Source organism: Methylobacterium sp. BTF04, from assembly GCF_010692745.1.
In the GTDB taxonomy this organism is placed as follows: Bacteria; Pseudomonadota; Alphaproteobacteria; order Rhizobiales; family Beijerinckiaceae; genus Methylobacterium.
Map to the genome: position 1 here is coordinate 114801 of NZ_JAAHTB010000003.1, position 56705 is coordinate 171505.

The 56705-nt window shown below is 66.5% G+C and carries 59 protein-coding genes and 1 tRNA gene (1 of these 60 only partly in view); 51 read left to right on the forward strand and 9 right to left on the reverse strand.

Going from position 1 to position 56705, the window contains the following annotated elements; genetic code table 11:
• The first annotated feature begins 245 nt into the window (after positions 1–245).
• The 47 genes from G3T14_RS03145 to G3T14_RS03375 all read left to right on the forward strand — a co-directional run bounded on the left by G3T14_RS03145 (position 246) and on the right by G3T14_RS03375 (position 39877).
• Positions 246–713 (forward strand): tellurite resistance TerB family protein, encoded by a 468-nt coding sequence (locus G3T14_RS03145; protein ID WP_163639936.1) that lies wholly within the window; start codon positions 246–248, stop codon positions 711–713.
• A gap of 167 nt (positions 714–880) precedes the next feature.
• Complete coding sequence (gene tuf, locus G3T14_RS03150; RefSeq protein WP_163639938.1) at positions 881–2071, forward strand: elongation factor Tu; 1191 nt, start codon at positions 881–883, stop codon at positions 2069–2071.
• A gap of 180 nt (positions 2072–2251) precedes the next feature.
• A complete protein-coding gene (locus G3T14_RS03155; protein ID WP_163639940.1) occupies positions 2252–3163 on the forward strand; it encodes a DUF1444 family protein in 912 nt (303 codons plus the stop codon).
• A gap of 150 nt (positions 3164–3313) precedes the next feature.
• Positions 3314–3390 (forward strand) — tRNA-Trp (locus tag G3T14_RS03160).
• Between the two features lie 234 nt (positions 3391–3624).
• A complete protein-coding gene (gene secE, locus G3T14_RS03165; RefSeq protein ID WP_163639942.1) occupies positions 3625–3927 on the forward strand; it encodes a preprotein translocase subunit SecE in 303 nt (100 codons plus the stop codon).
• 117 nt (positions 3928–4044) lie between these two features.
• Positions 4045–4578, forward strand: coding sequence for a transcription termination/antitermination protein NusG (nusG, locus tag G3T14_RS03170; RefSeq protein WP_163639944.1), 534 nt, complete (start codon positions 4045–4047; stop codon positions 4576–4578).
• Positions 4579–4805: 227 nt separating this feature from the next.
• Positions 4806–5258 (forward strand): 50S ribosomal protein L11, encoded by a 453-nt coding sequence (gene rplK / locus G3T14_RS03175; RefSeq protein WP_163639946.1) that lies wholly within the window; start codon positions 4806–4808, stop codon positions 5256–5258.
• 12 nt (positions 5259–5270) lie between these two features.
• Positions 5271–5969, forward strand: a complete 699-nt coding sequence (gene rplA / locus G3T14_RS03180) for a 50S ribosomal protein L1 (RefSeq protein WP_163639948.1) — start codon at positions 5271–5273, stop codon at positions 5967–5969.
• A 269-nt stretch (positions 5970–6238) separates the two neighbouring features.
• A complete protein-coding gene (locus G3T14_RS03185; protein ID WP_163639950.1) occupies positions 6239–7864 on the forward strand; it encodes a B12-binding domain-containing radical SAM protein in 1626 nt (541 codons plus the stop codon).
• A 583-nt stretch (positions 7865–8447) separates the two neighbouring features.
• Complete coding sequence (rplJ, locus tag G3T14_RS03190) at positions 8448–8978, forward strand: 50S ribosomal protein L10 (protein ID WP_163639952.1); 531 nt, start codon at positions 8448–8450, stop codon at positions 8976–8978.
• Between the two features lie 57 nt (positions 8979–9035).
• Complete coding sequence (rplL, locus tag G3T14_RS03195) at positions 9036–9407, forward strand: 50S ribosomal protein L7/L12 (protein WP_163639954.1); 372 nt, start codon at positions 9036–9038, stop codon at positions 9405–9407.
• A gap of 249 nt (positions 9408–9656) precedes the next feature.
• Positions 9657–13781 (forward strand): DNA-directed RNA polymerase subunit beta, encoded by a 4125-nt coding sequence (gene rpoB / locus G3T14_RS03200; protein ID WP_163639956.1) that lies wholly within the window; start codon positions 9657–9659, stop codon positions 13779–13781.
• A 175-nt stretch (positions 13782–13956) separates the two neighbouring features.
• Complete coding sequence (gene rpoC / locus G3T14_RS03205) at positions 13957–18165, forward strand: DNA-directed RNA polymerase subunit beta' (protein ID WP_163639958.1); 4209 nt, start codon at positions 13957–13959, stop codon at positions 18163–18165.
• A gap of 474 nt (positions 18166–18639) precedes the next feature.
• Positions 18640–19011: a 30S ribosomal protein S12 gene (gene rpsL / locus G3T14_RS03210; protein ID WP_018044234.1), complete on the forward strand. Its 372-nt coding sequence runs from the start codon at positions 18640–18642 to the stop codon at positions 19009–19011.
• A 101-nt stretch (positions 19012–19112) separates the two neighbouring features.
• Positions 19113–19583 carry a 30S ribosomal protein S7 gene (rpsG, locus tag G3T14_RS03215; protein ID WP_018044233.1) on the forward strand — a complete coding sequence of 157 codons (471 nt, stop codon included), beginning with the start codon at positions 19113–19115 and terminating at the stop codon, positions 19581–19583.
• A 30-nt stretch (positions 19584–19613) separates the two neighbouring features.
• Positions 19614–21689 (forward strand): elongation factor G, encoded by a 2076-nt coding sequence (fusA, locus tag G3T14_RS03220; protein WP_163639960.1) that lies wholly within the window; start codon positions 19614–19616, stop codon positions 21687–21689.
• 63 nt (positions 21690–21752) lie between these two features.
• On the forward strand, positions 21753–22943 hold the full coding sequence (gene tuf, locus G3T14_RS03225) for an elongation factor Tu (RefSeq protein ID WP_163639938.1): 1191 nt from the start codon (positions 21753–21755) through the stop codon (positions 22941–22943).
• Between the two features lie 88 nt (positions 22944–23031).
• The gene (gene rpsJ, locus G3T14_RS03230) at positions 23032–23340 is read left to right on the forward strand and encodes a 30S ribosomal protein S10 (RefSeq protein WP_018044230.1); all 309 of its coding nucleotides are present in this window, start codon (positions 23032–23034) and stop codon (positions 23338–23340) included.
• 50 nt (positions 23341–23390) lie between these two features.
• Positions 23391–24131 (forward strand): 50S ribosomal protein L3, encoded by a 741-nt coding sequence (gene rplC, locus G3T14_RS03235; protein WP_163639962.1) that lies wholly within the window; start codon positions 23391–23393, stop codon positions 24129–24131.
• Positions 24131–24751 (forward strand): 50S ribosomal protein L4, encoded by a 621-nt coding sequence (gene rplD / locus G3T14_RS03240; RefSeq protein WP_163639964.1) that lies wholly within the window; start codon positions 24131–24133, stop codon positions 24749–24751. The genes rplC and rplD overlap by 1 nt, the downstream gene beginning before the upstream one ends.
• Complete coding sequence (locus G3T14_RS03245; RefSeq protein WP_018044227.1) at positions 24748–25044, forward strand: 50S ribosomal protein L23; 297 nt, start codon at positions 24748–24750, stop codon at positions 25042–25044. The genes rplD and G3T14_RS03245 overlap by 4 nt, the downstream gene beginning before the upstream one ends.
• 27 nt (positions 25045–25071) lie before the next feature.
• Positions 25072–25908, forward strand: a complete 837-nt coding sequence (gene rplB, locus G3T14_RS03250; RefSeq protein WP_163639967.1) for a 50S ribosomal protein L2 — start codon at positions 25072–25074, stop codon at positions 25906–25908.
• Between the two features lie 5 nt (positions 25909–25913).
• The gene (gene rpsS / locus G3T14_RS03255; protein WP_056091583.1) at positions 25914–26192 is read left to right on the forward strand and encodes a 30S ribosomal protein S19; all 279 of its coding nucleotides are present in this window, start codon (positions 25914–25916) and stop codon (positions 26190–26192) included.
• Positions 26193–26194: 2 nt separating this feature from the next.
• Complete coding sequence (gene rplV, locus G3T14_RS03260) at positions 26195–26581, forward strand: 50S ribosomal protein L22 (RefSeq protein ID WP_163639974.1); 387 nt, start codon at positions 26195–26197, stop codon at positions 26579–26581.
• 10 nt (positions 26582–26591) lie between these two features.
• Entirely contained in the window at positions 26592–27332 is a 741-nt protein-coding gene (rpsC, locus tag G3T14_RS03265) for a 30S ribosomal protein S3 (protein ID WP_055949284.1), read from the forward strand.
• 48 nt (positions 27333–27380) lie between these two features.
• Positions 27381–27794 (forward strand): 50S ribosomal protein L16, encoded by a 414-nt coding sequence (gene rplP, locus G3T14_RS03270; protein WP_163639976.1) that lies wholly within the window; start codon positions 27381–27383, stop codon positions 27792–27794.
• 12 nt (positions 27795–27806) lie between these two features.
• Entirely contained in the window at positions 27807–28022 is a 216-nt protein-coding gene (rpmC, locus tag G3T14_RS03275) for a 50S ribosomal protein L29 (RefSeq protein WP_163639978.1), read from the forward strand.
• Positions 28023–28032: 10 nt separating this feature from the next.
• Positions 28033–28296 carry a 30S ribosomal protein S17 gene (rpsQ, locus tag G3T14_RS03280; RefSeq protein ID WP_163639980.1) on the forward strand — a complete coding sequence of 88 codons (264 nt, stop codon included), beginning with the start codon at positions 28033–28035 and terminating at the stop codon, positions 28294–28296.
• 313 nt (positions 28297–28609) lie between these two features.
• Positions 28610–28927: a hypothetical protein gene (locus G3T14_RS03285; RefSeq protein ID WP_204262596.1), complete on the forward strand. Its 318-nt coding sequence runs from the start codon at positions 28610–28612 to the stop codon at positions 28925–28927.
• A gap of 259 nt (positions 28928–29186) precedes the next feature.
• Positions 29187–29555, forward strand: coding sequence for a 50S ribosomal protein L14 (rplN, locus tag G3T14_RS03290; RefSeq protein WP_018044219.1), 369 nt, complete (start codon positions 29187–29189; stop codon positions 29553–29555).
• A complete protein-coding gene (gene rplX, locus G3T14_RS03295) occupies positions 29555–29872 on the forward strand; it encodes a 50S ribosomal protein L24 (RefSeq protein WP_163639982.1) in 318 nt (105 codons plus the stop codon). The genes rplN and rplX overlap by 1 nt, the downstream gene beginning before the upstream one ends.
• Positions 29865–30431 (forward strand): 50S ribosomal protein L5, encoded by a 567-nt coding sequence (rplE, locus tag G3T14_RS03300; protein ID WP_163639984.1) that lies wholly within the window; start codon positions 29865–29867, stop codon positions 30429–30431. The genes rplX and rplE overlap by 8 nt, the downstream gene beginning before the upstream one ends.
• A gap of 39 nt (positions 30432–30470) precedes the next feature.
• On the forward strand, positions 30471–30776 hold the full coding sequence (gene rpsN / locus G3T14_RS03305; RefSeq protein WP_163639992.1) for a 30S ribosomal protein S14: 306 nt from the start codon (positions 30471–30473) through the stop codon (positions 30774–30776).
• A 12-nt stretch (positions 30777–30788) separates the two neighbouring features.
• Entirely contained in the window at positions 30789–31184 is a 396-nt protein-coding gene (gene rpsH / locus G3T14_RS03310) for a 30S ribosomal protein S8 (RefSeq protein WP_163639994.1), read from the forward strand.
• Positions 31185–31208: 24 nt separating this feature from the next.
• Positions 31209–31742 (forward strand): 50S ribosomal protein L6, encoded by a 534-nt coding sequence (gene rplF / locus G3T14_RS03315; protein WP_163639996.1) that lies wholly within the window; start codon positions 31209–31211, stop codon positions 31740–31742.
• 12 nt (positions 31743–31754) lie between these two features.
• Positions 31755–32117 (forward strand): 50S ribosomal protein L18, encoded by a 363-nt coding sequence (gene rplR, locus G3T14_RS03320; protein ID WP_163639998.1) that lies wholly within the window; start codon positions 31755–31757, stop codon positions 32115–32117.
• A 102-nt stretch (positions 32118–32219) separates the two neighbouring features.
• Positions 32220–32807: a 30S ribosomal protein S5 gene (gene rpsE, locus G3T14_RS03325; protein WP_163640000.1), complete on the forward strand. Its 588-nt coding sequence runs from the start codon at positions 32220–32222 to the stop codon at positions 32805–32807.
• Between the two features lie 12 nt (positions 32808–32819).
• Positions 32820–33011, forward strand: coding sequence for a 50S ribosomal protein L30 (rpmD, locus tag G3T14_RS03330; RefSeq protein WP_163640002.1), 192 nt, complete (start codon positions 32820–32822; stop codon positions 33009–33011).
• Between the two features lie 11 nt (positions 33012–33022).
• The gene (gene rplO, locus G3T14_RS03335; RefSeq protein WP_163640005.1) at positions 33023–33526 is read left to right on the forward strand and encodes a 50S ribosomal protein L15; all 504 of its coding nucleotides are present in this window, start codon (positions 33023–33025) and stop codon (positions 33524–33526) included.
• 122 nt (positions 33527–33648) lie between these two features.
• Entirely contained in the window at positions 33649–34986 is a 1338-nt protein-coding gene (gene secY / locus G3T14_RS03340; protein ID WP_163640007.1) for a preprotein translocase subunit SecY, read from the forward strand.
• A gap of 70 nt (positions 34987–35056) precedes the next feature.
• Positions 35057–35677 (forward strand): adenylate kinase, encoded by a 621-nt coding sequence (locus G3T14_RS03345; protein WP_163640009.1) that lies wholly within the window; start codon positions 35057–35059, stop codon positions 35675–35677.
• Positions 35678–35876: 199 nt separating this feature from the next.
• Positions 35877–36245 (forward strand): 30S ribosomal protein S13, encoded by a 369-nt coding sequence (gene rpsM / locus G3T14_RS03350; RefSeq protein WP_056171364.1) that lies wholly within the window; start codon positions 35877–35879, stop codon positions 36243–36245.
• 170 nt (positions 36246–36415) lie between these two features.
• Positions 36416–36805 carry a 30S ribosomal protein S11 gene (gene rpsK, locus G3T14_RS03355; protein ID WP_163640011.1) on the forward strand — a complete coding sequence of 130 codons (390 nt, stop codon included), beginning with the start codon at positions 36416–36418 and terminating at the stop codon, positions 36803–36805.
• Positions 36806–36848: 43 nt separating this feature from the next.
• Complete coding sequence (locus tag G3T14_RS03360) at positions 36849–37724, forward strand: MBL fold metallo-hydrolase (RefSeq protein WP_348645201.1); 876 nt, start codon at positions 36849–36851, stop codon at positions 37722–37724.
• Between the two features lie 118 nt (positions 37725–37842).
• Complete coding sequence (locus tag G3T14_RS03365; RefSeq protein WP_163640013.1) at positions 37843–38862, forward strand: DNA-directed RNA polymerase subunit alpha; 1020 nt, start codon at positions 37843–37845, stop codon at positions 38860–38862.
• Between the two features lie 185 nt (positions 38863–39047).
• Positions 39048–39458 carry a 50S ribosomal protein L17 gene (gene rplQ / locus G3T14_RS03370; protein ID WP_163640015.1) on the forward strand — a complete coding sequence of 137 codons (411 nt, stop codon included), beginning with the start codon at positions 39048–39050 and terminating at the stop codon, positions 39456–39458.
• Between the two features lie 188 nt (positions 39459–39646).
• On the forward strand, positions 39647–39877 hold the full coding sequence (locus tag G3T14_RS03375; protein WP_163640016.1) for a hypothetical protein: 231 nt from the start codon (positions 39647–39649) through the stop codon (positions 39875–39877).
• A 32-nt stretch (positions 39878–39909) separates the two neighbouring features.
• Here G3T14_RS03375 and G3T14_RS03380 read toward each other — a convergent pair whose 3' ends face one another.
• From G3T14_RS03380 to G3T14_RS03415, 8 genes are all read right to left on the reverse strand, one after another.
• Positions 39910–41772, reverse strand: coding sequence for a response regulator (locus G3T14_RS03380; RefSeq protein ID WP_163640018.1), 1863 nt, complete (start codon positions 41770–41772; stop codon positions 39910–39912).
• A gap of 2 nt (positions 41773–41774) precedes the next feature.
• A complete protein-coding gene (locus G3T14_RS03385; protein ID WP_163640020.1) occupies positions 41775–43496 on the reverse strand; it encodes a response regulator in 1722 nt (573 codons plus the stop codon).
• A complete protein-coding gene (cheB, locus tag G3T14_RS03390) occupies positions 43493–44557 on the reverse strand; it encodes a chemotaxis-specific protein-glutamate methyltransferase CheB (RefSeq protein WP_163640155.1) in 1065 nt (354 codons plus the stop codon). The genes G3T14_RS03385 and cheB overlap by 4 nt, the downstream gene beginning before the upstream one ends.
• 44 nt (positions 44558–44601) lie before the next feature.
• Positions 44602–46896: a response regulator gene (locus G3T14_RS03395; protein WP_163640022.1), complete on the reverse strand. Its 2295-nt coding sequence runs from the start codon at positions 46894–46896 to the stop codon at positions 44602–44604.
• A 118-nt stretch (positions 46897–47014) separates the two neighbouring features.
• The gene (locus G3T14_RS03400) at positions 47015–48679 is read right to left on the reverse strand and encodes a methyl-accepting chemotaxis protein (RefSeq protein WP_204262609.1); all 1665 of its coding nucleotides are present in this window, start codon (positions 48677–48679) and stop codon (positions 47015–47017) included.
• Positions 48680–48730: 51 nt separating this feature from the next.
• Complete coding sequence (locus G3T14_RS03405) at positions 48731–49306, reverse strand: chemotaxis protein CheW (RefSeq protein WP_246732884.1); 576 nt, start codon at positions 49304–49306, stop codon at positions 48731–48733.
• Complete coding sequence (locus G3T14_RS03410; RefSeq protein WP_163640026.1) at positions 49303–50727, reverse strand: protein-glutamate O-methyltransferase CheR; 1425 nt, start codon at positions 50725–50727, stop codon at positions 49303–49305. Before G3T14_RS03410 ends, G3T14_RS03405 begins: the two co-directional genes overlap by 4 nt.
• Positions 50728–50743: 16 nt before the next feature.
• A complete protein-coding gene (locus G3T14_RS03415; protein WP_348645202.1) occupies positions 50744–51253 on the reverse strand; it encodes a chemotaxis protein CheW in 510 nt (169 codons plus the stop codon).
• A 481-nt stretch (positions 51254–51734) separates the two neighbouring features.
• Between G3T14_RS03415 and G3T14_RS03420 the strand changes: the two genes are divergently transcribed.
• The gene (locus G3T14_RS03420; protein WP_163640028.1) at positions 51735–53510 is read left to right on the forward strand and encodes an acetolactate synthase 3 large subunit; all 1776 of its coding nucleotides are present in this window, start codon (positions 51735–51737) and stop codon (positions 53508–53510) included.
• Between the two features lie 39 nt (positions 53511–53549).
• On the opposite strand, the gene G3T14_RS03425 is transcribed toward G3T14_RS03420, so the two are convergent.
• The gene (locus G3T14_RS03425) at positions 53550–54440 is read right to left on the reverse strand and encodes a methyltransferase domain-containing protein (protein ID WP_163640030.1); all 891 of its coding nucleotides are present in this window, start codon (positions 54438–54440) and stop codon (positions 53550–53552) included.
• A 99-nt stretch (positions 54441–54539) separates the two neighbouring features.
• Here G3T14_RS03425 and ilvN point away from each other — a divergent pair, with 99 nt between their 5' ends.
• The 3 genes from ilvN to ilvC all read left to right on the forward strand — a co-directional run.
• Positions 54540–55082 carry an acetolactate synthase small subunit gene (gene ilvN, locus G3T14_RS03430; protein ID WP_163640039.1) on the forward strand — a complete coding sequence of 181 codons (543 nt, stop codon included), beginning with the start codon at positions 54540–54542 and terminating at the stop codon, positions 55080–55082.
• A gap of 199 nt (positions 55083–55281) precedes the next feature.
• Positions 55282–55920, forward strand: coding sequence for a glutathione S-transferase N-terminal domain-containing protein (locus tag G3T14_RS03435; RefSeq protein ID WP_163640041.1), 639 nt, complete (start codon positions 55282–55284; stop codon positions 55918–55920).
• 132 nt (positions 55921–56052) lie between these two features.
• Positions 56053–56705, forward strand: partial view of a ketol-acid reductoisomerase gene (ilvC, locus tag G3T14_RS03440; protein ID WP_163640043.1) — the 5' portion only. 367 nt of this gene lie beyond the right edge of the window; only the first 653 of its 1020 coding nucleotides appear in the window; it begins with the start codon at positions 56053–56055; the stop codon falls past the right edge of the window.

Below are 56705 nucleotides of genomic sequence, written 5' to 3' on the forward strand. Positions count from 1 at the left end.
CGCCCCGTGCCGACGAAGCGAGCCGCCTCGTCTTTCGCCTGCGACAACGGTGCAGCCTCCTCCTCATCACAAGCTTTGCCGTTGCAGTCCAGTGCGGGCACGATGCAACGAGATCGCCCGAGGGCCATTGCCTCCTTGTCATCGCCCCGCGGAACGCCGAAGGCGCCGATGACCGGTTCGCCGCGAAGCCCACTCTGCGAAGCCCTATCCGTCCGGCCGAAGGCCACCATGAGCATTGTCCCGCTATGAGCATCTTCCAGGACATCGTCGGCCGCTTCAGCCAGACCGTCACTGCCTATGCGGGCGACAAGGCTCTGATGCAGGCCATGGTCTCGGCCGCCGCCAACGTGATCGTCGCCGACGGCGAGGTGGCGGGCGAGGAGTTCGATACGGCTCTGGCCGGCATGCAGGCCAACCCGATCCTCGAGAAGGGCTACGACCGGCTGATGCTGGAGAGCGAGCTCTACGACGGCATCGCGCGCGCGCGGACCCGGGCGGGACGAGCGGAGAACCTGCGCCTGATCGCGGCCATCGCGACGCGGGGGGCGGACGAGCGCGAGGCCACGTTCCTGATCGCGGCCGATGTGGCGGACCTCGACGGGATCAGCGACACCGAGGATGCGGCCCTCGACGAGATCGCGCACGCCCTCGCGCTCGACAAGGCAACCCTGCTGCGAGCCTCTCCCGTGAAGCGGAAGGCCTTCCCGGTTTAGAGAACCCGCCGCCCGAAACGCACCGGCCGACAACGGTCGTCGCAGCAAAGCCCTTGATCAAAGGACGGCAAGCCTCTAAGCGGGCCGCGTCTTTCGCCCGGCTCGACAGATTATCGAGCGACAGTCCGGGCGACCGCTCGTGTGAGCTTGCTGCAGGAAAAGAGACGATGGCCAAAGAGAAATTCGCTCGTACGAAGCCGCATTGCAACATCGGGACGATCGGGCACGTCGACCACGGCAAGACGTCGCTGACGGCGGCGATCACGAAGGTTCTGGCGGAATCGGGCGGAGCGACGTTCACGGCCTACGACCAGATCGACAAGGCGCCGGAGGAGAAGGCCCGCGGCATCACGATCTCGACCGCCCACGTCGAGTACGAGACCGCCAACCGCCACTACGCCCACGTCGATTGCCCGGGCCACGCCGATTACGTGAAGAACATGATCACCGGTGCCGCCCAGATGGACGGCGCGATCCTGGTGGTCTCGGCCGCCGACGGCCCGATGCCCCAGACCCGCGAGCACATCCTGCTTGCCCGTCAGGTCGGCGTGCCGGCGCTGGTGGTGTTCCTCAACAAGGTCGATCTCGTCGACGACGAGGAGCTGCTCGAGCTCGTCGAGATGGAGGTGCGCGAGCTCCTCTCCAAGTACGATTTCCCCGGCGACGACATCCCGATCACCAAGGGTTCGGCCAAGGTCGCGCTCGACAACGGCGACAAGGCCGTCGGCCATGATGCCGTGGTGGCGCTGATGAAGACCGTGGACGAGTACATCCCGCAGCCGGAGCGTCCCATCGACAAGCCGTTCCTGATGCCGATCGAGGACGTGTTCTCGATCTCGGGCCGCGGCACGGTGGTGACGGGTCGCGTCGAGCGCGGCATCGTCAAGGTCGGCGAGACCGTCGAGATCGTCGGCATCCGCGACACCCAGACCACCACGGTCACGGGCGTCGAGATGTTCCGCAAGCTGCTCGACCAGGGCCAGGCCGGCGACAATGTCGGCGTGCTCCTGCGCGGCACCAAGCGCGAGGACGTCGAGCGCGGCCAGGTCGTGTGCAAGCCCGGCTCGGTCAAGCCCCACACCAAGTTCAAGGCCGAGGCCTACATCCTCACCAAGGAGGAGGGCGGTCGCCACACCCCGTTCTTCACCAACTACCGGCCGCAATTCTACTTCCGCACCACCGACGTCACCGGCGTGTGTGTCCTCCCCGAGGGCACCGAGATGGTGATGCCCGGCGACAGCGTGACCATGGACGTCACCCTGATCGTCCCCGTCGCCATGGAAGAGAAGCTCCGCTTCGCCATCCGTGAAGGCGGCCGCACCGTCGGCGCCGGCGTCGTCGCCGCCATCAACGAGTAGTCTCGACCCCTAAGCCTTCGCCGCATCCCCTGGTTGCGGCGAAGCTGACGGACCGATCCGACACTGCCGCCTCTACGAACTCCACATCGAAGCCGGCGCTCCGCCTTGACGGAGCGTCGGCTTCTCCATTTCATAACCTGCGGTTGCAGACCGCGAGGTTATCCGATGGATTCGATTCGATTGCCGAGACCCGATCGGCATCGGCGCCCCACCCGGCGCACCGCCCTGGCGATGGCGGCCTGGAGCTGCGTGGCGCACGCAAACCCGGGACTTGCCGCGGGGAACGACAGCGCGGACGCAGAGGCCTTCCGGGACGAGGTCATCGAAATCCTGCGGAGCGAGTATCCCGACGCGGTCGTAACCCGCCCAGGCCACCCCGACTTCATCCGCAGCGGACCCTTCGTGCTGAATCTCGGCCATCTTCGGCAGGGCGTCGCGAACCTCAGCGACGCTGAGCGACGCACCACCATTCTCAAGATCATAGGACCGCATGTCGCCGCCAAACCGCCGCCATCAGGCACGATCGAGCCGTTCGTCCGTGCGGCGACCCGCCTGCGCATCCAGCTCGTGCCGCACGAATACCGCGAGCAGGCGCCGGAACTGATCTGCCGGCGCTTTTCGGAAAAGCTCTGGGTCGCCTACGCCCTCGACGAATCCAACCGCTATCAACTCGTCACCCAACCGATCTTCGACGCCTGGGGGATCGATCAGGCCAAGCTCGAGAAGGTCGCGGCGGACAACTTGGAAAAGGAGTCCGACGGTGTCGAAATCCGGATCTCGCCGACCGGTGCGAAAGGCCATTTCGCGTCGGTCGCCGACGAATCCGGCTATGCGGCGGCGCGCATCCTGCTCCCCGCGATCATGGATCAGATCCGTACGGGCCTCCGCACGACAGGCATGGTCGTGGCCGTGCCGACCCGCAACATCCTCATCGCCTGGGACCCCGAGAGCGAAGGGCGGGACCGCCTCGCGCGGATCGTCACGGACTACGTGCGGAAGGGTCCGTACCGCCGAAGTTCGGAACTCTTCCACTCCTCCGCCGATGGGCTGCGCCCACTCGGGCTCGCCGAACTCGCCCAACACGGACGGTAGCGGGCCAGAGCACCGGCGGCCATCGCACCGGGCCGCTTTCCAAAATGAGGGGAGGGGCATTCGCCGTCCTCCCGGCGCCACGAATATCGCGCGCCGTCGGCCTCGGCCCCTTGCGCAGCCGGCAACGATCGGGCATGGAGCGTCGCGCGTAGGAGTGTAGCTCAACTGGTCAGAGCGCCGGTCTCCAAAACCGGAGGTTGCGGGTTCGAGTCCCTCCACTCCTGCCATTCATGGCCGCATCGTCCAGGTCGTCTCCTCCTGCTTTTCTCAAGCGAGAGACCGACCGCTTCCCTCGAAGTCCGTTCCGGGCGCAGTCGACAAGGCTTGGGATCGACAACCCTTGGCACTTGCGCTAGAGCGGTCGCCTTCCGAGATCGATGAGGGCTGTCGGTGCGGGCTTCTGTGAAGCCGCGGCATCACGCTTTCCCGACCTCCGAACCGATCTCCTTGTTGTTGGCGCCATGGCATCGAACGAAGCATCGAAGAAAGTGGACCTCGCGCGCACCCCGCAGCGCGGCGCCACCACGCCGACGCCCCCGCGGGCGACGCCCCCGGTGCGGCCGGCCGCCAAGCGCGTCGGCCCGGCCGAGTTCCTGTCTCAGGTTCGCGACGAGGGCCGTAAGGTCACGTGGCCGAGCCGTAAGGAGACCGTGGTCACCACCGTGATGGTGTTCATCATGGTGGTCGTGGCGAGCATCTTCTTCACGGTGGTCGACCAGGCCCTGCGCTATCTCGTGACCCTGATCCTCGGGGTCGGGGCCTAAGGCATCGGCCCGCACAGGGGTCTCCGGGTTACGGAGGCGCCGGGGCTGTCAGGAAACTTCTCGCTCCGGGCGCGCTTTCGCGACCGGATCGACCGACGTCAGGATTTGGTGAGAACCGTGTCGAAGCGCTGGTACATCGTCCACGCCTACTCGAATTTCGAGAACAAGGTCGCGCAGTCCATCAAGGATCAGGCGGCCCAGCGTGGCCTGACCGAGCTGTTCGACGAGGTCATGGTCCCGACCGAGAAGGTCGTCGAGGTCCGTCGCGGCCGCAAGGTCGATGCCGAGCGCAAGTTCTTCCCCGGCTACGTCCTGGTGAAGTGCGACCTCACCGACGAGGTCTACCACCTCATCAAGAACACCCCGAAAGTCACCGGCTTCCTCGGTGCCGACAAGTCGAAGCCGGTGCCGATCCCGGATTCCGAGGCCGAGCGCATCAAGGGGCAGGTCGCCGAGGGCGTCGATCGTCCCAAGCCCTCGATCTCCTTCGAGATCGGCGAGACCGTACGGGTTTCCGACGGCCCGTTCGCATCGTTCAACGGCACCGTGGAAGAGATCGACGAGAGCCGCTCGCGCCTCAAGGTCGCCGTCTCGATCTTCGGCCGCGCCACTCCGGTGGAACTCGAATACGGTCAGGTCGAAAAGATCTGAGCACCGCGCCGTTCCGGGGCCGCATCGCGGCGTTCTGGAACGACGATGCGGTTCATGAGATCGGTTGGAGCCAAGGCTCGGACCGTAGGCCGCCTCTGGCGGTATCACACGCGGGAGGCCCGCCCGGTTCGCCGCCGGGGTCCACGGACCGCACCGCGACCTGCAACCGCCCGCACCATCCGCGCTGAGGCCAGCCGGGTGCCGGGCATTCTTTGGGAGCAGTCCCTATGGCAAAGAAGATCACGGGCTACGTGAAGCTTCAGGTTCCGGCCGGCGCCGCGAACCCGTCGCCGCCCATCGGCCCCGCGCTCGGTCAGCGCGGCCTCAACATCATGGAATTCTGCAAGGCCTTCAACGCGAAGACCTCCCAAATCGAGAAGGGGACCCCGATCCCGGTCGTCATCACGGCGTATCAGGATCGCAGCTTCACCTTCGAGATGAAGCAGCCCCCGGTCACCTTTTTCCTGAAGAAGGCCGCCGGCCTGAAGATCGGCAAGAAGCCGGCTTCCGGCTCCAAGACCCCGGGCAAGCCCGGCTCCAACGTCGGCAAGGTCACCGAGGCTCAGCTGCGCGAGATCGCCGAGCGCAAGATGCCCGACCTGAACTGCGATTCGGTGGAAGCCGCTGTCGCGATGATCCGTGGCTCCGCGCGAGCCATGGGCCTCGACGTCGTAGCTTAAGGGGAGGGCACAATGGCACACGAAGGCAAGCGCATCCGCGCCGCCCGCGAGGGCATCGACGCGCTCAAGCTCTACACCATCGACGAGGCGATCAAGCTCGTTAAGGAAAAGGCCAGCGCCAAGTTCGACGAGACCGTGGAAGTCTCGATGAACCTCGGCGTCGACCCGCGTCACGCCGACCAGATGGTCCGTGGCGTCTGCAGCCTGCCCAACGGCTCCGGCCGGACGGTGCGGGTGGCGGTGTTCGCCCGCGGCGCCAAGGCCGACGAGGCCCGCGCCGCCGGTGCCGACATCGTCGGTGCTGAGGATCTGCTCGAGATCGTCCAGGGCGGCAAGATCGAGTTCGATCGCTGCATCGCGACCCCCGACCTGATGCCGCTCGTCGGTCGTCTCGGCAAGGTCCTCGGCCCGCGCGGCCTGATGCCGAACCCGAAGGTCGGCACCGTCACCATGGACGTGAAGTCCGCGGTGGCCGGCGCCAAAGGCGGCTCGGTTGAGTTCCGCGTCGAGAAGGCCGGCATCGTCCATGCCGGCATCGGCAAGGTCTCGTTCGACGCCGACAAGCTCGTCGAGAACATCAAGGCGTTCGCCGACGCGGTGGCCAAGGCCAAGCCCGCCGGCGCCAAGGGCCAGTACGTCCAGCGCGTCGCCGTGACCTCCTCCATGGGTCCCGGCATCAAGGTCGAGCCGGCCTCGGTCCTGCCGGCGTAACGCCAGCACGCATCGTCCTCACATCTGGAAGCGCCCGGCCTCACGGCCGGGCGTTTTCGTTCGGGACCAGGCCTTTCAGGACGGCATTGCGGCGAGCCTGGATGTGGCCGAGCGGCGGATCGGTGATCCGAGGCCGACCCCGATCCGTTCAAAGGCGCGTGATCGGTCGGGCCCGCCGCATGCGGCCGAGGCGCGCAATCGCGCGAGGTGGCAAGAATTCGTCGTCCGAGGGTGACGCCTTCCGCGATGGCTGTGCTAGATACAACCTCATGCGATGCACCCTCTCCGTCACCTCCAAGCGACGCATCCTGTGCGTCTTTCCGGCCTACACGCCGTCCTTTGGCACCTTCGCCCATGCCTACCCTTTGATGGGCGGCGTGAAGGCGTTCATGCCGCCGCAGGGGCTCCTGCTGATCGCGGCCTACATGCCCGAGAGCTGGGAATACCGGTTCGTCGACGAGAACATCAAGCGGGCCGGGCCGGACGACTTCGCCTGGGCTGACGCGGTGTTCGTGTCGGGCATGCACATCCAGGCGCCGCAGATCCGGGACATCTACGCCAGGGCTCACGCCGCCGGTAAGGTCACGGCGCTCGGCGGCCCCTCGGTCTCGGGCTCACCCGAGCAATATCCCGAATTCGACTACCTCCATGTCGGCGAGATCGGCGACGCCACCGACGAGCTCGTGGCGATCCTCGATCGCGACGTCTCGATCCCCGCCGCCCAGGTGCGCCTGGAGACTAAGGAGCGCCTGCCGCTCTCCGACTTCCCCGCGCCCGCCTACGAGGCCGCCCCGCTCAAGCGCTACCTCATCGGCTCGCTGCAATTCTCGTCGGGCTGCCCGTATCGCTGCGAGTTCTGCGACATCCCGCAGCTCTATGGCCGCCAGCCGCGCCTGAAGTCTCCCGAGCAGATGCTCGGCGAACTCGATGCGATCATCTCCCAGCCCGGCCACCCGGCGGTAGTGTATTTCGTCGACGACAACTTCATCGGCAACCGCAAGGCGACGAAGGACATGCTGCCCCACCTGGTGGCGTGGCAGAAGAAGAACCACTACCCGCTTCAGTTCGCCTGCGAGGCGACCCTGAACATGGCCAAGCAGCCCGACATCCTCGAGCTGATGCGCCAGGCCAACTTCATGACCGTCTTCGTCGGCATCGAGACGCCGGAAGAGGAGGCGCTCGCCGGCATCGACAAGAAGCACAACGCCGCCGTGCCGATGTACGAGGCCATCGAGACGCTCAACAGCTTCGGCCTCGAAGTGACCTCGGGCATCATCCTGGGCCTCGACAGCGAGACCGACAGCTCGGAGCAGAAGCTCATCGACTTCGTCGACAAGTCGGCGGTGCCGGTTCTGACCATGAACCTGCTCCAGGCCCTGCCCAAGACCCCGCTCTGGGACCGTCTGACCCGCGAGGGCCGGCTGCTCCACGACGCGTCGCTCGAATCGAACGTGCTGTTCAAGCGGCCGCACGACGACGTGGTGGCGAGCTGGCGCCGGGCCATCGCCCACGCCTACGAGCCGGAAAACCTGTTCGCGCGCTTCAAGTACCAGGTCGAGCGGACTTACCCACATCGGATCAAGACCCCGCTCAAGGGCAAGCTCACCCGGACCAACCTGCGCCGTGGCCTGATCCTCGGCTTCAACATCGCCCTGCGGGTCGGGCTGCTGTCGGATTATCGCGGCGTGTTCTGGAGAGCCGCTGGCCATGCCTTGAAGCGTGGGCAAATCGAAGCGGTGTTCAACATGGGCTTCGTCGCCCACCACCTCATTCGCTTCACCCGTGAAGCCCTGCGCGGCGAGCACAATGCCTCGTTCTACGCGGCCAAGGCCGACCAGGCGAAGGTTGAGCGAACCCCGTGGTGGCAGGCGGCGCGCAAGTTCCTTCCGACCTAGGAGGGCTCTGCCGACCGGGCGTGCCTACCGCCGCATGACGGGACGACCATTCCGCGGCCGGGGCCAGGACGAGGATTTCGCGTCAAGCGAAATCGTCGCCTGCGACGGAATTGTCGCGCAAAGGCACTTGGCAGGGGGCTTGTAAGGCTCTATAGACCCCCCTTAACGTTTTCATACATGAGAAAGGAATCGACCGATCGGTCGGTTTCTGATTGAGAAATCGCCTGGGCAACCAGGTGGTGATGGCCGGAAGGTTTTGAGGGGCTCAATGCTCTTTCAGGCCTCGTCCGGCCATGTCCTGTCCGAGACTGCAGGCGCCGGGTCACCGGCTTAATCCACAGAGCCTGCACAGACTGGGAAGACCGAATTCAACATCCTCGCCAACGCCGCGCTTCGCGGCAGCGGAGAGGCATCGGTTTGAACAATCTCACCCGTGCCGTCCACCCCATGGGAGGATGTCAGGGGACAGGGCCGTGAAGCGTCGTCCAGGACGTTCCGGCTTCCTACGAGCCGAATTCCGTCCCGGGCGGCATGTGCAACCGGCGGACCCATTCTCGGGTTCCGCCAACCGGAGAGAGCCCCAGTGGACAGGACAGCCAAAGCTGATCTCGTCTCGACGCTCAACGGCGTGTTCGCGAACACGTCCGTCGTCGTCGTGGCCCACTACAAAGGCCTCACGGTCGCCGACATGCAGAAGCTGCGCTCGCAGATGAAGCTGGCCGGTGCCACCGTGAAGGTCACCAAGAACCGCCTCGCCAACATCGCTCTCGATGGCACGGACGTCGCCTCCATCAAGCCCCTCCTGAAGGGCCCGACCCTGCTCGCCTATTCGAGCGATCCGGTCGCGGCCGCAAAGGTTGCGGTGGACTTCGCCAAGGTCAACGACAAGCTCGTGATCCTCGGCGGCGCCATGGGCACGACCGCCCTGAACCCGGACGGCGTGAAGGCACTCGCCTCGCTCCCGTCCCTCGACGAACTGCGCGCCAAGATCGTGGGCCTCATCCAGGCTCCCGCGACCAAGATCGCCCAGGTCGTCAGCGCACCGGCGGCAAAGCTCGCCCGCGTGTTCGGGGCCTATGCCACGAAGGACGAGGCTCAGAGCGAAGCGGCCTGAGGTCGCTGCGCCCTTATCAACCCATCCGTTCAAACCGATATCCAGAGGATTACCACCATGGCTGATCTTGCCAAGCTCGTCGACGACCTGTCGTCCCTGACCGTTCTCGAGGCCGCTGACCTCGCCAAGATGCTCGAAGAGAAGTGGGGCGTCTCGGCTGCTGCCGCCGTCGCCGTCGCGTCCGGCCCGGCCGCCGCTGCCGCCGTCGTCGAGGAGCAGACCGAGTTCACGGTCATGCTCACCGCCGTTGGCGACAAGAAGATCGAGGTCATTAAGGAGGTCCGCGCGATCACCGGCCTCGGCCTCAAGGAAGCCAAGGACCTCGTCGAGGGCGCTCCGAAGGCCGTCAAGGAGTCTGTCAACAAGGAAGAGGGCGAGAAGCTCAAGGGCCAGCTCGAGAAGGCCGGCGCCAAGGTCGAACTCAAGTAAGGCACTGCGATGGGCCGCACTGGCCCATCATCGTCCGTCGGGTCCATTCGGACCTGACGGCACCGATGGCCCGCGGGTTTGCGCCCGCGGGCTATGGTCGCTTCCGGCGACCGAACCGGTCCGGCAACGGGCCACGTGATTTTCAGTTCGGGTGGGCGGCGTCCGGCGGGGCGCGTTCATCGCCTGGTTGCGGGAGGCACGAGCCTTCCCCGGGCACCCGGTACGCGGGATGTAGGAGCGAGGTCACCCATGGCCAACACGCTGGTCGGTCGCAAGCGCATTCGCAAATTCTTCGGCAAGATCAAGGAAGTCGCGGAGATGCCGAACCTCATCGAGGTTCAGAAGGCATCCTACGATCAGTTCCTGATCATGGACGAGCCGGAAGGCGGGCGGGGCGACGAAGGCCTGCAGACCGTGTTCAAGTCGGTCTTCCCGATCTCGGACTTCTCCTCGACGGCTCTGCTCGAGTTCGTCAAGTACACGTTCGAACAGCCGAAATACGACGTCGACGAGTGCCGTCAGCGCGGCATCACGTTCGCTGCGCCGCTCAAGGTGACGCTCCGTCTCATCGTGTTCGATGTCGATCCGGATACCGGCGCCAAGTCGGTCAAGGACATCAAGGAGCAGGACGTCTACATGGGCGACATGCCCCTGATGACGGAGAACGGCACCTTCATCGTCAACGGTACCGAGCGCGTCATCGTCTCGCAGATGCACCGCTCGCCCGGCGTGTTCTTCGATCACGACAAGGGCAAGACCCACTCGTCGGGCAAGCTCCTGTTCGCCGCCCGCATCATCCCGTATCGCGGCTCCTGGCTCGACGTCGAGTTCGACGCCAAGGACATCGTGCACGTCCGCATCGATCGGAAGCGCAAGCTGCCGGTGACCTCGCTGCTGTTCGCCCTCGGGCTCGACGGCGAAGAGATCCTGTCCACGTTCTACAACCGCGTGATGTACGACCGTGACGGCGCCGAATGGCGTGTGCCCTACGATGCCGATCGTCTGAAGGGCTTCAAGGCTTCCGTCGACCTGGTCGACGCCGAGTCCGGCGAGGTCGTGCTCGAGGCCGGCAAGAAGCTGAACGCCCGGACCGCCCGGCAGATCGCCGAGCGCGGCGTCAACTTCCTCAAGGCCACCGACGAGGACCTGATCGGCCAGTACATCGCCGAGGATCTGGTCAACCCGAAGACCGGAGAGATCTGGGCCGAGGCCGGCGACGAGATTTCCGACAAGCTGCTCAAGAGCCTGGAAGAGGTCGGGATCACCGAGCTTCCGGTGCTCGACATCGACCATATCAACGTCGGTCCCTACATCCGCAACACCCTGGCCGTGGACAAGAACTCCGCCCGCGAAGGCGCGCTGTTCGACATCTACCGCGTCATGCGTCCGGGCGAGCCGCCGACCCTCGACACCGCCGAGGCGATGTTCCACTCGCTGTTCTTCGATTCCGAGCGCTACGACCTCTCGGCCGTGGGCCGCGTGAAGATGAACATGCGTCTCGACCTCGACGCCGAGGACACCGTCCGCACCCTGCGCCGCGAGGACATGCTCGCCGTGGTCAAGGCGCTGGTGGACCTGCGCGACGGCAAGGGCGAGATCGACGACATCGATCACCTCGGCAACCGCCGTGTGCGTTCGGTGGGCGAGCTCATGGAGAACCAGTACCGTCTGGGCCTCCTGCGCATGGAGCGCGCCATCAAGGAGCGGATGTCGTCCGTCGACATCGACACCGTGATGCCGCAGGACCTGATCAACGCGAAGCCCGCCGCAGCGGCCGTGCGCGAGTTCTTCGGCTCGTCGCAGCTGTCGCAGTTCATGGATCAGACCAATCCGCTCTCGGAAGTGACGCATAAGCGCCGCCTCTCGGCGCTTGGCCCCGGTGGTCTGACCCGCGAGCGCGCCGGCTTCGAAGTGCGCGACGTGCACCCGACCCATTACGGCCGCATCTGCCCGATCGAGACCCCGGAAGGCCCCAACATCGGCCTGATCAACTCGCTGGCGACCTTCGCCCGCGTGAACAAGTACGGCTTCATTGAGACCCCGTTCCGCAAGGTGAAGGACGGCATCGTCACCACCGACGTCGCCTACCTGTCGGCCATGGAAGAGGCGAAGTACTACGTCGCCCAGGCCAACGCCCAGATGGACGAGACCTTCAAGCTCACGGAAGACCTCGTGGTCTGCCGTCGTGCCGGTGACGTCATCGTCGTGCCGCCGGACCGCGTCGACCTGATGGACGTGTCCCCGAAGCAGCTTGTCTCGGTGGCCGCCGCGTTGATCCCGTTCCTCGAGAACGACGACGCGAACCGCGCGCTGATGGGCTCGAACATGCAGCGCCAGGCGGTGCCGCTGGTTCGCGCCGACGCACCCTTCGTCGGCACCGGCATGGAAGCCGTGGTCGCCCGCGATTCGGGTGCCGCCATTGCGGCCCGCCGCACCGGCATCGTCGATCAGGTGGACGCCACCCGTATCGTCATCCGCGCCACCGAGGAGGCCGACGCCAACAAGCCCGGCGTCGACATCTACCGCCTGCAGAAGTTCCAGCGCTCCAACCAGTCGACCTGCATCACGCAGAAGCCGCTGGTGCGCGTCGGCGAGTCCGTGAAGAAGGGCGAGATCATCGCCGACGGTCCGTCGACGGAGTTCGGTGAGCTGGCGCTCGGCCGGAACGTGCTCGTCGCGTTCATGCCGTGGAACGGCTACAACTTCGAGGACTCGATCCTGCTCTCCGAGCGGATCGTGAAGGATGACGTGTTCACCTCGATCCACATCGAGGAGTTCGAGGTGATGGCCCGAGACACCAAGCTCGGTCCGGAAGAGATCACCCGCGACATCCCGAACGTCTCGGAAGAAGCCCTGAAGAACCTCGACGAGGCCGGCATCGTCTATATCGGTGCCGAGGTCCACGCGGGCGACATCCTGTGCGGCAAGATCACCCCGAAGGGCGAAAGCCCGATGACCCCGGAGGAGAAGCTCCTCCGCGCCATCTTCGGCGAGAAGGCCTCGGACGTGCGCGACACCTCGCTCCGGGTTCCCCCGGGCGTGACCGGCACGATCGTCGAGGTGCGGGTGTTCAACCGCCACGGCGTCGACAAGGACGAGCGCGCCCAGGCGATCGAGCGCGAGGAGATCGAGCGGCTCGCCAAGGATCGCGACGACGAGCAGGCGATCCTCGACCGCAACACCTACGCGCGTCTGGCCACCGTTCTGATCGGCCAGGCTCCGATCGCCGGCCCGAAGGGCTTCAAGAAGGAGAGCACCCTCTCCCGCGAGAGCCTGAGCGAGTATCCGCGTTCGCAATGGTGGCAGTTCGCCGTCGTCGAAGACCGTCTCATGACCGAGATGGAAGCGATGCAGAAGCAGTACGACGAGTCGAAGAAGCGCCTCGAGCAGCGCTTCCTCGACAAGGTCGAGAAGCTGCAGCGCGGCGACGAGTTGCCTCCGGGCGTGATGAAGATGGTCAAGGTCTTCGTCGCGGTGAAGCGCAAGATCCAGCCGGGCGACAAGATGGCCGGCCGCCACGGCAACAAGGGCGTTGTCTCGCGGATCGTGCCGATCGAGGACATGCCGTTCCTGGAAGACGGGACGCATGCCGACATCGTGCTCAACCCGCTCGGCGTGCCCTCGCGCATGAACGTCGGGCAGATCCTCGAGACCCATCTGGGCTGGGCCGCGGCCGGTCTCGGCCGCAAGGTCGGACTGGCGGTGGACGCCTATCTGCGCAACCAGGACATCGAGCCCCTGCGGGCTGAGATGCAGTCGATCTACTCGCCATCCGAGTTGGAGGGCCTGTCGGACGAGGAAATGGCGGAAGCCGCCAACAACGTGCGCCGCGGCGTGCCGATGGCGACCCCGGTGTTCAACGGCGCCAAGGAAGCCGACATCGAGCAGATGCTGGAACTGGCCGGTCTCGACCGGTCGGCCCAGTCGACCCTCTATGACGGCCGCTCCGGCGAGCCCTTCGACCGTAAGGTGACGATGGGCTACATCTACATGCTGAAGCTGCACCACCTGGTGGACGACAAGATCCACGCCCGGTCGATCGGCCCGTACTCGCTCGTCACCCAGCAGCCGCTCGGCGGCAAGGCGCAGTTCGGCGGTCAGCGCTTCGGCGAGATGGAAGTCTGGGCGCTGGAGGCCTACGGTGCGGCCTACACGCTCCAGGAGATGCTCACGGTGAAGTCGGACGACGTGGCCGGCCGCACCAAGGTGTACGAAGCCATCGTGCGTGGCGACGACACCTTCGAGGCGGGCATCCCCGAGAGCTTCAACGTGCTCGTCAAGGAAATGCGTTCGCTCGGCCTCAACGTGGAGCTCACCTCCTCGAAGAAGTCCGCCAACGACCAGATCGAGCCGCCCGCAGAGGCGGCCGAGTAACCACCACGACACGCTCCCGCGCCGGCTTCGTGCCGGCGCGGTGCGAGCGGGGAGGGGCAGTGCCTCCCGACGTCGAGACGGCTAGCGGCGACCCGGCCGGTCGCAGCGCCGAATGCGTTTTCAGTACGCGGTCAGCCCCTCGGCGGAGGGCGCGCCTCGTCAGCAGGAGTAGATCATGAACCAAGAGGTCATGAATCTTTTCAACCAGCAGGCTCAGCCCCAGAGCTTCGACCAGATCAAGATCTCGATCTCGTCGCCGGAGAAGATCCTCTCGTGGTCTTTCGGCGAGATCAAGAAGCCCGAGACGATCAACTATCGTACCTTCAAGCCCGAGCGCGACGGGCTGTTCTGCGCCCGCATCTTCGGGCCGATCAAGGATTACGAGTGCTTGTGCGGCAAGTACAAGCGCATGAAGTACAAGGGCGTCATCTGTGAGAAGTGCGGCGTCGAGGTCACCCTCGCGCGCGTCCGGCGCGACCGCATGGGCCACATCGAACTGGCCGCGCCCGTCGCCCACATCTGGTTCCTGAAGTCGCTTCCGAGCCGCATCGGCCTGCTGCTCGACATGGCGCTCAAGGACCTTGAGCGCATCCTGTACTTCGAGTCCTACGTCACCATCGAGCCGGGCCTCACCCCCCTCAAGGAGCGCCAGCTCCTGTCGGAGGAGGAGTACCTGCGCGCTCAGGAGGAGTACGGCGAGGACAGCTTCACCGCCATGATCGGCGCCGAGGCGATCCGCCGGATTCTGCAGGAGCTCGACCTCGACGGCATCGCCAATTCGCTGCGCGAAGAGATCGCGACAACGACCTCCGAGCTGAAGCCCAAGAAGCTTCTCAAGCGCTTGAAGATCATCGAGGCCTTCCAGATGTCGGGCAACAAGCCCGAGTGGATGATCCTCACCGTCGTGCCCGTCATTCCGCCGGACCTGCGTCCGCTGGTGCCGCTGGATGGTGGCCGCTTCGCGACCTCGGACCTCAACGACCTGTATCGCCGCGTCATCAACCGCAACAACCGCCTCAAGCGGCTGATCGAGCTGCGTGCGCCCGACATCATCATCCGCAACGAGAAGCGGATGCTGCAGGAAGCCGTCGACGCCCTGTTCGACAACGGTCGTCGCGGCCGTGTCATCACGGGTGCCAACAAGCGTCCGCTGAAGTCGCTCGCCGACATGCTCAAGGGCAAGCAGGGCCGCTTCCGCCAGAACCTGCTCGGCAAGCGCGTCGATTATTCGGGACGTTCGGTCATCGTGGTCGGCCCCGAGCTGAAGCTGCACCAGTGCGGCTTGCCGAAGAAGATGGCCCTCGAGCTGTTCAAGCCGTTCATCTACGCGCGCCTCGACGCCAAGGGTTTCTCGGCCACCGTCAAGCAGGCCAAGAAGCTCGTCGAGAAGGAGAAGCCCGAGGTCTGGGATATCCTCGACGAGGTCATCCGCGAGCACCCGGTGATGCTCAACCGGGCGCCGACGCTCCACCGCCTCGGCATCCAGGCGTTCGAGCCCAAGCTCATCGAAGGTAAGGCGATCCAGCTTCACCCGCTGGTCTGCGCCGCGTTCAACGCCGACTTCGACGGCGATCAGATGGCCGTGCACGTTCCCCTGAGCCTCGAGGCTCAGTTGGAGGCGCGCGTCCTGATGATGTCGACCAACAACATCCTGCATCCCGCCAACGGCCAGCCGATCATCGTGCCGTCGCAGGATATCGTGCTCGGCCTGTACTACCTCTCGATCGTCGCCGAAGGGGCCATCGGCGCCTTCGACCCGACGAACAAGCTCAACCCGATGCAGGGCGTGTTCGGCAACGTCGGCGAGCTCGAGCACGCGCTCGCGGCCAAGACCGTCAAGCTCCACACCAAGATCCGCTGGCGCTGGAACGGCATCGGTCCGGACGGCGAGCCCTTGACCAAGACCTACGACACCACCCCGGGGCGCGTGATCCTCTCGGGTGCCCTGCCGCTGCACAAGAACGTGCCCTTCGACGTCGTCAACAAGCTGATGACCAAGAAGGAGATCTCCGGAATGATCGACACCGTCTACCGCCACTGCGGTCAGAAGGAGTCGGTGATCTTCTGTGATCGCATCATGGCGCTCGGCTTCAACCACGCGTTCAAGGCCGGCATCTCGTTCGGCAAGGACGACATGGTCGTGCCGGATAACAAGTGGCCGATCGTCGACGAGACCCGCGCGCTGGTGAAGGATTACGAGCAGCAGTACAACGACGGCCTGATCACCCAGGGCGAGAAGTACAACAAGGTGGTCGACGCCTGGGCCAAGTGCTCGGACAGGCTCGCGGCCGAGATGATGCTGCGCATCTCCACCGTTCAGAAGGACGAGAACGGCGCCGACAAGCAGGTCAACTCGATCTACATGATGAGCCATTCCGGTGCCCGTGGTTCGCCGGCGCAGATGAAGCAGCTCGCCGCCATGCGCGGCCTCATGGCCAAGCCCTCGGGCGAGATCATCGAGACGCCGATCATCTCGAACTTCAAGGAAGGCCTCGACGTTCTCGAGTACTTCAACTCGACCCACGGCGCCCGTAAGGGTCTGGCCGACACCGCGCTCAAGACCGCCAACTCGGGCTACCTGACACGCCGCCTCGTCGACGTGGCGCAGGACGCAGTCATCCGCGAGGTGGATTGCGGTTCGACGAACGGCATCCGCATGCGGGCCATCGTCGATGCGGGCCAGGTCGTGGCTCCGCTCGCCATCCGCATCCTCGGCCGCGCCACCGCCGAAGATCTTCTGGCGCAGGACGGCACGGTCATCGTCAAGACCAACGAGACCATCGAGGAGAAGCACCTGCCGGCCATCCAGGCGGCGGGTATCCAGGAGGTGAAGATCCGTTCGGTGCTGGTCTGCCAGACCCGCAGCGGCGTCTGCGCCACCTGCTACGGGCGCGATCTCGCCCGCGGCACCCCGGTGAACATGGGTGAGGCGGTCGGCGTCATCGCGGCGCAGTCCATCGGCGAGCCGGGTACCCAGCTCACCATGCGCACCTTCCACGTGGGCGGCGCGGCGCAGATCGCGGATTCGTCGTTCATCGAATCCGGCTTCGAAGGCACGATCAAGATCCGCAATCGTGCCCTCGCACGGAACTCGGACGGCGACCTCATCGCCACCGGCCGTAACGTCGCCGTGGTGATCGTCGGCTCCGACGGCTCCGAGCGGGCGGTCCACCGCCTGCAATACGGTGCCCGCCTGCGGGTGGACGAGGGCGACAAGGTCAAGCGCGGCCAGCGCGTGGCCGAATGGGACCCCTACACCCGCCCGATCATCACCGAGACGGACGGTGTGGTCGCCTACGAGGACATGATCGACGGCCAGTCGATGACCGAGACCACCGACGAGTCGACCGGCATCGCCAAGCGCGTCGTCATCGACTGGCGTGGGACCGCCCGCACCGCCGACCTCAAGCCGGCGATGCTGGTGCTCGACGACGACGGCAAGCCGATGAAGCTGCCGCGTGGCTCGGACGCCCGCTACTTCCTCCCCGTCGACGCCATCATCGGCTACGATCCGGGTGGACGGGTGAAGGCCGGCGACATCCTCGCCCGCGTCTCCACCGACTCGGCCAAGACCCGCGACATCACCGGCGGTCTGCCGCGTGTGGCGGAATTGTTCGAGGCCCGCCGACCCAAGGACGCGGCGATCATCGCCGAGAAGTCGGGCACGATCCAGTTCGGGCGCGATTACAAGAACAAGCGTCGCCTGACCCTGACGCCGCATGACGGATCGGACGCGGTCGAGTACCTCATTCCCAAGGGCAAGCACATCCACTTGCAGGACGGGGACGTGGTGGAGCTCGGCGACTACATCGTCGACGGCAACCCGGCGCCGCACGACATCCTGGCGATCAAGGGCGTGGAGGAACTCGCGGCCTACCTCGTCAACGAGATCCAGGGCGTCTACCGACTCCAGGGCGTGTCGATCAACGACAAGCACATCGAGGTCATCGTCCGGCAGATGCTGCAGAAGGTCGAGATCACCGATGGTGGCGATTCGGACATCCTGACCGGTGACCAGATCGACCGGACGGAACTGGCCGACATGAACGAGAAGCTGCTTGCCGAGGGCAAGAAGCCGATCGTCGGCGTGCCGGTGCTGCTCGGCATCACCAAGGCGAGCTTGCAGACGAAGTCGTTCATCTCGGCGGCGTCGTTCCAGGAGACCACCCGCGTCCTCACCGAGGCGGCGGTCAACGGCAAGATCGACTACCTCGAAGGCCTCAAGGAGAACGTCATCGTCGGCTCGCTCATCCCGGCCGGCACCGGCTCCATGGCCGCCGATATCCGCGCCGTGGCGCGGCGTCGCGATGCCATGATCCTGCAGCAGAAGGCCGCCGAGAGCGGTGCGAAGCCGCTCAGCGGCCTTCCGTCCGCGGCTGAATAGGTCTTCCAGCATCACGGGATCGATCAGCGAAGGGCGGCCAGCGATGGCCGCCCTTCCTCGTTTCAGGGAATGCACCACGCCGTCCACGGACCAGCGGTCCTCAATCGGGCGTTAACCGACGATCCGGTGCAAGTTTCTCACCTGCAAGGATTGACGTTCGGGCAGTCCCCGCATAGAAGCACGCCACTCCGGCACATCAGCAGGACATAGCGAGTCGGGGCTTACGGGCCCGCAGCCACTCGCTCGTCCCGCCCGGGTACTCACATCGACTGACATTCTTGTCAGATCAGTAGGTACGAGCGCGCCGTAGGGCGTGATCCTCTGCCGAACGCGCGCCACGGGTCATCACCGACCCATGGCGCATATTCGTTTTGCCGATCTTCTCCCGGAGATCTGCGGTGGCCCGGAAACGGACCGCTTCGTGAAGTCGAACATGGGATCGCGCCTCCGCGGTCCAGATGAAGAGGGCAGAGTATGCCGACGATCAACCAGCTGATCGCCCAGCCGCGTAAGGCGCAGAAGAGCCGCAACAAGGTGCCGGCGCTCGACGCCTGCCCGCAGAAGCGTGGCGTCTGCACCCGCGTCTACACGACGACCCCGAAGAAGCCGAACTCGGCGCTTCGTAAGGTCGCGAAGGTTCGCCTCACCAATGGCTTCGAAGTCATCGGTTACATCCCGGGCGAGGGCCATAACCTTCAGGAGCACTCCGTGGTGATGATCCGCGGCGGCCGTGTGAAGGATTTGCCCGGCGTTCGCTACCACATCCTCCGCGGCGTGCTCGACACGCAGGGCGTCAAGGGTCGTAAGCAGCGCCGTTCGAAGTACGGCGCCAAGCGCCCGAAGTAAGATATTCGCGCACCCCGTAAGGATGCCGCCGGCCTCGATGAGGTTCGAGGCGGCCTGCGCGGGGTGGTTTCAAGACCATACGATCTAAGACGGAGCGAGCGATGTCCCGCCGCCATTCTGCCGAAAAGCGCGAAATCATCCCGGACGCCAAGTACGGCGATATCGTCCTGACCAAGTTCATGAATTCGATCATGTACGAGGGCAAGAAGTCCATTGCCGAAGGCATCGTCTACGGTGCGTTCGACATCGTCGAGAACCGCGCCCGTGCGAACCCCATCGAGGTGTTCCGCGCCGCACTCGAGAACGTCGCTCCGGCGATCGAGGTTCGCTCCCGCCGCGTCGGTGGCGCCACCTACCAGGTTCCGGTCGAGGTTCGCACCGAGCGCCGTCAGGCGCTGGCCATTCGTTGGCTGATCCAGGCCGCCCGCGGCCGCAACGACCGCACCATGGTCGAGCGCCTGTCGGCCGAACTTCTGGACGCCGCCAACAACCGCGGCAACGCCGTGAAGAAGCGGGAAGACACGCACCGGATGGCTGAAGCCAACCGCGCCTTCTCGCACTACCGCTGGTAAGCGGACCCGGACCCTTTCAGGAGCAATCCGATGCCCCGCACGCACGCGATCGAGGACTACCGCAACTTCGGCATCATGGCTCACATTGATGCTGGCAAGACCACGACCACCGAGCGGATCCTGTACTACACCGGCAAGTCCCATAAGATCGGCGAAGTCCATGACGGCGCCGCGACCATGGATTGGATGACGCAGGAGCAGGAGCGTGGCATCACGATCACGTCGGCTGCCACGACGTGCTTCTGGCGCGACAAGCGCCTGAACATCATCGACACCCCCGGCCACGTCGACTTCACCATCGAAGTCGAGCGTTCGCTGCGTGTGCTCGACGGCGCCGTGTGCGTGCTCGACGGCAACCAGGGCGTCGAGCCCCAGACCGAGACCGTCTGGCGCCAGGCCGACAAGTACGACGTGCCGCGCATCGTGTTCGTCAACAAGATGGACAAGATCGGCGCCGACTTCTTCAAATGCGTCGCCGACATCATCGATCGCGTCGCTGGCAAGCCGGTGTGCCTGCAGCTGCCGATCGGCGCCGAGACGTCCTTCAAGGGCGTCATCGATCTGATCAAGATGAAGGCCGTCGTCTGGACCTCCGAGAAGCTCGGCGCCGAGTTCGCCGAAGTCGAGATCCCGGACGACCTCGCCGACCAGGCCGCGGAATACCGCATCAAGCTGGTCGAAGCCTGCGTCGAGATGGATGACGACGCCATGGCCGCGTATCTCGACGGTGTCGAGCCGGACATCGCGACGATGCATCGCCTCGTTCGTACGGCCGTGCAGCGCCGCGCCTTCCATCCGGTGCTGTGTGGTTCGGCCTTCAAGAACAAGGGCGTTCAGCCCCTGCTCGACGCGGTCGTCGAGTACCTGCCGTCTCCCGCCGATCGCGGCGAGATCAAGGGCATCGACTTCAAGACCGAGGAAGAGACCGTTCGGCATCCCACCGATACCGATCCCTTCTCCATGCTCGCCTTCAAGATCATGGACGATCCCCACGTCGGGACGATCACGTTCTGCCGCGTCTATTCCGGCAAGATCGAGTCGGGCGCCAACGTCATCAATTCGACCCGCGACAAGAAAGAGCGTGTCGGTCGGATGCTGTTGATGCACGCCAACAACCGCGAGGACGTCAAGGAAGCCTTCACGGGCGACATCGTCGCCTTGGCCGGCCTTAAGGACACCCGCACGGGTGACACCCTCTGCGATCCGCAGAAGGCCGTCATCCTCGAGAAGATGGAATTCCCCGAGCCCGTCATCGAGATCGCCGTCGAGCCCAAGTCGAAGGCCGATCAGGAGAAGCTCGGTATCGCACTCGCCAAGCTCGCCGCCGAGGATCCGTCGTTCCGGGTCTCGACGGACCAAGAGTCCGGCCAGACCATTCTTCGCGGGATGGGCGAGCTCCACCTCGACATCAAGGTCGACATCCTGCGCCGCACCTACATGGTCGACGCGAATATCGGTCAACCGCAGGTGGCGTATCGTGAGAAGCTCACGAAGCGCACCGAGATCGACTACACCCACAAGAAGCAGACCGGCGGTACCGGTCAGTTCGCCCGGGTGAAGTTCGTGGTGGAGCCCAACGAGCCCGGCAAGGGCTTCGAGTTCTCCTCGAAGATCATCGGCGGCACGGTGCCCAAGGAATACATCCCGGGCGTCGAAAAGGGCCTCAACTCGGTGCTCGGCGCCGGCATCCTAGCGGGCTTCCCGGTGGTCGACATCAAGGTCGAGCTCATCGACGGCGCCTACCACGACGTCGATTCCTCGGCGCTCGCCTTCGAGATCGCGTCCCGCGCCGCTCTGCGCGAAGCGCTCCAGAAGGGTGGCTCGGTGTTGCTCGAGCCGGTGATGAAGGTCGAGGTCGTCTCGCCGGAAGAGTATACCGGTTCGGTGATCGGCGATCTGAATTCCCGCCGCGGCCAGATCCAGGGCCAGGACATGCGCGGCAATGCGAACGTCATCAACGCGATGGTGCCGCTGGCCAACATGTTCGGCTACGTGAACCAGCTCCGGTCCTTCTCCCAGGGCCGCGCCAACTTCACGATGCAATTCGACCATTACGAAGAGGTGCCGCGCGGCGAGGCCGAGAAGGTCGTCGCGAAGTACGCTTAAGGCTTCCCGCCTTTTCCGGACCGCAGCAGCATCACCTGAAACATTGAACTGACGGAGGCTACGATGGCCAAAGAGAAATTCGCTCGTACGAAGCCGCATTGCAACATCGGGACGATCGGGCACGTCGACCACGGCAAGACGTCGCTGACGGCGGCGATCACGAAGGTTCTGGCGGAATCGGGCGGAGCGACGTTCACGGCCTACGACCAGATCGACAAGGCGCCGGAGGAGAAGGCCCGCGGCATCACGATCTCGACCGCCCACGTCGAGTACGAGACCGCCAACCGCCACTACGCCCACGTCGATTGCCCGGGCCACGCCGATTACGTGAAGAACATGATCACCGGTGCCGCCCAGATGGACGGCGCGATCCTGGTGGTCTCGGCCGCCGACGGCCCGATGCCCCAGACCCGCGAGCACATCCTGCTTGCCCGTCAGGTCGGCGTGCCGGCGCTGGTGGTGTTCCTCAACAAGGTCGATCTCGTCGACGACGAGGAGCTGCTCGAGCTCGTCGAGATGGAGGTGCGCGAGCTCCTCTCCAAGTACGATTTCCCCGGCGACGACATCCCGATCACCAAGGGTTCGGCCAAGGTCGCGCTCGACAACGGCGACAAGGCCGTCGGCCATGATGCCGTGGTGGCGCTGATGAAGACCGTGGACGAGTACATCCCGCAGCCGGAGCGTCCCATCGACAAGCCGTTCCTGATGCCGATCGAGGACGTGTTCTCGATCTCGGGCCGCGGCACGGTGGTGACGGGTCGCGTCGAGCGCGGCATCGTCAAGGTCGGCGAGACCGTCGAGATCGTCGGCATCCGCGACACCCAGACCACCACGGTCACGGGCGTCGAGATGTTCCGCAAGCTGCTCGACCAGGGCCAGGCCGGCGACAATGTCGGCGTGCTCCTGCGCGGCACCAAGCGCGAGGACGTCGAGCGCGGCCAGGTCGTGTGCAAGCCCGGCTCGGTCAAGCCCCACACCAAGTTCAAGGCCGAGGCCTACATCCTCACCAAGGAGGAGGGCGGTCGCCACACCCCGTTCTTCACCAACTACCGGCCGCAATTCTACTTCCGCACCACCGACGTCACCGGCGTGTGTGTCCTCCCCGAGGGCACCGAGATGGTGATGCCCGGCGACAGCGTGACCATGGACGTCACCCTGATCGTCCCCGTCGCCATGGAAGAGAAGCTCCGCTTCGCCATCCGTGAAGGCGGCCGCACCGTCGGCGCCGGCGTCGTCGCCGCCATCAACGAGTAGTCTTCCGTCAAACGGTAACGTCTGCAGGGAACGACAGAGGGGCGGGTCCTCGCGCCCGCCCCACCACGTCCCGCCAAGGTTTCAGGTCATGAACGGTCAGAATATTCGTATCCGCCTCAAGGCGTTCGATCATCGGATTCTCGATGCATCGACCCGCGAGATCGTCTCGACGGCCAAGCGCACCGGAGCCACCATCCGTGGTCCGATCCCGCTGCCGACCCATATCGAGAAGTTCACTGTCAACCGCTCGCCGCACATCGACAAGAAGTCGCGCGAGCAGTTCGAGATGCGCACCCACAAGCGCGTCCTCGATATCGTCGATCCGACGCCGCAGACCGTGGACGCGCTGATGAAGCTCGACCTCGCCGCCGGCGTGGACGTGGAGATCAAGCTCTAAGTCCCGCGGGGATTTAGAGCTTACCGTAAATCGCGCGAGGGGAGACACCTATGCGCTCAGGCGTCATTGCACAGAAGGTCGGCATGACCCGCATCTTTACGGATGCAGGCGAACATGTTCCGGTCACCGTGCTCAAAATCGATCAATGCCAGGTGGTTGCCCACCGTACCGTCGAGAAGAATGGCTACGTCGCCCTTCAGGTCGGCGTCGGTAAGGCCAAGGTGAAGAACGTGTCGGCTGCCGAGCGCGGCCGGTTCGCGATCGCCAAGGTCGAGCCCAAGCAGAAACTTGCCGAGTTTCGGGTCAGCGAAGACAAGCTGATCCCGGTCGGTGCCGAAATCACTGCGGATCACTTCATCCCCGGTCAGTTCGTCGACGTGACGGGCACGACCACGGGTAAGGGCTTTGCCGGTGGTATGAAGCGCTGGAACTTCGGCGGTCTTCGCGCCACCCACGGCGTCTCCGTCTCGCACCGTTCGATCGGTTCGACCGGTGGCCGCCAGGACCCGGGCAAGACCTTCAAGAACAAGAAGATGCCCGGTCACATGGGTGTCGATCGGGTCACCACCCAGAACCTGCGCGTCGTGCGCACGGATCCTGAGCGTGGCCTCATCCTCGTCGAAGGCGCCGTCCCCGGTGTCGCCGGCGGCTGGATCCAGATCCGCGACGCGGTGAAGCGCAAGCTCCCCGCGGATGTGCCGCAGCCGGGCAAGTTCCGTGAGCAGGGTGCTTCGGCCCCCGCGACCGAAGCGCCGGCCCCCGAGGCTCCCGCTTCCGAGGAGAACGCGTGATGAAGCTCGATATCACCACCCTCGACGGTGCCGGAGCCGGTTCCGTCGAACTGGACGAGACCATCTTCGGTCTCGAGCCGCGCGTCGACCTTCTTCAGCGCATGGTGCGTTGGCAGCTTGCCAAGCGTCAGGCCGGAACCCACGCGGTCAAGAACCGCTCGGACGTCAACCGGACGCGCAAGAAGCTCTACAAGCAGAAGGGCACCGGTAATGCCCGTCACGGCGCCGCCTCCGCTCCGCAGTTCCGCGGCGGTGGACGTGCCTTCGGTCCGGTCGTGCGCAGCCATGCCCACGATCTGCCCAAGAAGGTCCGCGCCCTGGCCCTGAAGCACGCGCTGTCTTCGAAGGTGAAGGATTCGACCCTCATCATCGTCGACGACGTGAAGCTGGAAGACGGCAAGACCAAGAACTTGGTCGAGCGTTTCGAGAAGATGGGCCTGTCGAGCGCGCTGATCATCAGCGGTGCCGAGGTCGACGTGAACTTCGGTCGCGCCGCCCGCAACATCCCGCAGATCGACGTGCTGCCGATCCAGGGCATCAACGTGTACGACATCCTGCGTCGCGACAAGCTCGTGCTGACGCGCGCAGCGATCGATGCGCTGGAGGCGCGTTTCAAATGAGTGCCGATCCGCGCCACTACGATATCATCGTCTCCCCCGTGATCACGGAGAAGGCGACGAACCTGACCGAGCAGAACAAGGTCGTGTTCCGCGTTTCGCCCAAAGCGACGAAGCCGCAGATCAAGGAAGCGGTCGAGAAGCTGTTCGACGTGAAGGTGACTGGCGTGAATACGCTCGTTACCAAGGGCAAGAAGAAGATTTTCCGCGGGCTTCGCGGACAGCGCTCGGACGTGAAAAAAGCGATCGTGACCCTCGCCGAGGGTGAAACGATCGATGTCACGACCGGCCTCTGAGACAAGTCGGGTTAAGGATTACCACCGATGGCCTTGAAGACATTCAAACCGGTCACGCCGAGCCTTCGCCAGCTCGTGCTCGTCGACCGCCGTGAGCTCTACAAGGGCAAGCCGGTCAAGAAGCTCACCGAGGGCAAGTCGTCGTCCGGCGGCCGCAACAACCTCGGTCGCATCACCGTCCGCTTCCGCGGCGGTGGTCACAAGCGCACCCTGCGTAACGTCGACTTCAAGCGTCGCGAGCAGATGGGTGTGAGCGCCACCGTCGAGCGGATCGAGTACGATCCGAACCGCACGGCGTTCATCGCCCTGATCAGCTTCCCCGATGGCAAGCAGAGCTACATCATCGCTCCGCAGCGCCTCTCGCCCGGTGACAAGGTCGTCGCCGCCGAGCAGGTCGACATCAAGCCGGGCAACGCGGCGCCGGTCGGCAGCATGCCGGTGGGCACGATCGTCCACAACGTCGAGCTCAAGATCGGCAAGGGCGGCGCGATCGCCCGCTCCGCCGGCAACTACGCTCAGATCGTCGGGCGCGACCAGGGTTACGTCACCCTGCGCCTGAACTCGGGCGAGCAGCGCCTGGTCCATGGTCAGTGCTTCGCCAGTGTCGGCGCGGTGTCGAACCCGGACCACATGAACATCTCGCTCGGCAAGGCCGGCCGCAACCGCTGGCTCGGCAGACGCCCGCACGTTCGCGGTGTTGCCATGAACCCGGTCGACCACCCGCACGGCGGCGGCGAGGGACGTACATCAGGCGGCCGTAATCCGGTCACGCCCTGGGGCGTTCCCACGAAGGGGAAGAAGACCCGGTCCAACAAGCGGACCGACGTCTTCATCTTGTCCAGCCGTCATAACCGTAAGAAGTAACGCCCATGGCACGCTCGCTCTGGAAGGGGCCGTTCATCGACGGCTACCTCCTCAAGAAGGCTGAGACCGCGCGCGGATCCAGCCGCAACGAAGTCATCAAGATCTGGAGCCGTCGCTCCACGATCCTGCCGCAGTTCGTCGGGCTCACCTTCGGTGTGCACAATGGACAGAAGCACATCCCGGTCTACGTTTCCGAGGAAATGGTCGGTCACAAGTTCGGCGAGTTCTCGCCGACCCGCACCTTCCACGGTCACGCAGCCGACAAGAAGTCGAAGAGGCGCTGATCATGGGCAAGCCCGCCACTCCCCGCGCGCTCCCCGAGAACGAGGCTCAGGCCGTCGCGTGCATGCTGCGCGTCAGCCCGCAGAAGCTCAATCTCGTCGCGCAGCTCATTCGCGGCAAGAAGGTGGAGTCGGCCCTGGCCGACCTCGAATTCTCCCGCAAGCGGATCGCCCGCGAGGTCAAGAAGTGCCTCGAGAGCGCCATCGCCAACGCCGAGAACAACCATAACCTGGACGTGGACGATCTCGTCGTCGCCCAGGCGTTCGTCGGTAAGGCCCTCGTGCTCAAGCGTTTCCACGCTCGTGCCCGTGGCCGCGGCGCCCGCATCCTGAAGCCCTTCGCGAACCTCACCATCGTGGTGCGCGAAGTCCCGACCGCCGAAGCGGCGTGAGGAGGACCTGATGGGCCAGAAAGTCAATCCGATCGGTCTGCGGCTCGGTATCAACCGGACCTGGGACTCCCGCTGGTTCGCCCAGAAGGGTGAATACGCGAAACTCATGCACGAGGACGTCGCCATCCGCGCCGCCCTCATGAAGCAGCTCAAGCAGGCTGCCGTCTCGAAGATCGTCATCGAGCGTCCGCACCGGAAGTGCCGCGTCACCATTCACTCGGGTCGTCCGGGCGTGGTGATCGGCAAGAAGGGCGCCGACATCGAGAAGCTGCGCAAGCTCGTCGGCACCCTGACCAAGGCCGACGTGACGATCAACATCGTCGAGGTGCGCAAGCCCGAGATCGACGCCACTCTGGTGGCCGACTCGATCGCCCAGCAGCTCGAGCGCCGTGTCGCCTTCCGTCGTGCCATGAAGCGCGCCGTACAGTCGGCCATGCGTCTCGGTGCCGAGGGCATCCGGATCAACTGCTCCGGTCGTCTCGGCGGTGCCGAGATCGCCCGCCAGGAGTGGTACCGCGAGGGACGCGTTCCCCTGCATACGCTCCGCGCCGATGTCGATTACGGTGTCGCCACCGCCTTCACGACCTACGGGACGTGCGGGATCAAGGTCTGGGTGTTCAAGGGCGAGATCCTCGAGCACGACCCGATGGCACAGGATAAGAAGGCGCAGGAAGAGGGTGGCCGTTCGGGCGGCCGTCGCGAGCGCGATGGCGAGGGTGGCCGCGAGCGCGGCCGGCGCGAGCACGCCTAACGGCGTGTTCGTGACCCAGTCGCCCTAGAAAGGTATTGAGAGGCTGCCATGTTGCAACCCAAGAAGACCAGGTTTCGTAAGCAGTTCAAGGGTCGCATCCACGGTGCGGCCAAGGCTGGCTTCGACCTCAACTTCGGGACCTTTGGCCTGAAGGCCATCGAGCCCGAGCGCATCACCGCCCGGCAGATCGAGGCGGCTCGCCGCGCGATCACCCGTGAGATGAAGCGTCAGGGTCGTGTCTGGATCCGGATCTTCCCGGACGTTCCGGTCACGGCCAAGCCCACCGAAGTCCGCATGGGCTCCGGTAAGGGTGCACCCGAGTTCTGGGCTGCCCGCGTGCATCCCGGTCGTATCATGTTCGAAGTCGACGGCGTGGCCGAAGACGTTGCGAAGGAGGCCCTGCGCCTCGGCGCAGCGAAGCTTCCGATCCGCACGCGCGTCGTTCAGCGTATCGCTGACTAAGGGGAGGGGATCATGAAGTCGTCACAGAGACAGTCGGATCTCGCCGCTCTGTCGCCCGATCAGTTGAGCGATGAGCTGCTGAGCCTGAAGAAGGAGCAGTTCAATCTGCGCTTCCAGGGCGCCACCGGCCAGCTCGAGAACGTCGCGCGCGTCCGTGAAGTCCGCCGCGATATCGCCCGCGTTCGCACCCTCCAGCGTCAGACGACGCTGAAGTCCGCGCAGGCTTGAGGAGTACACCATGCCGAAGCGCGTATTGCAGGGCGTCGTCGTCAGCGACAAGGGCGAGAAGACCATCGTCGTGAAGGTGGAGCGTCGCTTCACCCACCCGGTGATGAAGAAGACCGTTCGTCGTTCGAAGAACTATCACGCCCACGACGAAACCAACGTCGCCAAGATGGGGCAGACCGTCTCCATTGAGGAGTGCCGTCCGTTCTCGAAGACCAAGACCTGGAAACTGGTCGAGGCCGGTGCAGCCACGGAAGCGGCCACCACCGAAGCTTGATCGTCATGCACGGTCGTTGAGACGGGCGCAGGATTCTGCGCCCGTTTTTTCGTGTCGGATCGACGTGTGAAGCCACCCTCTCCCGAGATGCCATCGCCCATGATCCAGAGTGGCGTTTCTGCAACCTAGTTGCACATCTCTTTTGAAAGTCTCCGCCAGAGGTCGATCGCAGGGAAGTGGCTCATGCAGGATCACGCGCATCATGATGCAGATGTGCTGTTCCTGCTGACCACCAACCGCCCCGACGACATCGAGGAGGCCCTCGCCTCGCGTCCGGGGCGCGTCGAGGAGGCCATCGAGATCAGCAATCCGGATGCCGCGCCGGACCCGGTTGATCGCCCTCTACGGTGCGGCTCTCGACTTCGCCGACGGCGCCATCGCGGACGCCGTCGCCCTGTCCGAAGGCGCCAGTGCCGCCTTCGTCAAGGAGACGGTCCGACGCCTAGCCCAGGCCGCGCTCTCCAGCGGGTACGACAACCACGTGGATCGCAGCACCGTGGCGGTGATTCTCGGGGAGGCGACGGAGAGCGGGAATCGGATCGGCCGCCGAATCGTCGGACTTCCCGGAGCCGTGCAGCGGGCAGGACGCGCGGGCGCGCCGCCACTCGACGGCTGCGGCGACGATCTCTGAGCCGGACGACGCGTGTTTCCCGCTCGGGCACGCGCGTTAGGCCTTGCACCGGAATGCCCCCTGGTATAGTGGGCATTCCTTCGCGACATTCGAGACGGGTGCTTGCACCCTTCGTACGCGGCGACCGCGCCGGTGTGTCAAACACCGATTGCGCGGTGCTTTACATGAGCCGGGGACATCAGATCCCCATCAGGCGTCGTCCGCCGGACAATACCGTCCGCGTGCGGAAACCCGCCTGAAACAAGGAAAGGTCACTGCCGTGATCCAGATGCAGACGAATCTGGACGTCGCCGACAACTCTGGTGCGCGCCGCGTGATGTGCATCAAGGTTCTGGGCGGGTCGAAGCGCAAGTATGCCGGTGTCGGCGACATCATCGTGGTCTCGGTCAAGGAAGCGATTCCCCGTGGTCGCGTGAAGAAGGGCGACGTCATGAAGGCGGTCGTCGTTCGGACGGCCAAGGAAGTGAAGCGGGCCGACGGTTCGGTCATCCGTTTCGACAAGAACGCGGCCGTTCTGATCAACAATCAGAAAGAGCCGATCGGCACCCGTATCTTCGGACCGGTGCCGCGCGAGCTCCGCGCCCGCAACCACATGAAGATCATCTCGCTCGCGCCGGAGGTGCTGTAATGGCCGCTAAGGTCAAGAAAGGCGACAAGGTCGTCATTCTCACCGGTCGCGACAAGGGTCGCTCCGGCGAAGTCCTTCAGGTGCTTCCCAAGGAAGACCGTGCCTTCGTGCGCGGCATCAACCTGGTCAAGAAGCACCAGAAGCAGACGCAGAACCAGGAAGGCGGCATCGTCTCCAAGGAAGCTGCGATTCACCTCTCCAATCTCGCTGTCGCCGACCCCAAGGACGGTCAGGCCACGCGCGTTGGTTTCCGTATTCTCGACGACGGCCGCAAGGTCCGGTTCGCCAAGCGCTCGGGGGATCTGATCGATGGCTGAGAAGAACATGGACGATTACGTCCCGCGCCTGCGTAAGCACTACGATGAAGTCGTGCGCCAGAAGCTGATCGAAGAGTTCGGCTACAAGAACCCCATGCAGGTGCCCACGATCGAGAAGATCGTCATCAACATGGGCGTCGGCGAATCCACCGCCGATTCCAAGAAGGCCAGCGTCGCCGCCGGCGACCTTGCGCTGATCGCCGGTCAGAAGCCGGTCATCACCAAGGCCCGCAAGGCCATCGCGACCTTCAAGGTCCGTGAAGGCATGCCGATCGGCTGCAAGGTGACCCTGCGTCGCCAGCGCATGTACGAGTTCATGGATCGCCTGATCACGATCGCGCTCCCGCGCGTCCGCGATTTCCGCGGCCTGAACCCGCGGTCTTTCGACGGCAATGGCAATTACGCACTGGGCCTCAAGGAACACCTCGTGTTCCCGGAGATCTCGTACGACAAGGCCGAGGCCACCTGGGGCATGGATATCGTGATCCAGACCACCGCCCGGACCGACGCTGAGGCGCGTGCGCTCCTCTCGCAGTTCCGATTCCCGTTCCGGCAGTGAGGCCTTCCTAGGTCTCATACGCGGACACCGGAGAGAAACATGGCAAAGAAAAGCTCGATCGAAAAGAACAAGCATCGCCAGGCGCTCGTGAAGCTCTACGCTCCCAAGCGCAAGGCCCTGCTGGCGACCGCCAACGACCAGACCCTCGAGATGGAGGAGCGCTTCGAGGCGCGCCTCAAGCTCGCGGAGCTGCCGCGCAACTCGTCGCCGACCCGCGTCCGCAACCGTTGCGGCATGACCGGCCGTCCCCGCGCATTCTACCGCAAGATGGGCATCTCGCGCATCGCGCTGCGCGAACTCGGCAACCAGGGGCTCATCCCCGGTCTCGTCAAGTCGAGCTGGTAAGGAGCAACCACCATGGTCAACGATCCCGTGGGTGACATGCTCACCCGCATCCGCAACGGTCAGCAGCGCCGCCGTAACGTCGTCCAGACGCCCGGTTCGCGCCTGCGCGCCAGCGTCCTCGACGTCCTCAAGTCCGAGGGCTATATCCGCGACTACGCGACCACGGATTTCGGCAACGGCCGGACCGAGTTCGCGATTGAGCTGAAGTACTATGACGGCCAGCCCGTCATCCGCTCGATCCAGCGCGTGTCGAAGCCCGGCCGCCGTGTCTACTCGTCCGTGGGCGAGCTTCCGCGTGTCGCCGACGGCCTCGGCGTCACCATCGTGTCCACCCCGCAGGGCGTCATGGCCGACCACGAGGCGCGCGAGCGCAACGTTGGCGGTGAAGTGCTCTGCAAGGTGTTCTGATCTCGGACTTGGAGGAATAAGGCGATGTCTCGCGTAGGCAAGAAGCCCGTTCCCGTCCCGTCCGGTGTGACGGCCACGGTGACCGGTCAAACGGTACAAATGAAGGGCTCCAAGGGCGAGCTCTTCTACGTCGTCCCCAACGTGGTGGACGTGAAGTTCGAGGACGGTGCCGTCTCGGTGCAGCCCCGGAACCAGACCAAGGAGGCCCGCTCGCTGTGGGGCACCTCCCGAGCCCAGGTGGCGAACCTCATCGAGGGCGTCTCCAAGGGCTTCGAGAAGAAGCTCGAGATCACCGGCGTCGGCTATCGCGCAGCGATGGCCGGCAAGGCTCTCAAGCTCTCGCTCGGCTACAGCCACGACATCGAGTACGAGATTCCCGCGGGAATCACGATCGCGGTGCCGAAGCCCACCGAGATCGTCGTGAGCGGCATCGACCGTCAGCGCGTCGGTCAGGTTGCCGCCGAGATCCGCGACTACCGCAGCCCGGAGCCCTATAAGGGCAAGGGTGTGAAGTACGCGGGTGAGTTCATCTTCCGCAAGGAAGGCAAGAAGAAGTAAGGGCCGGCCATCATGTCACGCAAAATCGATGCACTCGACCGCCGCAAGGCGCGTGTGCGCCGCGCGCTGCGGGCGGCGGCCAACGGACGTCCGAGACTTTCGGTGTTCCGTTCCTCGAAGCAGATCTACGTTCAGGTCATCGACGACGCAGCGGGGAAGACCCTCGCTTCGGCATCGAGCGTCGAGAAGGATATTCGCGGCGGTCTCAAGACCGGCGCGGACGTCGCAGCCGCCCAGGCCGTCGGCAAGCTCGTTGCCGAGCGCGCCAAGGCCGCAGGCGTCACCCAGGTGATCTTCGATCGCTCGGGCTACCTCTATCACGGGCGCGTCAAGGCGCTCGCCGAAGCCGCCCGTGAGGGTGGCCTCGAGTTCTAAGACCGGCGGGGAGGGGACGGCTTTTTCCAGCCGTCCCTTCGATCCATGACGAATCAAGCGAGCGGGCCCGCCGCCCGCGCCAGTGAGATGGAATAGCAAAAAATGGCACGTGAACGTGAAGGCGGTGGCCGCGGCCGCCGTGATGAGCGCGAGGAGCGCGACAGCGAATTCGTGGACAAGCTCGTCCACATCAACCGCGTCGCCAAGGTGGTGAAGGGTGGCCGTCGCTTCGGCTTTGCCGCTCTCGTCGTCGTGGGCGACCAGAAGGGCCGCGTCGGCTTCGGCCACGGCAAGGCACGCGAAGTGCCAGAGGCGATCCGCAAGGCGACGGAAGCCGCCAAGCGCGGTCTCGTCCGCGTTGCGCTCCGCGAAGGCCGCACCCTGCACCACGACGTCTACGGTCGTCACGGTGCCGGCAAGGTCATCCTGCGCGCCGCTCCCCAGGGTACCGGCATCATCGCCGGCGGCCCGATGCGCGCCGTGTTCGAGACGCTGGGCATGCAGGACGTGGTGGCCAAGAGCCTCGGCTCTTCGAACCCCTACAACCTCGTGCGCGCCACGTTCGAAGCTCTGAAGAACGAAGACAGCCCGCGCTCCGTCGCGGCCCGTCGCGGTCTCAAGGTTTCGGCCCTCCAGGCCCGCCGTCGTGACGCCGATCCGTCCGACATGTCCGAATCCGCAGTCGCGTAAGGGGAGGCTCCAATGACAACGAAGACTCTCCGCGTCGAGCAGATCGGCTCGCCGATCCGCCGCGAGGGTGACCAGCGTTCAACGCTGATCGGCCTCAAGCTCAACAAGATGCACCGGGTTTCCACGCTGGAGGATACTCCCTCCGTGCGCGGCATGATCCGCAAGGTGCAACACCTCGTGCGCGTTCTTGGCGACGCGGCCTGAGGGAGGGCATCATGAAACTGAATGAACTCCACGACAATCCCGGCGCAACCAAGAACCGGATGCGCGTCGGCCGGGGCATCGGCTCCGGCAAGGGCAAGACCGCTGGACGCGGCGTGAAGGGCCAGAAGGCCCGTACCGGTGTGTCCATCAAGGGCTTCGAGGGCGGCCAGATGCCGTTGCATCGTCGCCTGCCCAAGCGCGGCTTCAACAACCTGTACTCCACGGATTTGAACGAGGTGAACCTCGGTCGTGTCCAGCAGGCGATCGATGCCGGTCGTCTCGAGGCCGGTGCCGTCGTCACCGTCGAGACCCTCATCGCAGCGGGCGTCTGCGCCCGGGCTCGCGATGGCGTCAAGCTGCTCGGTGTCGGCGAGCTGACCGCGAAGCTCAGCTTCGAGGTCACCCGCGCGTCGAAGTCGGCGATCGAAGCCGTCGAGAAGATCGGTGGCACCGTCACCGTGACCTTCGGTGATGGCGTGTCGACTCGTGGCAAGCCCGCCCGCGTGGTTGCGTAGCCTCGCGTCTGACTTTAAGTCGAAGCTCTGAGCGGCGGCCCGTGCGACCTGCGCGTGGCCGCCGTTTCAGTTTCTCTGGGTGCTAGAAGCGCCCGAACGGATCGATTTCAGGAACCGGTGCCATGGCCTCAGCCGCCGAGCAGCTTGCCGCGAACCTCAATTTCGGGGCCATCGCCAAGGCCGACGAGCTCAAGAAGCGCATCTGGTTCACGCTGGGTGCGCTCGTGGTGTTCCGGCTAGGCACCTACATCCCGATTCCCGGCATCGACCCGGAGCAGTTCGCCCGGAACTTCCAGCAGCAGGCCGGCGGCGTGCTCGGGTTGTTCAACATGTTCTCCGGCGGTGCCGTCGAGCGCATGGCGATCTTCGCGCTCAACATCATGCCCTACATCTCGGCCTCGATCATCATTCAGCTCCTGACCTCGGTGATCCCGAGCCTGGAGACGCTGAAGAAGGAAGGCGAGTCCGGCCGCAAGGTCATCAACCAATACACCCGCTACCTCACGGTGGTGCTGGCTTTGGTTCAGAGCTGGGGCATCGCCTTCGGCCTGCAGAGTTCGAGCGCGGCCATCGATCCCGGCCCGTTCTTCATCCTCTCCACCGTCGTCACGCTCACCGGCGGCACGCTGTTCCTGATGTGGATCGGCGAGCAGATCACCTCGCGTGGCATCGGCAACGGCTCATCGCTGATCATTTTCGCCGGCATCGTCGCCCATCTTCCGGTGGCCATCGTCGGCGCGCTCGAGCTGAGCCGCACCGGCGCGCTCTCCTCCGCCGTCATTCTCGGCATGGGCGTCGCGGCGATCGGACTGGTCTATTTCATCGTGTTCATGGAGCGCGCCCAGCGCCGGCTCCTGATCAACTACCCCAAGCGCCAGGTCGGCAATAAGATGTACGAGGGCCAGACCTCGTTCCTGCCGCTCAAGCTCAACACCGCGGGCGTGATCCCGCCGATCTTCGCCTCCTCGTTGCTGCTGCTCCCCGCCACGGTGGCGAGCTTCTCCGCCAACAACGGCGGGACCGGCATCCTGGCGACGATCACCACCTATATCGGCCACGGCCGGCCACTCTACATGGTGCTCTACGCCGCCCTGATCATCTTCTTCGCGTTCTTCTACACGGCGGTGGTGTTCAACCCCGAAGAGACGGCCGACAACCTCAAGAAGCATGGCGGCTTCATTCCCGGTATCCGGCCCGGCGAGCGTACCGCCGCCTTCATCGACAAGGTGCTGACCCGCATCACCCTGATCGGTGCGCTGTATTTGACTTTTGTCTGTCTGGTGCCGGAAATCCTGGCGTCGTATTCCTCGGCCAGCATCGGATTCGGTGGCACCTCGCTCCTGATCGTCGTCTCGGTGACGATGGATACGGTGGCGCAGATCCACGGTCACCTGATGGCTCACCAATACGAGGGCCTCGTCAAGAAGGCCAAGCTGCGCGGTGCCACCCGCCGCCGCTGACGCGATCTGCGGCGGCAGCTGGTTGGTGCCGCCCAATTTCCAAGAAGAACGGACCTGAGGAAACGACGCCATGCGGATCATTCTGCTCGGACCGCCGGGAGCTGGTAAGGGGACGCAATCCGCCCGGATCGTCGAGCGGTTCGGGATTCCGCAGCTCTCCACCGGCGACATGTTGCGCGCCGCCGTCGCTGCGGGCACGCCCGTCGGCCTGGAGGCCAAGGGCATCATGGAGAGCGGCGGGCTCGTTCCGGATTCGGTGGTGGTCGGCATCGTCGCCGACCGGATCGAGGAAGCCGACGCTCACAATGGCTTCATCCTGGATGGCTTCCCGCGCACGGTCGATCAGGCCGCCGCCCTCGACCGGATGCTCGCCGAGAAGAATCTGGCCCTCAGCACCGTGATCGAGTTCTCGGTTGACGAGGATGCCCTCGTCGGCCGCATCGCCAAGCGCGCCACCGAGACGGCCGCCCGTGGCGAGCCGGTGCGCAAGGACGACACCCCCGAGGTGTTCAAGACCCGCCTGACCGCCTATCGCACGCAGACGGCGCCGCTCTCGGCGTATTATGCCAGCCTCGGCATGCTCGAGACCCTCGACGGCATGAAGCCCGTCGATGCGGTGACGGGCGACCTGATGACCGTTCTGGAGCGTCACGTCCGGACGGCCCCCGCGACGGCGGCTGCAATTTCTTAGCAATGCATTGACACGGGGACCGGTCCGCGCTATCGCGCCGGTCTTCGTTCAGGCGAGATGGGTCCGGGTTGCCTCCTTGGAGGCTGCTTCGGGCCGATTTGTCGTTTCGGACGGTGCGCAGGGGCCGGTCTCCACCGGACGCGCATCACTACAACCCGGGCCGTACCGTTCAGGTTCGCGCGCCCCATGGAGAAACACCTTGGCACGTATCGCTGGCGTCAACATTCCGACCAACAAGCGCGTCGTCATCGCGCTGCAGTACATCCACGGCATCGGCTCGAAGAAGGCTGAGGAGATCACGGAAAAGGTCGGCATCCCGGCCGAGCGCCGCGTGAACCAGCTCACCGACGCCGAGGTGCTGTCGATCCGCGAGACCATCGATCGCGACTACCTCGTCGAGGGCGATCTGCGCCGCGAAGTCTCGATGAACATCAAGCGCCTGATGGATCTCGGCTGCTACCGTGGCCTGCGCCACCGCCGTAACCTGCCCGTCCGCGGCCAGCGCACCCATACCAATGCGCGCACCCGCAAGGGCAAGTCGAAGCCGATCGCCGGCAAGAAGAAGTAATCTTTTCGTCTTGGAAGGCCGTGCTTCGCTCGGCCTTCTGAACGTCCGGTCGGCCGTCTCACGTGAGACGCCGGCATGGCGGTCCAGCCCTTCGGGTCTGCACCGTCGACTTCCAAAAAACTCCCGAGCGCCTGGAATGACGGGCGCGCTTGAAGGACGAGAGAACACAGATGGCCAAGGAAGCAACCCGCGTTCGCCGGCGCGAACGCAAGAACATCGTGTCAGGCGTCGCGCATGTGAACGCGTCATTCAACAACACGATGATCACCATCACCGACGCGCAGGGCAACACCATTTCGTGGTCGTCGGCCGGTGCGATGGGCTTCAAGGGCTCGCGCAAGTCGACCCCTTACGCCGCCCAGGTCGCCGCCGAGGACGCGGCCCGCAAGGCTGCCGAGCACGGCATGCGCACCCTCGAGGTCGAGGTCTCCGGCCCCGGTTCGGGACGTGAGTCGGCGCTTCGCGCGCTCCAGGCGGCCGGTTTCACCGTGACGTCGATCCGCGACGTGACCTCGATCCCGCATAACGGCTGCCGTCCGCGCAAGCGTCGGCGCGTCTGAGCGAACGAAGTCGATCTATCGGGTGTCTGTGACGGAGACGCGTGTGTCGAATGCTGCGAAGCCGCTTCCGGGTGTGTTGCGGTGGACCTTGGGTGATCTGACGATCACGGTGATGAATGACGGCTACCTGCAGGGGTCGCTCGATCTCGTCACCGGAATCGACAAGGACGAGGCCGGCTCGCTTCAGGCGGCCGGCTTTCGTGCGCACGATCCCCGCATCACGCTCAACGCGTTTCTGATCACCGGGCCCGGCCGCAAGCCGGTCCTGATCGATACCGGCATGGGTGGCTTCGGCGGGGACACCGTCGGGCGTCTGCCCGCGGCACTCGCCGCAGCCGGTGTTCGGGCCGAGGAGATCGGAACGGTGCTGCTCACGCACCTGCATCCCGACCACGCCGGCGGCCTGATCACGGCCGACGGCGCGGCCGCCTTTCCCGAGGCGGAACTGGTGATGCACGCCGACGAGGCGGCGCATTGGCTCGGCGACGAAGCACTGACGCGGGCGCCGGATGCGGCCAAGCTCTATTTCGTCAACGCCGCCAAGGCGACAGCCCCCTATGCCGATCGCCTGCGCACGGTGACGGCCGGGGAGGTGGCGCCGGGGATCACCATCAGGCCGCTGCCCGGACATACGCCCGGCCACAGCGGCTACCGCATCGTCTCGGGCAACGCTTCGCTGCTGATGTGGGCCGATATCGTCCACTTGCCGGCGATCCAGTTCAAGCAGCCGGAGGCGGGGATGGTCTTCGACGTCGACGGCGATCAGGCCCGCGCGACACGGCGCACCGTTCTCGAGGAAGTCGCGTCCGAACGCAGCTTCATCGCCGGTGCGCATCTCGAGTTTCCGGCGCTGGGCTACGTGACCCGGGACGGCGCCGGCTACAGCTTCGTTCCCGAACTCTGGGTCGCAGCGGTTTAAACGTTCGCGGACCCGCGAACGACATCATTTTGAGGCCGGCCGATGCTGAGGCGCAGCATCACCGACCTGAGCGTGGACCACCGCCGTGGACCGCGCCGATCTTGCGAGAGGTAGCATCGTGGTCATTCAGAAGAACTGGCAAGAGCTCATCAAGCCCAACAAGCTCCAGGTCTCGACCGGTCACGACCCCAAGCGGGTCGCCACCGTCGTCGCCGAGCCCCTCGAGCGCGGCTTCGGCACCACGCTCGGCAACTCGCTGCGTCGGGTGCTGCTCTCGTCGCTCCAGGGCGCGGCCGTGACCTCGGTGCAGATCGACGGCGTCCTGCACGAATTCTCGTCGATCCCCGGCGTGCGTGAGGACGTGACCGACATCGTCCTCAACATCAAGACCATCGCCATCCGCTCGCAGACCGAGGCCCCCAAGCGCCTCACCCTGCGCAAGACCGGCCCCGGCACGGTTACGGCCGGCGACATCGGCACGGTGGGCGACGTCCAGATCCTCAACCCCGACCTGGTGATCTGCACCCTCGACGACGGCGCCGAGATCCGCATGGAATTCACCGTCGCCACCGGCAAGGGCTACGTCCCCGCCGAGCACAACCGTCCCGAGGACGCGCCCATCGGCCTGATCCCGGTGGACGCCCTGTTCTCGCCGGTCACCAAGGTGTCCTACCGCATCGAGACCACCCGTGAGGGCCAGGATCTCGACAAGGACAAGCTGACGATGACGATCGAGACCAACGGCGCGATCTCGCCGGAGGACGCGCTCGCCTACGCCGCACGCATCATCCAGGATCAGCTCCAGGTGTTCGTGAACTTCGAGGAGCCCCGCAAGGAAGAGGCGCAGCCGCTCGCGCCGCAGCTCCCCTTCAACCCGGCCCTGCTCAAGAAGGTCGACGAGCTCGAGCTGTCGGTCCGTTCGGCGAACTGCCTGAAGAACGACAACATCGTCTACATCGGCGATCTCATTCAGAAGTCCGAGGGCGAGATGCTGCGGACCCCGAACTTCGGCCGCAAGTCGCTCAACGAGATCAAGGAAGTCCTCGCCGCCATGGGTCTCCACCTCGGCATGGACATCCCCGGCTGGCCGCCGGAGAACATCGAAGATCTCGCCAAGCGCTTCGAAGAGCACTACTAGGCCGAAACCGGCTTGGGCTGAACGTTTCGGCGCGCCTCGCCGCCGTTCGTCTGGCTGACATAGCGGGGGTTCGCGTGACGCGGACTCCCCAAGGAATCCCGCCGCGGGGTCATGCGGAATGAACAGCCCCTCGGGGCGCTTGGCCGTACCGTGGCACGGCGGCCATCAGATAAGGACCAGCCAACATGCGTCATGGATTTCGCGGTCGTCGCTTCAACCGCACCACCGAACACCGCAAGGCGATGTTCGCCAACATGTCCGCCGCGCTGATCAAGCACGAGCAGATCATCACCACGCTGCCGAAGGCCAAGGATCTGCGTCCGGTCATCGAGAAGCTGATCACCCTCGGCAAGATCGATTCGCTGCATGCGCGCCGTCTCGCCATGTCGCAGATCCGCGACCACGACATGGTTCGCAAGCTCTTCGCCGTCATCGGCCCGCGCTACGCTGCGCGTCCGGGCGGATACTGCCGCATCATGAAGGCCGGCTTCCGCTACGGCGACAACGCCCCGCTCGCCGTGATCGAGTTCGTCGATCGCGACGTCGAGGCCCGCGGCAAGGATTCCGGTCCCTCGCAGATCGTCGAAGTGGCCTGAGAGCTTTCTAAGCTCGCAACGATTGAAAAGGCGGCCTTTAGGGCCGCCTTTTTCTTTTCTCGCCCTGCATCCGCACTACCATCGACTGATCTTCACTCTGGATAGGTCGTTCGATGCAAAGGTTTATCGCTGTCTTATTATTCTCGATAGTCGGCGTTGTCGGTACGGCCCAGGCCGCTAAGCTGACGATGGACGACAAGGTCGGCCGTTGGCCCCGCGCGACGACGGAGGAGAAGGTCGATTTCGCCACCCGCATGGGCAAGGCGTTCTCCGCGCTCTCTCCGGGCCTCGATCGCAACTACTTCATCAAGTGCCTCGAAGAGACGGCCAATATCGGCAATCCGGGCGACATCAAGCTCGAGGAGGCGGTGAAGATGTGCGTCGCCGTCAATGCAGGCCCATCCGAGGCCGGCGAGTAGCCCGATCCCGGGCAGCGCCGGCCGCCCGGCGGTCAGGCCGCCGGCGTGATCAGGCGCGAGACCTGGGCCGCCAGGTCGGCGGACTGGAACGGTTTGCGCAAAACCGGCAGATCGGCCGGGATCGGAATCGCCTCGGCATGGCCGGTGACGATGAGCACCGGCAGGTCGGGCCAGCGCCGGCGCACGATCTCGGCGAGTTCGACGCCGCTCATCCCCGGCATGGCGAGATCGGCGACGACGAGGTCGAAGCCGCCGCCTTCGAGCAGGCCCACGGCGGTGGCGCCGTCGGCCGCCTCGCTCTGGCTGTAGCCGAAGCTGGCGAGGAACGACGCGGTCACGTGCCGTACCTCGGCATCGTCGTCGACCACGAGAATCCTGGCCGCGCGCGAGGCGGGCAGGGCGGCGGCCACCGATACGGTTTCGCTCGGATGGGCCTCGGCCACCTGCGGCAGCAGTAGCTCGACCCGGGTCCCGCAGCCGACTTCGCTCGCGATGCGCAGCCGCCCCTCGGATTGCTGGGCGAGCCCGAACACCATGGCGAGCCCGAGGCCGGTGCCCTGGCCGAGGGATTTCGTCGTGAAGAACGGCTCGCAGACCCGCTGGAGGATTTCTGGCGGAATGCCGGTTCCGGTATCGGCGATCTCCACCACCACATAATCGCCGTCGGCGAGGTCCGGGTCGTCGAGCGTCGCCAGGGTACGGGTGGTGATGGTGATGGTCCCGCCCTCCGGCATCGCGTCGCGCGCATTGATGCAGAGGTTGAGGATCGCGAGTTCGAGCTGGTCGGGATCGACCTCGGCCGAGGGGGCTGCCGGATCGAGCCGGGTCGCGATTCCGACGAGGCCGCCGAGGCTACCCGCCAGCAATTCGTCCATGCCGGCGATGAGGTCGTTCACGTCGACGGCGCGCGGCCGCAGGTCACGCGAGCGGCTGAAGCTGAGCAGGCGCTTGGTCAGCGAGGCGCCGCGCTGGGCCGCCTGCATCGCGTTGGTGACGAGGCGCAGGACCCGCGGCTGGTCGGCGATCCGGGGGCTGGCGAGTTCGAGGCTGCCGAGGATCGCGGTGAGCAGGTTGTTGAAGTCGTGGGCGATGCCGCCGGCCAGCGTGCCGAGTGCCTGCATCTTGTCGGACTGGCGCAGGCGCGCCTCGAGGGATTTCTGCTCGGTGATATCGCGCTCCACCGTCGCCAGATGGGCAACTGCGCCCGATGGACCGCGGATCGGCACGCGGACCACGTGGCTCCAGCGCTCGGCTCCCACCGGACCTTGCGCGGTGGTCATGTCGGAGGTTTCGCCGGCGGCGATGGCCGCCGTATCGGCCAGCATTGTGGCTCCGGCCGCCTCCGCCCCGGCAAGCTCCGGTTCCGTGCGTCCGAGGCATTCGGCGACGGAGCGCCCGAACTGGGCCGCCTTGCGGGCGTTGAGCCGCACGAACCGGCCCTGCGCGTCCTTGAACGAGATCGGGTCCTCGGCATGGTCGAGGAGGCCGAGGAGCAGCGCACGCTCGGTGGCGAGATCACGCCCGAGCCGGTGCCGCTCGAAGGCCTGGCGCACGGCGTTACGCAGCAGCGTCGCGTCCCAGGGCTTGGTGGCGTAGCCGGTGATGCCGCCCTGGTTGAGGGCGGCGATCACCGCGCTCATATCGGCATAGCCGGTCAGCAGGATCGCCTGGGCGTCGTGCATGCCCCGCGCCTGGGCCAGCATCGCGTCGCCGGTCATGCCGGGCATGCGCTGGTCGGAGACGATGACGGCGATGTCGGGCTCGGCCGCCAGAATCTGCAGCGCCTCGGCGGGCTTGGTGGTGGTGAGGACGCGATACTCGTCCTCGAACAGGTCTTCGAGGGCGATCAGGATATCCGGCTCGTCATCGACGGCCAGGATCGTGCCTTTGGACATGCTCACATCGCTTGCCGTGGGATACCGATGACGAAGCAGGCGCCGCCCCCGTGAGCGGCCTCGACGCTGAGCGAGCCGCTATGCGCCTGTACCACAGAGTAGGCAATCGCGAGGCCCAAGCCGGTGCCGGCGCCCACGGGCTTGGTGGTGAAGAACGGCTCGAAGATCTTTTCCCGCAACCCTTCGGGAACGCCCGGGCCGGTATCGCTGATGCGGATGATGTCCGTATCCGGATGGCTCTGCGTGACGATGGTGATGGTGCCGGTCCCGGGCATCGCGTCGGCGGCGTTGCCGAGGATGTTCATCACCACCTGATCGAGCAGGGCCGGGGTGCACCGGATCTCGGGCCTTCCGTCGAAGGCACGGATCACCCCGATCCGGTCGCCGAGCTTGTGCTGGATCAGGGCGAGTACCGTCTCGATAGCGTCGGGGACGTTGACGAGGCCGCGCTCGCCTTCGTCGAGACGGGAGAACTTGCGCAGGTTCAGCACGAGGTCCTGGATGCGGGTGAGCCCCATCCGCATGGCGCCGACCCGGTCGCCGCATTTCTTGAGCAGGCGCGGTCCGTCGCTTCCGTCGGGCGCCGCGACGACTTCGGTGAGCAGGCGCTCCACCGTGCTCTGGTGGGCGAGGATGAAGGCCAGCGGGTTGTTGATCTCGTGGGCGATGCCGGCGACGAGTTCGCCCAGTGAGGCCATCTTGGCGGCCTGGACCAGCTTGGTCTGCGCATCGGTGAGCTTGCGGTTGGCGGTGGCCAAGTCGGCATTGGCGCGCTCCAGGGCGCCGGCCAGGGCGGCACGGGCCTCGGCTGCCTCGGCCTCGCCGCGGGCCCGTTCCAGGGCGCGTTCGCGGGCGCCGAATTCCCCGGCGATGCGCCGATTGTCCTCTTCGAGGAGCTTGCGGCGCACGAGGCTGCGCACCCGCATCACCAGGACCTCGCCATCGGCCTTCGAGACCACGTCGTCGGCGCCGGCCGCGAAGGCCTCCACCAGAAAATCCTTGGTCGGGTTGCTGCCGGCGATGGCGACCACCTGGAAGGTCGGCGCCCCGGCCTCGCGGGCGGCCAATGCGGTCGTCCGACGCTGGTTGATCGCCCGGCACAGGTCGAGCCCGTCATAGGCGGTCCCGAGCAGATCGAGTGTGACGCAATCGAAGGCGGCGTCGGTTGCGTCGAGGGCGGCCAGGGCCGCGGTGGCGGTGTCGGCGGTGGCGACTTCGTGGCCCTCATGCGCGAGGAGCCCGGCGAGGAAGGTGCGATAGGTGGCGCTGCCATCGACCACGAGGACGCGGCCGCGCCGGAAGGCCGAGATTCCGGGACCGTCGCTCTGGCCGGCGCGCTCGCGCAGGAGCGCGCGGATGCGCAGGATGAGGATGTCGCGATCGGCGGATTTGGCGACGTAGGCATCCGCCCCGCTCTCGAGCCCCTGCCGCTCGCCGTCGCGGGCGCCGGTGAGCATCAGGAGCGGCAGGGCCCGGGTGCGCAGCGACAGGCGGAGCTGGCGCGCGAACTCGTCGCCGTTCATGCCCGGCAGGTGGTGGTCCGCCACCACAAGATCGGGCAGCCGGGTGTTCAGGTGATCGAGCGCCGCCTCCGCGGTGGCACAGCGCTCCACCGCGAAGCCATGGCCTTCGAGGAGCAGGCGTAGTTCCAGGGCCTGGGTCTCGGAATCCTCCACCAGGAGGAGGTGCGGCGGCACGGCGAGGACAGGGGCGGCATCAATCATGGCCGCGGTTCCGGCACGGCGATCCGCCCGAGATGGGCGGCGATGCGGTCGAGCGGCAGGATGGCGCCCGCCGCCGCCATGCGGATCGCCGCGGCTGGCATGCCGAACACCACGGCGGTGCTCTCGTCCTCGGCCACGGTGACGGCGCCGGCGTTGCGCATGTCGAGGAGACCGGTGGCGCCATCCTCGCCCATGCCGGTGAGAAGAACGCCGATGCCGCGCCGACCGGCATGACGGGCGAGCGAGCGGAACAGGGCGGTGGCCGCCGGCCGCTGCCCGGAAATCGGCGCGGCATCCGAGATGCGCAGGATTCCGCCGCCGGAGAGTTCGAGGTGCCGGTCACCCGGCGCCACGTAGACCCGGCCGGCTTCCGCCCGCTCGCCATCGCGGGCCAGCGCCACCGGCAGCGCGACGACCCCGTTCAGCCAGGCGGCGAACCCTTCCATGAAGGCCGGCCCCATGTGCTGGACCACCAGGATCGGGAGCGGAAAGGTGGTGGGAAGGCCACCGATGACCTTTGCCAGGGCCGGCGGGCCGCCGGTGGAGGCGGCCACCGCCAACACGCTCGGCGGCTCGGCCTTCGTCCAGGCGAAGGTCGGTGCGCTGGAGGCAGAGATGGTGGAGCCGGCGACGCGGCCGGCCCATTCCGCCCCGATCGGCCGCCGCCGGATCACCGGGACGGCGGCCATGATCCGCAGCTGCGTGCAGATTTCGGTCGCCACGGCGTCATAGCCCGCATGGGTGGTCGCCACCGGCTTCTCCACCACCGAGAGCGCACCGGCGCGCAGGGCGTTCATGGAGATCCGCAGGGACGAATCCTCGATGGCGTCGGCCACCACCACGATCGGAGTCGGCCGCTCGGCCATGATGCGCCGGGTGGTCTCTAGGCCGTCGATACCGGGCAGGCGGATATCCATGGAGATCACGTCCGGCCGCGCCGTGGCGAGGGTGGCCAATGCCTCCTCGCCCGAGGCGACGGCAGCCACCACCGTCAGGCGCGGGTCGCGGCCGACGATGTGGATGAGGAGTTGGCGCACGACGAGGGAATCCTCGACGAGCATCACCCGTACGCGGGTATCCTGACGGGCGTCTCGGTCGGTCTCGGTCACAACAATTGCCCGATGGTGTCGAGGAGCTGGCGCTGGTCGAACTTCTGCTTGGTCAGATAGGCGTCCGCCCCGAGATCGAGGCCGCGCGCCACGTCTTCGGCATCCCCGCGCGAGGTCATGAGGATGATCGGCAGCCGGGCGAAGGCGGCCTCGGCCCGCAGCGCCTTGAGCAGGCCGAAGCCGTCGAGGCGCGGCATCTCGACATCGGCGACCACGAGATCCACGGCCTCGATGCCGGCGCGCAGACGATCGAGCGCATCCTGGCCGTCGACGCAGACGACGACGCGGTAGCCGGCGGCTTCCAAGATGCCCTTCTCCAACGTCCGCGTGGTGATGGAATCGTCAACGACGAGGATCGTCGTGCGCTGCGGCGAACGTGGCGCCCCTGCAATCGTTCCGCCCGCCCCCGTGGGCGTCGGTGCCGCGGGGCCGCTGCCGAGAGCATGGCCGCCGATCTCGGCGGCGCGGGCGATCAGGCCCTCCGGGTCGAGCACCAGGGCCGGACGCTCCCCGGGCAGGATCACGGTGCCGGAGACGAGGCCGGACACGCCACCGATCGGCGGCGCAGGCAGGACGCGGTAGGTGGACACGTCGCGCAATGTATCCACCGCCAGCACGATGCGCCGGCCGCCGGCCCGCAGCAGGATCGCGGTGAGGTATCCGGTGGCCTCCGGCCGGCTGCCGTCCGGCGTGCCGAGGAGCGTGCGCAGATCGAGGACCGGTACGCTGACACTCTGGCCATCGGCGGTCGCGATCCGGGCGACGGGGCGGCCCATGACGGTGTCGAGGCCGGAGCGGTCGAGGCGCAGCAGGCGCTCGGCCGCCGCACTCGGCAGCGCGTAGACGGCGCTGCCGACCTCGACGAGGAGGAGCGCGCGCCGGGCGGCCGATAGCGGCAGGTCCATGGCGAGAACCGTCCCCCACGGCGCGCGCGGGGCGAGGCGCACGGTGCCGCCGAGCCGCCGCACCGCATCGGCCACCACCGACAGGCCGATGCCGCGTCCGGACAGCGTGTCGACGGAGGCCGCGGTGGAGAAGCCGGGCTCGAAGACCAAAGCGAGGAGTGCCTCCGGCTCGAGCTCGATGCCGGCGGCCAGGAGGCCGCGGCGCCGCGCGGTCTCGGCGATGGCCGACAGATCGGGCCCGCGCCCGTCATCCTCCACGGCAACCTGGAGACGGCCGCCCCGGACCGCGATCTCCAGCGCGATGGTCAAGGCCAGGGGCTTGCCCTGGCGGCCCCGGATCTCGGGCGATTCGGCCCCGTGGCTGAGCGCATTGCGCAGGGCATGCAGCACCGCGTCCTTCAGGGCCTGCAGCATGCCGCGATCCACCGGCAGGTCGAGCCCGCGCACGCTCACGTCGATCTCGCGGCCGGCCTCGCGGGCGAGCTCGCGCAAGGCGCGGGGAAAGCCGCCGAACACCGTCTCGGCGGGCACCAATGCGAGGCGCTCGGCCTCACCGGATACGCGGGCCGCGGCCCCGTCGACGATGGAGGCGACGCTCGCCCGCATCCGCGACAGGTCGGCGGCGTCTCGGGCGAGGCCGAGGAGCCCCGCCTCGACACCGCGCAGATCGGCATCGAAGGCGTCGGGACCGATTCGGTCGCCGCCTGGCCTTGCGGAGAGGCCGCGCAGGCGCTCGGCCGTGAGCGCGAGTGCGGCGGCGCGGCGGCCGAGGCGATCGAGGCCGTCCGCCACCGCGGCCTCGCCGCCGAGCGCGGTCGCCAATTCGTGGGTGGCCCGCGTCAGCGCCTCCACCGCCTCGGCGGGGATGCGCAGGAGCGCCTGGGCGGCGTCGACCACCGGCTCCGGGACGGGCGGTGCGGCCGGGGCCGGTTTGCCGGTATCCTGGCCGATGTCCGACCGGGGAGGGGAAACGGGTGTCGCCACGGCGGCCGGTTCGGGCTCGGATGGCGATGCCGGCACGAGGCAGCGGTCGAGGGCGGCGAGCACGTCGCCCGGCATATCCGGCCCGGCCCCGTCCTGCAGGCCGGCGACATAGGCCTCGATCCGGTCGAGGGCGAGATGGACGGCGCTCACCGCCTCGCGCCCGGGCGTGTCGGCCCGGGCGACGATCCGCTCGAACAGGGCTTCCAACCGGTGGGCCACCGCCTCGACCTGCGGCAGGTCGACGGCGCGCGAGGCGCCCTTCAGGCTGTGTGCCCGGCGAAACACGTCGTTCCAGTCGGGTACGCGTCCGTCAGTAGCCCCGGACAGGGCTGCGCGGATCGCGTCGATATGCTCGCGATGCTCGACCTCGAAGGCCGCGAGAAGGAGTTGGCGGATGTCCATCCGGAGGGTGCGGTGCCTGTGACTTAAGACCGGTCCCGCACATGCGGAAACGGTCTTAAGTCACGCGTTAACCATGCTGTTGTCATGCGCGAAAAGCCCGTTCGAGTGGCAAAAAGCGTCAATGGCGATAGCGCTCGGCCAACGCCATCAGCGCCTGGGCGAGTTCGGTGAGGTTGGCCGAGGCCGCTTCGACCTCGCGGGTGCCGGCCGCCGTCTGCTGGCTCGCCTGCCGGATGTTCTGGAGCGCACCCATCACCTGCTCGATGCCGAGCTGCTGCTGGTTGGTGGAGGCGACGATCTGCTGGAAGGTCTGGACGCTCTCGTCGACCCGCGCGGTGATTTCCTCGATGGTCCGCTGGGTGGTGTCCGACCGCGCCTTGCCGGCGGCGGCGCGCTTCACCGCCTCCTCGGTGAGCATCACCGAGGTGTTGATGCCGCGCTGGATCTCGCCGAGAATCGTGCGGACCTGCCCGGTCGCGGCCTTGGCCTGATCGGCCAGCAGCTTCATCTCCGATGCGACGACGGCAAAGCTCCGCCCGCTCTCGCCGGCCGCCGCGGCTTCGATGGCGGCGTTGAGCGCGAGCAGATGGGTGCGCTCCGAGATGTCGTTGACGGTGGTGATGATGTCGCCGATCGCCTGCGTCTTTTCCGAGAGCGCCACGATGTTGCCGGCCACCGCCTCGGCCTGCTCGCGGATCGATTCCATGGCGCGCGCCGTATCGGCCACGGCCCTGAGACCGGCCCGCGAGGTCTGCGCGGTGGATTGGGCGGTGGCGATCACCTCGCCGGCACGCTTGCCGATCTGGGCGCCCGAATGGGTGATCTCGTCCACCGTGGCCGCGGTCTCCTGCACGGCGGCGAACTGCTCCTCGACGCTGGCCGCCTGCTCCTGGGCGGAGGCGCGGATCTCGGCCGCCGCCGCATTGAGGTCGGCGGTGGCGGCGCGGTTGGTGCGGGCGAGGTCGGCCAGCCCCGACACCATGGCGTTGAGCGTGCGACCAAGGCGGCCGATCTCGTCGCCGCCCTTGGCGTCGAGGGTCCCGGAAAGGTCGCCGCTGCCGACACGCTCGGCAAACGCCATCACCTCTTCGAGCGGCTTGACCACCCCGCGGCGAATCAGGGCGGTGACGATGATGCTGAGCAGGACGCTCGCGGCGAGGGTGGCCACGATGGACCACAGGCTGCGGTCATAAATCTCGGTGGACCTGCGCTGACCGGCGGCGATGCCCTCGTCGAGGACGTCGCGGGTGCGCTCGATGTCGCGCAGGAGCGCATCCTGCATCCGGTTGAGCGCCGCGTTGCGGGACTCGATCGCGTCGACGTCCTTGGCCGCGATGGAGGCGAATTGCGGCTCCGTGGCCGCGCGCAGCTGCCGGAAGCCGTTCGTCGCGGTGGAGGCGGTATCGGCCAGCTTCTTCCAGATCAGCGCACGTGCCGGGGACGGTGCCGTGCTGGAATAGGCTTCCGTGGTCCGGACCACGTCGCCGAAGAGCGCATCCGCCTCCTGACCGATCCGGCGCCAGGTTTCGATGGTCTCGCTCTGCTCCGAATCCGGGCGGTTGCGCATCAGTGACGCGATCACCGCGTTGCGCCGCAGGAGACCCATGTCGCGGGTCTTGTTGCCGAGGTCGTCGAGCTGGCGCGCCACCGTCAGGTCGCGGGCGACGATGGTGTTCATGTTGTCGCGCACGGCGCCGATCTGGTCGAGCGCGTAGAGGCCGAGCGCCATGATCACCACGGTGATGGCGACGAAGCCGAGGAGGATGCGTTTTCCGATGGACATCGACACGGGCTGGCTCGGCGCTCCAACAAGAGGCTCAGGGATAAGGGGGGCTCAGGGACAATAGCGCCGCAGAAGGCGCGGCACGTCGACGACAACGAAGCCGGCCTCGCCCGCGTCGGCGGGGACGGGGGCGATCTCGCCGGGGGCATAGCCCGAAACCGCCTCTGCCCCCAAGCCGGCGAGGTCGAAGCCGGGATTGGGGCCCGACGAATCGGCGGCCTGGATCACACCCACCACACGATCGACGGCGAGCGCCACCAGGATCGGCCCGCCGCGCAGGACGACGAAATGGCCGGTTTCCGGTGCCGCGCCCGACAGGCGGCCCAGAGCCGGGGCGAGCGCGAGCACGCTGACCACCCGGCCCGACAGCGCGACGATGCCGAGGAGGGCCGGCGGCCCACCCGGCACGGCGGTGCAAGGCCGGCCCGGCAGCACCTGGGCCACGCTGGCGAGCGCCAAGCCGTAGCGATCGTCGCCGCAGGTGCAGATCAGGAACGGCTGCGTCTCGGCGATCCGCGCCGTGGTGTGGCCCCGGATGGCGAGCGCCGCCGCCCGTGCGTCGAGAAGGGCCTCGCGGCGGGCGGATTCCGCATCCGGCGACGACGTCATGCGCTCTTCCTTCGTCATCCGGTGGCTCCCTCGCGCAGGCCGGCGCGGGCCAAGGCAGCGCTCTCGGCGAGTTCCCGCCCCCCGAGCCCGTCGCCTTCGGGGACGATCGCGTCCGGGGCAAGGGCGAGGCCGAGGCGGGTCGCATTGTCGAGGGCGCGGCCGGCCTCGGCCGGTCGGCCGAGGGCGATCAGGAGAAGGCCGAGCTGGTAATGGGCCATGACGAAATCGCGATCGAGATAGAGCGCGCCGCGCAACGACCGTTCGGCTTCCGCCGCGCGTCCGAGGCTGTGGGCGAGGAGGCCGTCATAGTAATGCAGGGCCGCTTCCATCGGCGCCAGGCCGATCGCCGCCCGGACCCGGCGCCAGGCCTCGCCGGTCTCGCCGGCATCGGCCAGGGCGCGGATCTGCGCGAGGTCGAGGTCCGGGGCTTGCGCGACGGGGAGCGGATCGGGGAGGTGAACCGCAATGGGGGCGGGCTCCGGTATGGGCGGCGCGGCGGGCGGCAATGCGGGAGCCCAGACCGGCACCGGTGCGGGCGGGAGCACGACCTCCGGGGCGGAGCGCGGACGATAGGCGACGGTGCCGGGCAGGTTCACCGGATCCAGCGAGCGGGCGAAATCGGGGTTGGGCTCGGCATGGCCGATGAGCAGCCAGCCATCGGGCTTCAGGCGGCGGCCGAGACCCTGCACGATGCCGAGTACGGCCTCGGCCTGGAAATAGATCAGCACGTTGCGGCACAGGATGAGATCGAACCCGGCCAGCTGCGGCGGTGCGGTGCCGTCGATCAGCCCCATCAGGTTCTGCTGCTCGAAGCGCACCATCCGGTGGAATTCGGGGCGCAGGGTGTAGGTGCCTTCGCGGCCCGGCCCCGGCAGGGCGGCGCCGACGTGGAAATAGCGCAGCCGTTCCTCCGTAGGCATGGTGCGCAGGGCCCAGCGGCCATAGGTGCCGACGCGGGCAGTGGCGAGTGCCTCGACGCTGATGTCGGTGCCGGTGATGGCGATGCGCCACTCCGGCAGGGCCGAACCGAGGAGTTCGTGCAGCAGGATGGCGATGGAGTAGGGCTCGGCCCCGGTGGAACAGCCCGCGCTCCAGATCGTCAGGGTGCGCTTGGCCGCCCGCGCCGCGATCAGGCCGGGCAGGATGGTGGTGCGCAGGGCCGCGAATTGCTCGGCATAGCGAAAGAAGAACGTCTCGCCGATGGTGATCTCCGCCTCCAGGGCCGCCCACTCGGCGGCTCCCGTGGCAGCCCCGCCGAGATGCGCCAGATAGGCGGTGCAATCGGGCAGCCCGCACGCCTTGAAGCGCTTGTGCAGGCGGTCGAACAGCAGGTCGTCCTTGTCGCTGTAGTAATGGTGGCCGGTGCGCGCGATGACCCGCGCCTTCAGGTCCGCGAACCCCGGATCGGTCTCGGGACCACGCCGCAGCGGACGCGTCATGGGCGTGCGACCCGGCTCATGCGGCGGGCGCATCGGCGAGGGCCGAGAGCCGGTCTGCCGCCGCGCGGGTGAGGTCGGCGAGACGCAGGCGCTCCTCCGCGGTGAGCAGGCGTGGCAGGCTCAGGAGGTGCACCAGCCCCTTCGGGCCGACGATCTCACCCACGACGCAGCCATTGAGGGTGCGGGCTTCCGGGACCGGTCGGACCGACGCGTCGGCCACACGCACGAGATCGTCCGCCCGGTCGACCAGGAACGCCATCGCACGGTCGGCGGACAGGACGAGGTGACGATAGGGATCGTCGCCGGTCGGTTCTGCCGGTCCGCGCAGGCCGAGCAGCCGGGCGAGGTCGACCACCGGCACCGGCACGCCGCCGAGGTTGAGGAATCCCGCGAGCGGCCCTCCGCCCGCCGGTGGCTGATGGAGGCGCGGCAGCGGCAACACCTCGCTCAACGCGGAGCGGGCGAGGGCGCAGGGCGTGCCTGCCACGTCGAGGAGGAGATAGGCCGTGGTCTCGGACAGGGGCACGTCCTCGGGCGGTGCGACGGAATGCCGGTATCGGCAGCCGGTTCGAAGATTTGGCGTGGAGACGAAGACCCGACTCGGAGATGGCAGTCTCGACGACTGAGATAAGGCGCGAGGGGGATGTCGGGCAAACCCGATTCCGGCCTCGGCGGCGATGTTTTTGCTCGCTGCGATGTTTTTCACGCCGACGCGCACACCGCGATTTTTCTGCGATCTGCTTCGGCGATGCATGTTGACCGGCGATGCCCGGCTCGCTATGACGACCGACACGATTTTCGACCCGTCACACCGGCGGGCGAACAGGCCAAGAATTCAGTCCATGTCCGCCATCCTTATCGTAACGGAAGCGCCACCAACGGGGCGGACCTGACAGCAGGGTCCGCAATCCGAACGGTGGCGCATGCAGGGTCCCTCGGGGCCCTTTTTTGTTGCCGCGACGAGACGTTTGACACGGGATTCGATTCCAGTTCGAGGAGCACAAGCGATGAGCGGCGAGGTCATGACCGGGGCCGAAATGGTCATCCGGGCGTTTCAGGATCAGGGTGTCGACACGCTGTTCGGGTATCCGGGCGGTGCGGTGCTGCCGATCTACGATGCGCTCTTCCATCAGGAGGCCGTCAAGCACATCCTCGTGCGCCATGAGCAGGGTGCGGTCCACGCGGCAGAGGGCTATGCGCGCTCGTCGGGCAAGGTCGGCTGCGTCCTCGTCACCTCGGGCCCGGGTGCCACCAACATCGTCACCGGCCTGACCGATGCGCTGCTCGATTCGATCCCGCTCGTCTGCATCACCGGCCAGGTGCCGACGCACCTGATCGGCACCGACGCGTTCCAGGAATGCGACACGGTCGGCATCACGCGCCACTGCACGAAGCACAATTACCTCGTCAAATCGATCGAGGACCTGCCGCGCATCCTGCACGAAGCGTTCTACGTCGCGGCGAACGGACGTCCCGGCCCGGTGGTCATCGATCTGCCCAAGGACATCCAGTTCGCCAGCGGCCTCTACGAGCGCCCCACCCAGAACGGCCACAAGACCTACCGCCCCGCCTTCAAGGGCGACGCCGCGCAGATCCAGGCGGCCGTCGAGCTGATGGCGACGGCGCGCCGGCCGATCCTCTACACCGGCGGCGGCGTCATCAATTCGGGTCCGCATGCCTCGGCGCTGCTGCGCGAGCTCGCCGCCGAGACCGGCTTCCCGGTGACCTCGACCCTGATGGGGCTCGGCGCCTTCCCGGCTTCGAACGAGCAGTTCCTCGGCATGCTCGGCATGCACGGCACCTTTGAGGCCAACCACGCGATGCACGATTGCGACGTGATGGTCTGCATCGGTGCGCGGTTCGACGACCGCATCACCGGACGCCTCGACGCGTTCTCGCCGTTCTCGAAGAAGATCCACATCGACGTGGACGCCTCCTCGATCAACAAGGTCGTGAAGGTCGATGTCGGCATCGTCGGCGATTGCGGCTCGGTCCTCGAAGACATGCTCACCGCCTGGAAGGCGTTGCCGACGCGGCCGGACCAGAGCCGCTTCGAGGAGTGGATGGGCAAGATCCGCACCTGGAAGTCGCGCGACTGTCTCGCCTACTGGCCGTCGGGCACGATCATCAAGCCGCAATACGCCGTCCAGCGCCTCTACGAGGCGTGCAAGGGCCGGGAGACCTACATCACCACCGAGGTCGGCCAGCACCAGATGTGGGCGGCCCAGTACTTCAAGTTCGACGAGCCGAACCGCTGGATGACCTCGGGCGGCCTCGGCACCATGGGCTACGGCCTGCCGGCGGCCATCGGCACGCAGCTCGCCCATCCGGACGGACTCGTCATCGACATCGCCGGCGAGGCCTCGATCCTGATGAACATCCAGGAGATGTCCACCGCCGTGCAGTACCGCCTGCCGGTGAAGATCTTCATCCTGAACAACGAGTACATGGGCATGGTCCGCCAGTGGCAGGAGCTGCTGCACGGCTCGCGCTACTCGCAGAGCTACTCCGAAAGCCTGCCCGACTTCGTCAAGCTGGCCGAAGCCTACGGCGCCAAGGGCATCCGCTGCGACAAGCCCGGCGAACTCGACGCCGCGATCCAGGAGATGCTCGATCACGACGGCCCGGTGATCTTCGACTGCGTCGTCGACAAGAAGGAGAACTGCTTCCCGATGATCCCGTCGGGCAAGGCCCACAACGAGATGATCCTGTCGGATTACCTCGGCGAGACCGGGGTCGAGATCGGCGACGTCATCTCGGAAGAGGGCAAGATGCTGGTCTGACACCGCCTCGGGGAGGGCGCCCGGATGTCCTGGCGTCCGTCAGCGCCCCACGCGGGCCGGGCGCAGCCGGGTGATCCGGCCGCGCCAGCCCGGCGCGGACGGGCGCGGGGCGGCCGGATCGGGCATCGGCGTCGCGGCGGCGCGCTCGGCCGGACTCGCGCCGGAGCGTTTGCGCAGGAGCACGAAGAACTCGAGCTCTCCGGATTGCGTCGGTGTCAGTTCGACGATCTCGAACGGGATCAGGCCGATCGCGACGATCTCGGCGAACACCGCCAGGAAGCTGTCGGGGGTGAAGACGCTGCAATGGACGTCGAACACCGCACCGACCTCCTGCACGAGGCTGGCCTGGGTGAAACCCGCCGCCGGGCCATGGCCCTCGAACAGGGGCGCGGTCGTTCCGGTGCCGGCCCACACCGCACGCGGATCGACCTGAACCGCGCGCGAAAAGTGCTCGAACACCTGGGCCGGGCTCGGCCGCACGGCCTTGGCGAGATGGGCGCCGACGAGGTCGCCGGTGGTGGTGAGACTGCGCATGCGGTCGAAGCTGAAGCGCTTGTCGGGTACGGCGAGGAACAGCACGCCGTCCTCGCGCAGGGCCTCGGCGCAGGCGTTGAGCCAGCCCACCGGATCGGGCAGGTGCTCGATCACGTGCGAGGCGACGATGTAGTCGACCGGCCCGCGGTCACCGAGAGCCTGGGCCAGGGTCTGGTGTTCGAGGACGAGGTCGACGGCGACGAGGGCACCGCGCGCCGTCGGACCGGCGGCGGCATGGCCGGCGTATTTGCGGGCGAGGCCTTCCGTCGAGAGATGGTCGGCATAGAGGACGTCGCCATCGCTGCGGCGCACGAGGGGCCGGTCGAGGGGCCCGAGTTCGACGCCGGTCCGGCCGTAGGGCCTTACGGCGGCGAGCGTGCGCTGGCGACTGTCCATGGGCGGCGCGGTATCATGACGCTTGGAACGGGTCCAGCTTGGACCCGACTGGGCGGGTAATCGAAAAGTCGTTGCTAAGAGTTGGAACTGGGGCAAGCCATGAACGCGATGAACACTCATTACCCCGATGCCGGCCGGGTCGAGCCCATCAACCGGCACACCCTCGCGGTGATCGTCGACAACGAGCCCGGCGTGCTCGCCCGCATCTCGGGCATGTTCTCGGGACGCGGCTACAACATCGAGAGCCTGACGGTGTCCGAGACCGAGGTGGCGCGCCACATCTCGCGCATCACCATCGTCACCACCGGCACCGACGCGGTGATCCAGCAGATCAAGGCGCAGCTCGACAGGCTCGTCCCCGTCCACCGGGTCGTCGACCTGACCCTTCAGGGCCGGGCGCTGGAGCGCGAGCTCTGCCTGGTGAAGGTGCAGGGCACCGGCGAGCACCGCGCCGAATCGCTCACCCTGGCCGCCGCTTTCGGCGCCAAGACCCTGGACGCGACCCTGAATTCCTTCGTGTTCGAGGTCACCGGCACGACGGAGGAGATCGACCGCTTCATCGGCCTGATGACGGTGATCGGCCTCGTGGAGATCTCGCGCACCGGAATCGCCGCGATGGGACGCGGCGCGGAGGCGATGTGAAGGAACTTCGCCAGCGGGACTGATCTGCCGGAGCGAAGTCGGAAGGCGAGCGATGAGGGAGAGACTGGAGCCTTAAGGCAATGCCTGTGGCTCCTGTCCCTCGACCCGCTCCCGGCCTCGATCATTGCAGAAATCTACGCGCACCCCCTGCTTTGATCGACGTGAGAATCAACACCGCGGCTGAAGAGAACGAAACCTCATGACGACGCTCTACTACGCCCCCGGCGCCTGCTCGCTGGCCTCGCATATCGCGCTCGAGGAGGCCGGCCTGCCGTTCGAAGGCGTGCGCCTCGACCTCGCGAAGGGGGATCAGCGCGCGCCGGAATACCTGGCGATCAACGAGCGTGGCCGCGTGCCGGCCCTGGTGGAAGACGGCTGGGTGCTCACCGAGAACACCGCGATCCTGCGCCACATCGCCCGCATCGCGCCCGCGGCGGGTCTGTGGCCGGAGGCTCCCCATGAGCAGGCGCGGGCCGACGAGTGGCTCGCCTGGATGGCGACGAACCATCACATCGCCTACGCGCATGTGCGGCGGCCCGAGCGCTACACCACGGACGAGGACGCCTATCCGGCGATCCAGGCCAAGGCGGCCGATACCTGTGGCGACCTCTTCACCTTGACCGACGTGAAGCTGTCGAATGGCGGTTGGGCGCTGGGAGACCGCTACAGCGTGGTCGATGCCTACCTGCTGCTGTTCTGGACCTGGGGTCGCGGCCCGGCACTCGGCTTCGACATGGCCGAGCGCTACCCCCATTGGACGGCGCATGCCCACGCCATGGCGCAGCGCCCGGCGGTGCAGACGGTGTTCGCTCGCGAAGGTCTTCGGCTCCCTGCGTGAAGGTCATGCGACAATTCCCCTTCCGTCAAGGGGATCGTCTCGCTAAAAGCCGGCCATCGCACGGCCGCGCGGATGTCATTTCAGATGAGGGCGCCGGGGCGCACTCATGTTCTAAAAAGAGAAGGTACCGCCATGCGGGTCTATTACGATCGTGACGCCGACCTCAACCTGATCAAGGGCAAGAAGGTCGTCATCGTCGGCTACGGCAGCCAGGGCCATGCCCACGCCCTGAACCTCCGCGATTCCGGCGTGAAGGGCATCGTCATCGCCCTGCGCGAAGGCTCCGCCACCGCCAAGAAGGCCGAGCACGAGGGCTTCACGGTGATGAACGTCGCCGACGCCGCCAAGCAGGCCGACGTGGTGATGATGCTCACCCCCGACGAGTTGCAGGGCGACATCTACAAGGAGTCGCTCGAAGGCAACATGAAGCAGGGCGCCGCCCTGCTGTTCGCCCATGGCCTCAACGTGCACTTCAACCTGATCGAGCCCCGCAAGGATCTCGACGTGCTGATGGTCGCCCCGAAGGGCCCCGGCCACACCGTGCGCGGCGAATACCTCAAGGGCGGCGGCGTGCCGACCCTGATCGCCATCGCGCAGGACGCCTCGGGCAATGCCCACGACCTCGGCCTGTCCTACGCCTCGGCCAATGGCGGCGGTCGCGCCGGCATCATCGAGACCACCTTCAAGGAAGAGTGCGAGACCGATCTGTTCGGTGAGCAGGCCGTGCTCTGCGGCGGCCTCGTCGAGCTGATCAAGGCCGGCTTCGAGACCCTGGTCGAGGGCGG

Coding starts and splice junctions, on each gene's coding strand:
- G3T14_RS03145 (WP_163639936.1), top strand. CDS start 246: ATGAGCATCTTCCAGGACATCGTCGGCCGCTTCAGCCAGACCGTCACT.
- tuf (WP_163639938.1), top strand. CDS start 881: ATGGCCAAAGAGAAATTCGCTCGTACGAAGCCGCATTGCAACATCGGG.
- secE (WP_163639942.1), top strand. CDS start 3,625: ATGGCATCGAACGAAGCATCGAAGAAAGTGGACCTCGCGCGCACCCCG.
- rplK (WP_163639946.1), top strand. CDS start 4,806: ATGGCAAAGAAGATCACGGGCTACGTGAAGCTTCAGGTTCCGGCCGGC.
- rplA (WP_163639948.1), top strand. CDS start 5,271: ATGGCACACGAAGGCAAGCGCATCCGCGCCGCCCGCGAGGGCATCGAC.
- G3T14_RS03185 (WP_163639950.1), top strand. CDS start 6,239: ATGCGATGCACCCTCTCCGTCACCTCCAAGCGACGCATCCTGTGCGTC.
- rplL (WP_163639954.1), top strand. CDS start 9,036: ATGGCTGATCTTGCCAAGCTCGTCGACGACCTGTCGTCCCTGACCGTT.
- rpoB (WP_163639956.1), top strand. CDS start 9,657: ATGGCCAACACGCTGGTCGGTCGCAAGCGCATTCGCAAATTCTTCGGC.
- rpoC (WP_163639958.1), top strand. CDS start 13,957: ATGAACCAAGAGGTCATGAATCTTTTCAACCAGCAGGCTCAGCCCCAG.
- rpsL (WP_018044234.1), top strand. CDS start 18,640: ATGCCGACGATCAACCAGCTGATCGCCCAGCCGCGTAAGGCGCAGAAG.
- rpsG (WP_018044233.1), top strand. CDS start 19,113: ATGTCCCGCCGCCATTCTGCCGAAAAGCGCGAAATCATCCCGGACGCC.
- fusA (WP_163639960.1), top strand. CDS start 19,614: ATGCCCCGCACGCACGCGATCGAGGACTACCGCAACTTCGGCATCATG.
- tuf (WP_163639938.1), top strand. CDS start 21,753: ATGGCCAAAGAGAAATTCGCTCGTACGAAGCCGCATTGCAACATCGGG.
- rpsJ (WP_018044230.1), top strand. CDS start 23,032: ATGAACGGTCAGAATATTCGTATCCGCCTCAAGGCGTTCGATCATCGG.
- rplC (WP_163639962.1), top strand. CDS start 23,391: ATGCGCTCAGGCGTCATTGCACAGAAGGTCGGCATGACCCGCATCTTT.
- rplD (WP_163639964.1), top strand. CDS start 24,131: ATGAAGCTCGATATCACCACCCTCGACGGTGCCGGAGCCGGTTCCGTC.
- G3T14_RS03245 (WP_018044227.1), top strand. CDS start 24,748: ATGAGTGCCGATCCGCGCCACTACGATATCATCGTCTCCCCCGTGATC.
- rplB (WP_163639967.1), top strand. CDS start 25,072: ATGGCCTTGAAGACATTCAAACCGGTCACGCCGAGCCTTCGCCAGCTC.
- rpsS (WP_056091583.1), top strand. CDS start 25,914: ATGGCACGCTCGCTCTGGAAGGGGCCGTTCATCGACGGCTACCTCCTC.
- rplV (WP_163639974.1), top strand. CDS start 26,195: ATGGGCAAGCCCGCCACTCCCCGCGCGCTCCCCGAGAACGAGGCTCAG.
- rpsC (WP_055949284.1), top strand. CDS start 26,592: ATGGGCCAGAAAGTCAATCCGATCGGTCTGCGGCTCGGTATCAACCGG.
- rplP (WP_163639976.1), top strand. CDS start 27,381: ATGTTGCAACCCAAGAAGACCAGGTTTCGTAAGCAGTTCAAGGGTCGC.
- rpmC (WP_163639978.1), top strand. CDS start 27,807: ATGAAGTCGTCACAGAGACAGTCGGATCTCGCCGCTCTGTCGCCCGAT.
- rpsQ (WP_163639980.1), top strand. CDS start 28,033: ATGCCGAAGCGCGTATTGCAGGGCGTCGTCGTCAGCGACAAGGGCGAG.
- G3T14_RS03285 (WP_204262596.1), top strand. CDS start 28,610: ATGCCGCGCCGGACCCGGTTGATCGCCCTCTACGGTGCGGCTCTCGAC.
- rplX (WP_163639982.1), top strand. CDS start 29,555: ATGGCCGCTAAGGTCAAGAAAGGCGACAAGGTCGTCATTCTCACCGGT.
- rplE (WP_163639984.1), top strand. CDS start 29,865: ATGGCTGAGAAGAACATGGACGATTACGTCCCGCGCCTGCGTAAGCAC.
- rpsN (WP_163639992.1), top strand. CDS start 30,471: ATGGCAAAGAAAAGCTCGATCGAAAAGAACAAGCATCGCCAGGCGCTC.
- rpsH (WP_163639994.1), top strand. CDS start 30,789: ATGGTCAACGATCCCGTGGGTGACATGCTCACCCGCATCCGCAACGGT.
- rplF (WP_163639996.1), top strand. CDS start 31,209: ATGTCTCGCGTAGGCAAGAAGCCCGTTCCCGTCCCGTCCGGTGTGACG.
- rplR (WP_163639998.1), top strand. CDS start 31,755: ATGTCACGCAAAATCGATGCACTCGACCGCCGCAAGGCGCGTGTGCGC.
- rpsE (WP_163640000.1), top strand. CDS start 32,220: ATGGCACGTGAACGTGAAGGCGGTGGCCGCGGCCGCCGTGATGAGCGC.
- rpmD (WP_163640002.1), top strand. CDS start 32,820: ATGACAACGAAGACTCTCCGCGTCGAGCAGATCGGCTCGCCGATCCGC.
- rplO (WP_163640005.1), top strand. CDS start 33,023: ATGAAACTGAATGAACTCCACGACAATCCCGGCGCAACCAAGAACCGG.
- secY (WP_163640007.1), top strand. CDS start 33,649: ATGGCCTCAGCCGCCGAGCAGCTTGCCGCGAACCTCAATTTCGGGGCC.
- G3T14_RS03345 (WP_163640009.1), top strand. CDS start 35,057: ATGCGGATCATTCTGCTCGGACCGCCGGGAGCTGGTAAGGGGACGCAA.
- rpsK (WP_163640011.1), top strand. CDS start 36,416: ATGGCCAAGGAAGCAACCCGCGTTCGCCGGCGCGAACGCAAGAACATC.
- rplQ (WP_163640015.1), top strand. CDS start 39,048: ATGCGTCATGGATTTCGCGGTCGTCGCTTCAACCGCACCACCGAACAC.
- G3T14_RS03375 (WP_163640016.1), top strand. CDS start 39,647: ATGGACGACAAGGTCGGCCGTTGGCCCCGCGCGACGACGGAGGAGAAG.
- G3T14_RS03380 (WP_163640018.1), bottom strand. CDS start 41,772: ATGTCCAAAGGCACGATCCTGGCCGTCGATGACGAGCCGGATATCCTG.
- G3T14_RS03385 (WP_163640020.1), bottom strand. CDS start 43,496: ATGATTGATGCCGCCCCTGTCCTCGCCGTGCCGCCGCACCTCCTCCTG.
- cheB (WP_163640155.1), bottom strand. CDS start 44,557: ATGCTCGTCGAGGATTCCCTCGTCGTGCGCCAACTCCTCATCCACATC.
- G3T14_RS03395 (WP_163640022.1), bottom strand. CDS start 46,896: ATGGACATCCGCCAACTCCTTCTCGCGGCCTTCGAGGTCGAGCATCGC.
- G3T14_RS03400 (WP_204262609.1), bottom strand. CDS start 48,679: ATGTCCATCGGAAAACGCATCCTCCTCGGCTTCGTCGCCATCACCGTG.
- G3T14_RS03405 (WP_246732884.1), bottom strand. CDS start 49,306: ATGACGAAGGAAGAGCGCATGACGTCGTCGCCGGATGCGGAATCCGCC.
- G3T14_RS03410 (WP_163640026.1), bottom strand. CDS start 50,727: ATGACGCGTCCGCTGCGGCGTGGTCCCGAGACCGATCCGGGGTTCGCG.
- G3T14_RS03420 (WP_163640028.1), top strand. CDS start 51,735: ATGAGCGGCGAGGTCATGACCGGGGCCGAAATGGTCATCCGGGCGTTT.
- G3T14_RS03425 (WP_163640030.1), bottom strand. CDS start 54,440: ATGGACAGTCGCCAGCGCACGCTCGCCGCCGTAAGGCCCTACGGCCGG.
- ilvN (WP_163640039.1), top strand. CDS start 54,540: ATGAACGCGATGAACACTCATTACCCCGATGCCGGCCGGGTCGAGCCC.
- G3T14_RS03435 (WP_163640041.1), top strand. CDS start 55,282: ATGACGACGCTCTACTACGCCCCCGGCGCCTGCTCGCTGGCCTCGCAT.